Origin of the sequence: Williamsia sp. CHRR-6 (assembly GCF_018474015.1) — a bacterium.
Taxonomy (GTDB): domain Bacteria; phylum Actinomycetota; class Actinomycetes; order Mycobacteriales; family Mycobacteriaceae; genus Williamsia_A.
Genome location: NZ_JAHCSG010000005.1, coordinates 1 through 57,671 on the forward strand (window position 1 = coordinate 1; position 57,671 = coordinate 57,671).

Sequence of the window (57,671 nt, forward strand, 5' to 3'; positions counted from 1 at the left end):
TGGCGGTGGTGCGCCCACGGGTGCGCCGGCCGGCGGTCCCGCGGGTGGTTTCCGCGGCCGTCCGGGTGGCGGTGGTGGCGGCGCACGTGGCCGCGGTGGCGCGGCCGGCGCGTTCGGCCGCCCCGGTGGCGCCCCCCGCAAAGGTCGTAAATCCAAGCGGCAGAAGCGGCAGGAGTACGACTCGATGCAGGCCCCAGCCGTCGGTGGCGTGCGGTTGCCTCGTGGCAACGGCGAGACCATCCGGTTGGCCCGCGGCGCATCGCTGTCGGACTTCGCCGACAAGATCGATGCCAACCCGGCCTCGCTGGTGCAGGCGCTGTTCAACCTCGGTGAGATGGTCACCGCGACCGAATCGGTCAACGACGAGACGTTGGAGCTGCTCGGCGGCGAGATGAACTACGTCGTGCAGGTCGTCAGCCCTGAGGACGAGGACCGCGAGCTGCTCGACAGCTTCGACCTCTCCTACGGCGAGGACGAAGGCGGCGAGGACGATCTCGAACAGCGTCCGCCTGTGGTCACCGTCATGGGCCACGTCGATCACGGCAAGACCCGCCTGCTCGACACGATCCGCAAAGCCAACGTCCGCGAGGGTGAGGCCGGTGGCATCACCCAGCACATCGGCGCCTACCAGGTCCTCACCGACCTCAACGGCGAAGAACGGCTCATCACCTTCATCGACACCCCCGGTCACGAGGCGTTCACCGCCATGCGTGCCCGAGGCGCGAAGTCGACCGACATCGCGATCCTCGTGGTGGCGGCCGACGACGGAGTCATGCCGCAGACAGTGGAGGCGCTCAACCACGCCCAGGCCGCCGATGTGCCGATCGTGGTGGCGGTCAACAAGATCGACAAGGAAGGTGCGGATCCGACCAAGATCCGCGGCCAGCTCACCGAGTACGGTCTGATCCCCGAGGAGTATGGCGGCGACACGATGTTCGTCGACATCTCCGCGCGGGAGAACCTCAACATCGATGCGCTGCTCGAAGCGGTGCTGCTGACCGCCGACGCATCCCTGGACCTGCGGGCCAACCCGGACATGGACGCACAGGGTGTCGCCATCGAGGCGCACCTCGACCGCGGTCGTGGCCCGGTGGCCACCGTGCTGGTGCAGCGCGGAACGCTGAAGGTCGGCGACTCCATCGTCGCCGGTGACGCCTACGGACGTGTCCGTCGCATGGTCGACGAGCACGGCGAGGACGTCGCCGAGGCGACTCCGTCGCGACCGGTCCAGGTGATCGGGTTCACCTCGGTGCCCGGCGCCGGCGACAACCTCCTCGTCGTCGACGAGGACCGCATCGCCCGGCAGATCGCCGACCGTCGCAACGCGCGCAAACGCAACGCGATGGCGGCACGGACCCGCAAGCGCATCAGCCTCGACGACCTCGATGCCGCGCTGAAGGAGACCAGCCAGCTCAACCTGATCCTCAAGGGCGACAACTCCGGAACCGTGGAGGCCCTGGAGGAGGCGTTGCTGGGCATCGACATCGGTGACGAAGTGCAGCTGCGCGTCATCGACCGTGGGGTCGGTGGCGTGACCGAGACCAACGTCAACCTGGCCTCGGCCTCGGACGCCATCATCATCGGGTTCAACGTGCGCGCGGAGGGCAAAGCGACCGAGCTGGCCAACCGCGAAGGCGTCGACATCCGGTACTACACGGTGATCTACCAGGCGATCGACGAAATCGAGAGCGCGCTCAAGGGCATGCTCAAGCCGATCTACGAAGAGGTGGAGCTCGGCCGCGCCGAGATCCGCGCGATCTTCCGGTCGTCGAAGGTCGGTAACATCGCGGGCTGCCTGGTCACCTCCGGCACCATCCGACGCAACACCAAGGCTCGCCTGCTGCGCGACAACTTGGTGGTGGCCGAGAACATCTCGGTCTCCACGCTGCGGCGCGAGAAGGACGACGTGACCGAGGTCCGCGACGGATACGAATGCGGACTCACGTTGACCTACAGCGACATCAAGGTCGACGACATCATCGAGACCTATGAGTTGCAGGAGAAGGCCCGTACGTAGTGATGAGTGTCGTCGACGGACATCAAGGTCGACGACATCATCGAGACCTATGAGTTGCAGGAGAAGGCCCGTACGTAGCGTTTGCGCAACGTACACACGGTGATTCGCGGCGCGTGGTCAGGGTGGTACGCCATCCTGGCCGCGCGCCGCGGCATCGACGTCGTCAGAATCAGGAGTGGACAGACATGGCCGACCCGGCCCGCGCCCAACGGCTCGCCAAGCGGATCTCCACCATCGTCGCCTCGGCGATCGGTACCGAAATCAAAGACCCGCGCCTCAACTTCGTCACGATCACCGACACGACGGTCACCGCAGACCTGCACGACGCGACCGTCTACTACACGGTGATGGGCGAGTCTGTCTCCAGCGAGCCCGACTACGAGCGGGCCGCCGAAGGACTCGCACGAGCCACCGGGGTCCTGCGTTCGCTGGTGGGTTCGGGGACCGGGGTGCGGTTCACCCCCACCCTCACCTTCAAACCCGACACCGTGCCCGACGCCGCCCGCGAGATGGAGGAGCTCGTCGCCCGGGCCCGGGCCCAAGATGAGCTGCTGGCACGTCAGCGCGAGGGCGCAACCCCAGCCGGTGAGGCCGATCCCTACCGCTCTTCGAGTTCGGAGCCTGATGACGAGTCGGCGTCGTGACGCCGTCGCGGCGCCGGTGACGATCACGCGACAACACGATGCTGAGGCCACCGGTACGAGGGCAACTGATTAGGATCGTCAGACCGGTTCGGCTCGACCGGCAGCGTGGGAGAAGATCGAGGTGACCGGCGATCGGAGGCAGGGTGACTCAGGGAGGAACCGGGTTGTCGTCACGTGATGCCGCCGAGGCTGCCTCCCAGCACGCGCCCGCAGATCACGCCGAGAAGCCACCCCGATCCTCCGTGGCGCGCGTGGCCGAGGCGCTGGCCGGCGCCGACGCTGTCACCGTCCTGTGTCACATCCGCCCCGACGCCGACACCATCGGCAGTGGCCTCGGGCTGGCCATCGCCCTGGACCGGCTGGGCGTGGATGTGGAAGTCGGATTCCCCGGCCCGTGGGCGCTGCCTGAGGCACTGGCTGCGCTGCCCGGTGCCACGATGATCCTCGATCCGGCCGACCTCCTCGGACATCCAGTGGCCATCGCGCTGGACTGCGCCAGCGTCGAACGCCTCGATCATCTGGCGCCGCTGTTGACCGAGGCGCCCACATCGATCGTCATCGACCACCACGCGTCCAACGGCGGCTACGGCCACATCGACCTCATCGATCCCGAGGCTGACTGCACCGCCGAGCTGGTCCTCGCCGTGCTCGATGCGCTGAACGTCGAGATCGACCGCGACATCGCAACCTGCCTGTTCGCGGGACTGGTCACCGACACCGGCTCGTTCCGTTGGGCCCGCGCGGGATCGCACGCCGTGGCCGCACGGCTGCTCGCCACCGGCGTCGACGGACCGGGCTGGACCCGACGCCTGCTCGACACCCACAACTTCGGGTGGCTGGCCATGGTGTCGTCTGCACTGGACTCGGCGGTCTTGCGGCCCGACGCCTTCGGCGGTGCCGGGTTGGTCTACGCCCATGTCGACCACCACTCCAGCCAAGCCATCGACTGGGCCGAGGCCGAGAGTGTGATCGACCTGGTGCGCACGGTCGGCGACGCCGACGTCGCGGTGGTCTTTAAGGAGTCCGACCCGGGCACGTGGTCGGTGTCGATGCGATCGCGGTCCAAAGTCGATCTGGTGCCGTTGGCCGTGTCACACGGTGGCGGTGGCCATCCCCACGCCGCCGGCTTCAGCGTGCACGGTACCGCTGACGAAGTCGTCGCGGTGTTGCTCGCCTCGGTATGAGCGGCGCTTCACCTCCCTCCACCACGCGCGTCCTCCGGCTGGCGGCATCGGCCCTGGTCGTGCTCATCGCCGAACCGCTCTATCTGCTCGAAGACCTCGCGGTCGTCGGTCGCTTGGGTGCGACACCGTTGGCCGCCTTGGGTCTGGGCACGCTGATGCTCGCCGTGGTCAGCACCCAGCTGACCTTCCTGTCCTACGGCACCACCGCGCGCGCGGCCCGCTGGTTCGGCCAGGGTGATCGGCGCGCTGCCGTCGCCGAAGGGGTGGCCGCGAGTTGGCTTGCGCTGGTGGTCGGTTCGATCATCGTCGTCATCATCTGGCTGGTGGCCCCGACCGTCACCACGGCGCTGGCCTCGGATCCCGCGGTCGCCGACGACGCGACCGGATGGTTACGCATCGCGGTCGTCGGGGTGCCGCTGATCCTGCTGTCCATGGCCGGCAACGGGTGGATGCGGGGGGTGCAGGACACGCGTCGACCCATCGCCTACGTCGTCGCGGGCCTTGGGACGGGGGCGGTGCTGTGTCCGGCCCTGGTCTTCGGGTGGGGGCCCGCGCCGCAGCTGGGTCTGCACGGCAGCGCGGTGGCCAACCTCGTGGGCCAGTCGATCACCGGGGCCCTGTTCGCCTGGCGGCTGAACGTCGAGGTTCGCGCATCCGGTGGCGGGTCGACACGCCACCGACCCGACCTAGGTGTCATCCGTGCACAACTCGTCCTGGCTCGTGACCTGATCGCTCGCAGCCTGGCGTTCCAGGTGTGTTTCGTCTCGGCCGCGGCGGTGGCAGCGCGGTTCGGGGTGGCCGCATTGGCCGCCCACCAGGTGGTGTTGCAGCTGTGGAACTTCCTGGCGCTCACCCTCGACGCACTGGCCATCGCCGCGCAGTCCCTGGTGGGTGCCGCACTTGGTGCTTCGGCACCCGGCGTGGCCCGGTTCGTGGCGCGGCGGGTCACCGCACTGTCGGTGGGGCTCGCCGTGGTGTTGATGGCAGTGTTGACGGTGGGGCGTGAGCCGTTGCAGCGGATCTTCACCAGCGATCGAGGCGTCCTCGACGTCATCGACACACCCTGGACATTCCTTGTGCTGATGGTGCCGATCGCGGGGGTGGTGTTCGCGCTCGACGGGGTGTTGCTCGGTAGTGGCGATGCGCCGTATCTGCGGACCACCACGTTGCTCAGCGCCGTCGTCGGATTCCTGCCCGCCATCTGGTTGTCGCTGGTCTTCGACTGGGGACTGGCCGGAATCTGGACGGGTCTGTGCCTGTTCATGGTGCTGCGATCGGGTGCGCTACTGGCCCGGATGGCCTCTGGGCGCTGGACCGAGACCGCGCTGGCCGCAGTACCCCGCGACCGACGCGAGCCGGCCGAGTGACTGTGGGGCTGTGGGGGGTCACGCGCCCGGCACTACTGTTGGGTTCGCACGCTGCCGTCGGATCGGCGGCGACTCGATGATGAGAGGAGACCGGTGGCCACGCTCTGGGCGATCAGCGACCTGCACGTCAGCCACCGGGGCAATGACGAGATCGTCGAGCGCATCCGACCGTCGGCACCGGACGACTGGCTGATCGTGGCCGGCGACGTCGGCGAACGGACCGACGACATCGTCGACACGCTGCGCCGATTGCGGGCCCGCTTCGACACGGTGATCTGGGCTCCTGGCAACCATGAGCTCTACACCACCTCGAAGGATCCGCTGCAGTTGCACGGTGTGGCCCGCTACGACTACCTGGTGCAGGCCTGCCGGGACGTCGGGGTGGGAACACCAGAGGACATCTACCCGCTGTTCGACCCCGGCGACGGTACCGCCTCGGTGCGCGTGGTCCCGATGTTTCTGTTGTACGACTACACCTTTCGGCCCGAAGGCACCACCAGCAAGATGGCGGCCCTGGCCGTGGCGCGCGAGAACAACGTGGTCGCCACCGATGAGTTCCTGCTCTCCCCGGAGCCCTTCGGCACCCGCGACGCCTGGTGTCGCGACCGGATCAGTCGGACCCGCGCGCGCCTGGATGCGCTGGACCCGGTGGAGAAGACCATCCTGATCAACCACTGGCCGCTGCGGCGGGAACCCACCGACACGCTCATGTACCCGGAGTTCGCCCTGTGGTGCGGCAGTGAGCTGACCGCAGACTGGCACACCCGCTACAACGCCGCCTGCTGCGTCTACGGACACCTGCACATCCCGCGCACCACCTGGTACGACGGTGTGCGATTCGAAGAGGTGTCGGTGGGCTATCCGCGCGAGTGGAAACGCCGCGGCCTGCCAGAACCGTTGCTGCGCAAGATCGCCCCGGACGGGGGAGTGCGCCCCGAGGATCTGCCCGAACACGGTGCCCGGTTCGACCTCCCGCCGGATTACCAGGAACGGGCGGCGGAGTTCAAGGAGCGGCTCGAAGCCCGGCGGGCGGCCTCGCGAGCACGCCGAGAGGAGCCCTGATGTCGAACTCGTTGATCACCGACGTGTTGGGTCCCGGTGCCGTGGCGCATGAGGCGTTCGGCGACCCCGAGGAGTTCGAGTTGTTGCCCGGCGAGGTGTCGCTGGTGGCGCGCGCGGTGGACAAACGTCGGCGGGAGGTGACCACCGCTCGCGGTCTGGCCCGTCGGGCGCTGGCCGATCTGGGGGTGGGCGAGCAGATCCCGATCCTGCGGGGTGAGAAGGGTCAGCCGCTGTGGCCGCGGGGTGTCGTGGGCAGCATGACCCACACTGATGGCTATCGGGCGGCCGTGGTCGCGTATGCGCTGCAGTGGCGCTCGGTCGGTATCGACGCCGAGGTGCACGACGCGCTGCCCGAAGGGGTGCTCGACCACATCAGCCTGCCCGCCGAACGTGACGTGCTGGCCACCCGGCCGGCGGGCATCAGCTGGGACCGGCTGCTGTTCAGTGCCAAGGAGGCCACCTACAAGGCCTGGTTCCCGATCACCGAGCGCTGGTTGGGGTTCTCCGACGCCCACATCACCTTCGAACAGCACACCGAGGACTCCGGGGTGTTCCACAGTGAGATCCTCGTCGACGGTGCCGCCGTCGACGGCGGTGCTCCCATCCGAACTCTCGATGGCCGCTGGCGGGTGGGTCGAGGTCTGGTCGTCACCGCCATCAGCACATGAGTGACGCGCCACGTTCCGAGAGTGCCCAGGTGGCAGCCGCAGGTCTGGTGATCATCGACAAACCCGCCGGGATCACCAGTCACGATGTGGTCGCTCGATGTCGAAAGATATTCGGCACCAGGCGGATCGGGCACGCCGGCACCTTGGACCCGATGGCCACCGGGGTGCTGATCCTCGGGGTGGAGCGAGCCACCAAACTACTGGGTCTGTTGTCGCTGACCACCAAGTCCTACCTGGCGACCATCCGGCTCGGCGCATCCTCGGACACCGACGACCGCGACGGCGAGATAGGCGCCCGCAGCAATGTCGCTCACCTCGACCGCACCGACGTCGAGACGGCGATCGCCGGGTTCGTCGGGGAGATCGATCAGGTCCCGGCCCGGGTCAGCGCGATCAAGGTCGACGGTCGCCGCGCGCACGCTCTGGCCCGTGCGGGCGCGGAGTTCGAGCTCGCGCCGCGCCGGGTGACCGTCACCCGCTTCGAGGTGCTCGATGCTCGGCAAGTCGAGGGCTGGCTGGATCTCGATGTGGCCGTGGACTGTTCGTCGGGCACCTACATCCGTTCGCTGGCTCGCGATCTCGGCTCGGTGCTGGCGGTGGGAGGCCACCTGACCGCGCTGCGTCGAACGGCGGTGGGGCCGTTCACCATCGAGCACGCAGCCACCCTGGAGGCGATCGCCGAGCACGGCCGGTTGAACCACCCGATCGACGAGGCCGTGTCCTTGGCGTTCCCGCGGCGGGTGATCGACGACGAGGAAGCCGAATCGATCAGTCAGGGCCGCTGGCTCGAGCCGATCGGGATGAGTGGGGTCTACGCCGCGGTCGACCGGCAGGGTCGTGCGATCGCGCTGCTCGAGGAGAAGGGTCGACGAGCGGGTTCGGTGCTGGTCATCCGACCGGCGACGCTGCGGTGAGCCGATCGGTCACCGTCGGGGTGGCTGGGAAGGCTCGGTCTGCAACCAGATCGCGCGGGTCGCGATGTCGCCCAGGTCGATTGGTTCGGCATCGTCGACGCTGACCGAGACAGTGCCGGCGAACGGACGCTGCTCGAGGACCTCGATGTGGCGGTCCAGGGCGATGTCGACCGAGTCGAAATAGCGCAGCATCGCCGGGTCGGTGTCGGCGATGCGTGCGACGCGTCCACCGGTTCCCGGCCCGAACTCGGCGAGCTGACGAACACTGGACTGCGGTACCTCACCGTCGGCGTTGGGGATGGGGTCGCCGTGCGGATCGCGGGTGGGGTGGCCGAGTTTCGCGTCGAGCCGATCCATCAGCCGATCCGACATGGCGTGTTCGAGGATCTCGGCTTCGTCGTGCACCTCGTCCCACCCGTACCCGAGCTCGCGCACCAGGAACGTCTCGATCAGCCGGTGTCGCCGGACCATGAGAACGGCGGCGGATCGTCCGGTGTCGGTGAGAGTGACCGAGCCGTACCGCTCGTGCGACACCAGGCCTTGATCAGCGAGTTTTCGCACCGCCTCGGACACCGTCGACGGTGAGACCGACAGCTTCTCGGCCAGCAGCTTGGTGGTCACCTTCGTCGAGGTCCACTCCTGGGCGGTCCAGATGATCTTCAGGTAGTCCTGTGCGACCGTCGTCAGATCGGTGACCGGGACCGGGGTGCTCGATCCACCGGCTGCTGCGGAGGGCATGAGCTGAGCTTAGCCAGCCCCACCGGTGCGACCCGTCGGCCCGGCGTGTCGCAGACGTGCACCGCGTTCGGTGCGCGGGGGTGGTTGTGCATCGGGCACCCCCGTAGGCTGACCCTGTGTTGCGATGGCGAGGTCTGGAGGACATCCCCGCGGACTGGGGTCGGTGTGTCGTCACGATCGGTGTGTTCGACGGCGTCCATCGTGGTCACGCCCAGCTGATCGCCACCGCCACGTCGGCGGCCCGGCGACTCGGTGTGCCGACCGTGCTGATGACCTTCGATCCACATCCCGCCGAGGTGGTACGTCCCGGCAGTCACCCACCGCAGCTGTCCACGTTGACCCGACGGGCGGAGTTGGCCGAGGAACTCGGGGTGGACGTCTTCTGCGTCATGCCGTTCACCCCCGGGCTGGCGGCACAGTCGGCCAAGGATTTCGCCCATCAGGTGCTGGTCGAAGGCTTGCACGCCACCGGGGTGGTGGTGGGAGCCAACTTCACCTTCGGACGCAAGGCTGCGGGCACTGTGGAGGTCCTCGCCGAACTGGGCCGGACCTTCGGGTTCGAGGTCCAGGCGGTGTCGCTGCTCGGTGAGCAGGGCGGAGACGCCAACAGCAACGGCGTCACCATCTCCTCGACCTACATCCGGTCCTGCGTCGCCGCTGGCGATGTCGAGGCCGCAGCCGAAGCGCTCGGTCGCCCGCACCGGGTCGAGGGGGTGGTGGTGCGCGGTGACGGCCGCGGGCGTGAGATGGGATTCCCCACCGCCAACGTCGCCCCGCCGATGTATTCGGCCATCCCCGCCGACGGCGTGTACGCGGCCTGGTTCACCGTGCTCGGTGCGGGACCTGTCGTCGGGCAGGTGGTCCCGGGGGAGAGCTACCGGGCCGCTGTCTCGGTGGGGTCCAATCCGACGTTTTCCGGGCGCACCCGCACAGTCGAGGCCTACGTCCTCGACACCCAGGCCGACCTGTACGGACAACACGTCGCCGTCGACTTCGTCAGTCGTCTGCGCGGTCAGGTGACCTACTCGGGTCGCGACCCGCTGATCGATCAGATGAACCTCGACGTCGAGGCCACCCGAGCTGCCCTGGCCTGAACCCGTCGCCGACGGATTTGGGCAGGTCGGGTTCGCGCGGTAGCCTCGCAGATCGGTACGAGCTGCGGTTCGCGGTGGCCGTACCAGGGGCACCGGCTCCGAACATCCCGACGCGGACGTCATCACAGGAGTTCCACCATGGCTTTGACCACGGATCAAAAGAAGACCATTCTCGCCGAGTACGGCCTGCACGAGACCGACACCGGTTCTCCCGAGGCGCAGATCGCGATGCTCACCAAGCGCATCAGTGATCTCACCGAGCACCTCAAAACCCACAAGCACGATCACCACAGCCGTCGTGGTCTGTTGTTGCTCGTCGGTCGTCGTCGCCGTCTGCTCAAGTACGTCGCCAAGGTCGACGTCGAGCGCTACCGCTCGTTGATCGAGCGTCTGGGCCTGCGTCGCTGACGTACCCCAGCACAGGTGTCCCCGATGCCGCCACCAGAACACTGGTGGCGGCATCGCTGTCATCTGGGCTCGGCGGCGGGCTGCTCGGGTGGCGGCACGCCCGTCGGTGTTCTCTCTCCGTCGTTCTCCCTCCGTCGCTCCGGTGTGCGGTTGGCACGCGCGGTGTGACGGTCGGGTCACATCTGGGTGATATCCTGGCCACGGACTCGTAACCACGAGACGGCCTTGTCGACACGCGTGCCCCGCGTTCGAACGATCGGTCTTCGGTAGTGGCTGCCGGAACTGCTGTGGTTCCGGCCGCTTCGATCGACGGCCGTCGGCGAACGGATCGTCCGCCCCCGCAGTGAGCGGGCGCCGCGCACCTGCCGGCACTTCTCTCGAGGTAACGGTCCAGGCGCCACCCACCGGGTGCTCGCCCTGATCGGTCGCCACGTGCGGCCACCGAAGCGTGCGCACCCGTGTGTGCGCCGCCTCGAACGAGAGGATTTCCCCACACATGACCGATGTGACCACCGTCGACACCGAGTTCGACGACGACATCACTGAAGCGACCGCAGTCATCGACAACGGTGAGTTCGGTACCCGCACCGTCCGTTTCGAGACCGGTCGGCTGGCCCAGCAGGCTGCAGGCGCCGTAGTCGCCTACCTCGACGACGAGAACATGCTGCTCTCGGCCACCACCGCAGGCAAACAGCCCAAGGACCAGTTCGACTTCTTCCCGCTGACCGTCGACGTCGAAGAACGCATGTACGCCGCCGGACGCATCCCCGGATCGTTCTTCCGTCGTGAGGGCCGTCCCTCCACCGACGCGATCCTGACCTGCCGCCTGATCGACCGGCCGCTGCGTCCGTCGTTCGTCGACGGCCTGCGCAACGAGATCCAGGTCGTGGTCACCGTGCTCAGCCTCGATCCCAACGACCTCTACGACGTCGTCGCGATCAACGCCGCCTCGGCATCCACCCAGCTCGCCGGACTGCCGTTCTCGGGTCCTGTCGGTGGCGTGCGAGTGGCCCTCATCCCGACCGAGACCAACCAGTCCGGCCAGTGGGTGGCCTTCCCGACCGTCGAGCAGCTCGAGGACGCAGTCTTCGACATGGTCGTGGCCGGGCGCATCGTCGACACCGGCAACGGCTCGACCGACGTCGCGATCATGATGGTCGAGGCCGAGGCCACCGAGAACGTCATCGACAAGATCGCCGCCGGCGCCCAGGCGCCCACCGAGGCGATCGTGGCCGAGGGCCTCGAGGCTGCCAAGCCCTTCATCGCCGCACTCTGTGAGGCGCAGAAGCAGCTCGCCGCATCCGCAGCCAAGGAGACCGGCGAGTTCCCGCTGTTCCCGCCGTATCAGGACGACGTCTACGCCGCGGTCGAGGCCGCGGGCAAGGACCGTCTCGGCGAGATCCTGTCCATCGCGGGCAAGACCGAGCGCAACGACAAGACCGATGAGCTCAAGGCTGATCTGCTCGTCTCCCTCGGTGAGCAGTTCGCCGGACGTGAGAAGGAGATCGGTGCCGCCTACCGGTCGCTGAACAAGAAGCTGGTCCGTCAGCGCATCCTCACCGATCACTTCCGCATCGACGGCCGGGGCATCACCGACATCCGGTCGCTGTCGGCGGAGGTCGCGATCATCCCGCGCGCCCACGGCAGCGCTCTGTTCGAGCGTGGGGAGACCCAGATCATGGGTGTCACCACCCTGGACATGGTGAAGATGGCCCAGCAGATCGATTCGCTGGGGCCCGAGACGTCCAAGCGTTACATGCACCATTACAACTTCCCGCCGTATTCGACCGGTGAGACCGGTCGAGTCGGTTCGCCCAAGCGTCGCGAGATCGGCCACGGCGCGCTTGCCGAGCGTGCGCTGATGCCGGTGCTGCCCAGCGTCGAGGAGTTCCCCTACGCGATCCGGCAGGTGTCGGAGGCGTTGAGCTCCAACGGTTCGACCTCGATGGGTTCGGTGTGTGCCTCGACGATGTCGCTGCTCAACGCCGGTGTGCCCCTGCGTGCCCCGGTCGCGGGTATCGCCATGGGCCTGGTGTCCGACGAGGTCGACGGTCAGACCCGTTACGTGGCGCTGACCGACATCCTCGGCGCCGAGGACGCCTTCGGTGACATGGACTTCAAGGTCGCGGGCACCAAGGACTTCGTCACCGCGCTGCAGCTCGACACCAAGCTCGACGGCATCCCGTCGAGTGTGTTGGCCGGTGCGTTGGCACAGGCCAAGGACGCTCGGACCACCATCCTCGAGGTGATGGCCGAGGCGATCGACTCACCCGACGAGATGAGCCCGTTCGCGCCACGGGTCACCACGGTCAAGATCCCCGTGGACAAGATCGGCGAGCTGATCGGGCCCAAGGGCAAGAACATCAACGCGATCACCGAGGAGACCGGCGCCAACATCTCCATCGAGGACGACGGCACCGTGTTCGTCGGAGCCACCGATGGGGTCAAGGCGCAGGCCGCGATCGACCGTATCAACGCGATCGCTAACCCGCAGCTGCCCAAGGTGGGCGAGCGGTTCCTGGGAACCGTGGTCAAGACAACAGCGTTCGGCGCGTTCGTGTCGTTGCTGCCCGGTCGCGACGGCCTGGTCCACATCTCGAAGCTGGGTCAGGGCAAGCGGGTCAACAAGGTCGAGGACGTGGTCAACGTGGGCAGCAAGCTACGGGTGGAGATCGCCGACATCGATGACCGCGGCAAGATCAGCCTGGTGCCGGTGGCCGACGACGCCGCCGCCGAGGCTCCCGCGGCCGCGGACGCCTAGGCACTGAGCACTTCCATCTCGCGAGCGCAGCCCACCAGCGCACCTGCCGCCATCCGGCGCAGCGTGTTGCCTGGTGGGCTGCGTGTCGTGACCGAACACGTACCCGGGGTCCGTTCGGCCTCGGTCGGGCTGTGGGTGGGCGTGGGTTCACGCGACGAGAAGCCGTCGGTGGCCGGAGCCGCCCACTTCCTCGAGCACCTGCTGTTCAAATCGACACCCACCCGCACGGCGGCGTCGATCGCTCAGGAGATGGACGCCGTCGGCGGGGAGCTCAACGCCTTCACGTCCAAGGAACACACCTGCTTCTATGCCCACGTCCTCGACGAGCATGCCCGTGCCGCAATCGATCTGGTGGCCGACGTGGTGCTGCGGGGCCGCTGCGCGGGCGGTGACGTCGAGACCGAACGTGACGTCGTGCTCGAGGAGATCGCCATGCGCGACGACGATCACGAGGACCTGCTCGCCGACGCGTTCATGACCGCCCTTTACGGCGATCACCCGATCGGCCGACCGGTCATCGGGTCGATCGACTCGGTGTCATCGATGACCCGCACCCAGGTGCATTCCTTCCACACCCGCCGCTACGTCCCCGAACGCATGGTGCTGGTGGTGGCAGGCAACGTCCGGCACGCCGATGTGGTTGCTCAGGCACGGGATTCGTTTGCCGGACACCTCTCGCCGGAGCGAGTCGTCGCCGGGCCGCGACGGCGGTCGCTGCGTCCACCGGCCACCCGCAGCGGCCTGGAACTGATCAGCCGCGACACCGAGCAGGCGCACCTGTTGCTCGGGGTCCCCACACCCGGCATCGATGATCGGGACCGCCACGCCCTGGCCGTGCTCAACGCGGCCATCGGCGGGGGGCTCAGTTCGCGCCTGTTCCAACAGATCCGGGAAGAGCGGGGGTTGGCCTACTCGGTGTACTCCAGTGTGGACACCTACACCGACACCGGCGCCTTCTCGCTCTACGCCGGGTGTTCACCCGAGCGATTGGCCGAGGTGGCCACGGTGGGGATGGCGGTGCTGGGTGATGTCGCCGAGAACGGGATCACCGACGAGGAGTGCGCCCGGGCCCAGGGATCGTTACGGGGCTCGTTGCTCCTGGGGTTGGAAGACACCCAATCGCGGATGCATCGCATCGGGATGGCCGAGATCGACACCGGCACACACCGATCGGTCAACCATGCGTTGCGCCAGATCGACGCGGTGCGTCCGGCTCGGGTGGCCGCGGTGGCCCGCCACATCCTTGCCGCCACCCCCGCGGTGGCGGTCGTCGGCCCGTATCGGCGCGTGCGGGATCTACCGCGGTCGGTACGCGCTCTCGTCGGCTGAGCCGCCCGAGTCCCGGTGAGCTCAGCGGTCGAGTGTGTCGCCTGATGCCCGGGCCACCGCGCGTTCCTCTGCCGCCCAGGTGGATTCGAGTTTTCCGCCGGTGTGGTCGACGACTCTGTCTCGGATCACGAACCAGCCGATGACCAGTGCTGCGGCGATCAGCGGGATTCCGACGACCACCACGTAGAAGTCGACCTGGCCGCCCTCATGGTCGAGGTAGCCCGAGATGGCCAACCCGACGATGACCGTGGCCAGGAACACCAGGCCGATGATGCTGGTGTACGGGTGCCCGGGCGCTTGGAAGTCGCCCTTGGGGATGATCCCCTTGTCGACCAGAGACCGCAGCTTGAGTTGGCAGGCGAAGATGGTCCCCCAGGTGAACACGATCCCGATGGCCGCAGCCTCCAGCGCTATGTCGAAAGCGCGGCCAGGCACCAGCACGTTGAGGATCACGCCGAACACGTAGACCAGCGAGGTCATCGCGATCCCGGCCCACGGCACCCCTGACGAACTCATGGACGTGGTGAACGCCGGTGCCTGCTTGCTCATCCCGAGGCTGCGAAGCACGCGTCCGGTGGAGTACAGGCCCGAGTTCAGACTGCTCATCGCCGCCACGATCAGCACCAGCTGGATGACGCTGCCCATCCAGCTCACCCCGAGTTTGTCGAAGACGGTGACGAACGGGCTGGTCCCGGCCGTGTACGAGGTGGTGGGCAGCATCGCGCACAGCAGCAGGATCGACCCGATGTAGAACACGGCGATCCGGAAGATGACCGCGTTGACCGCGCGCGGAACCTCACGCGCGGGGTTCTCCATCTCCCCGGCCGCCACGCCGACCATCTCGATGGCGGCGTAGGCGAAGACCACCCCCGACATCACCAGGATGGGCCCGTACCAGTTGTAGGCGCCGGTGGTGGGCCAGAAGCCGCCGGGGTTGTCCCACAGGTTGGACAGGCCTGCCTGGTGGTCGCCGACGTGTACCGCGCCCACCACCACCACGATGCCCACCAGCAGAAACGCCACGATGGCACCCACCTTGAGCACGCTGGCCCAGAACTCGAACTCGCCGAAAGCCTTGGCGGAGAGCAGGTTGACCCCCAGGACCACCAGCAGCGCGATCAGCGCCGACACCCAGTTGGGCATGTCCGGGGCCCAGTAGCGCACATAGACACCGACCGCCGAGAGTTCGGCGATCCCGGTCAACGCCCAGTTCAACCAGTACATCCACCCGGTGACGTAGGCCGCCTTCTCGCCGAAGAACTCACGCATGTACGACACGAACGCCCCACTGGTGGCGCGATGCAAGACCAGCTCACCCAGGGCCCGCATGAGGAAGTAGGCGATGACGCCGGCGACGGCGTAACTGACCAGCAGTGCCGGTCCGTTGGCGTTGAGGCGTGAGGCCGAACCAAGGAACAGTCCTGTGCCGATGGCGCCGCCGATGGCGATCATCTGAACCTGACGACGGCCCAGGGATTGCTGGTAGCCGACCTGCTCGGCGTCGAGGTGAGCGTTCGTCTCCGATGCTGACATGTATTTGATTCTCCTCACTACATGTTTTGTCGGCCTCACCCGGGGTCAGTCCGACGCCGCGACACCGCCCGTCCGCGCTGGGTGGGGGGCTCGCGAGCGACGGCGTCCAGACGTCTGTCCGAGTGGTTTGTTACCCTCGGCGTGAGGCCGGGGGGCCTCGATCTCGATTCATCTCGGCCCGTGGGGGGTTCGGTGTCTTCGTCAACTGTCGTCATGTCGGCGCGACCGCCGGCCGATCGCCGATCTCCTGACCGGCTCGACGCCCACAAGTTCGCTTCACTGGCGCAGGCGATCACCGCTCACGCCGCGCTGCGCCCCGCCGAGGCGGCGCTGGTCACCGCAGCGGCCACCGTGACCTTCTCGCAGTTGCACACCCGGGTGCAGGCCACGTGTCCGGTGGTCCGCGCCCACAGCGGTCCCACGCGGCGTCCTGTGGCGGTAGACATGGACGGCACGATCGAGTCCATCGTGACCGCGATCGCCGTGATCGTCGCCGGAGTGCCGCTGGTCCCGATCGACCCGAACCTGCCCGACGCCCGGCGAGCGCTGATGGTGGATCTCGCCGAGGCGCGCGTTCTCCACCCCGGTGATCTCGGGGGGTCGGTGTCGGCGCCGGAGTCGGTTCTCGTCGATGCCAGTCCCGAGGACCTCGCGATGATCCTGATGACGTCCGGTTCGGCGGGCGCGCCCAAAGGCGTGTTGTTGTCCCACCGTATGTGCCTGAGCAAGGCATACGACGTGATCGGGCCCCTGGTGCTCAGCCGCACCGACCGCCTGGGCAACCTGCTCCCGTTGGGATTCGGCGCGGGGATGAACACCCTGCTGGCCGGACTGCTGGCCGGGATTGCCGTCGTGTGCCGTGACCCGCGGATGACCGACCCGCAGGCCCTGCGGCAGTGGCTGCGCGACGAGGCGGTCACCACCGTGCACTGCTCGGCCTCGCTGGGTCGCGCACTGGCCGCCGCCGGGGGTGCGGGCCCCGACGAACTCGTCGACGTGCGGGTGCTGGTCTGTTACGGCGAGCCGATCGAGGGTGCGGATCTGCGTTCCATCCGCGCGGGCCTGGCGCCGGCGGCGACCCTGGTGAACTGGTACGCCTGTACCGAGAGCGGTGTGGTCGCGTTTCGTTCGTTCCCGCGGGATGCCGTCGTCCCCGATGGTCGCGTCCCGGCCGGGCGGGCAGTCCGTGGCCGCCAGATCATGATCGTGGGTCCGGACTCACGTCCGGTCGCGCCGGGTGAGGTGGGCGAGATCTGGATCGGTGGGGGCGACTTCGCCGTGGGATACCTCGGTGACCGTGCTCCGGCGACGGTGCGCACGGACTCCGGGATGCGCTGGTACCGGACCGGTGATCGCGGCCGGGTCGACGAGCAGGGCAGCTTGCACGTGGTCGGCCGGATGGCTTCGGCGGTCAAGATCCGCGGATACCTGGTGGAGCCAGGCGAGGTCGAGTCGGCGCTGCGACGCCACGCCGGTGTGCTCGACGCACTGGTCGAAGGGGTCACTCACGCCGGCCACAGCGAACTGGTGGCGCACGTCGTGCTGGACAGCGGTGTGGCCGACCGAAGCGCCCGCGCCGTCCGCGCCGCCGTGCGCGCGGACCTGCCGGACTGGATGGTGCCCCGGTTCGTCGAGATCTACGACGCACTTCCGCGCACCGAACGCGGCAAGGTGGACCGCCCGCGGCTGCGTCGACCGGTGGAACGCATCGGTGGCGACCGCGCCCCACAACCGTTGCGCACGTCGGACCTGACGCTGTTGGGCGTGGCCGACATGGTGCGCACGGTGATGGGCGGGGCAGACATCGGCGTCGACGACGACCTGATCGAGGCCGGCGCCGACTCGCTGGCCCTGACCACGATCCTGGCCCGGGTCACCGGCCATTTCCATGTCCGACTCGACCTCGCGCGGGTGGCCGCAGACCCGACTATCACCACCATCGCAGCCCTGGCCCGCGAGGCGGTGGCCGCCGATGCACGCACCCGGGACGGACTGTCGATGCTCGTCCCGCTGCGATCCGGCGGCACCCGGGCGCCGCTGTTCATCGTGCCGGGCGCGGGTGCGCCCGCAGTGTCGCTCATCCCGATGTCACGTCACCTCGCCGAGGGTCGACCGGTGTTCGGGCTGCAGGCATGGGGGCTGGAGAACCGGGGCCGACCCGACCGCTCGGTACCTGCCGCGGCCCGACGCTGCGTGGCGGCCATCAGGGACGTGGCCCCACACGGGCCGTACGTGATCGCCGGACACTCCATGGGAGCCCACATCGCGTGGGAGGTGGCGGGCCGGCTTCGCCACGCCGGAGAGACCGTCGAGGTCGTCGTGCTGATCGATCCGCATCTGTCCCAGCCGATGATCGAGCACCTACGCGCAGGCTCCGAGGCCGAGCCTGCGCTGCCCGCAGAACCGGCGGCGCAGTTGCACAGCGGCGCGACGCTGGACATCGGTCTGCGTCGGCTCATCGGCCTGCGGGTGAAGATGATGGTCGCCGGGCTGATCCAGTTCGACCCCCTCACCCAGTGGCTGCTCTTCTACAACCTCGGTATGGCCACCCTCGCTCGCCACCGACCGCGCGCCCTCGACGTCCCCACCGCAGTCCTGCGGACGGCCGACAACCCGCACGGGCGCGAGCACTGGTCGCTGATGGCCACCGGGCCGCTGCATCTCACCGACGTCCCCGGCGGGCACACCGACCTGCTGCGCGAGCCGCATGTGTCCTCAATTGCCAAGGCCGTCGACTCGGCGATCGACCGGCTGCGCGCTTGAGCTGACGCCGCGGGTCATCCCGCGGTAGCCCGCGGGATGGTCGATGGCCACTGGCGCCGGGATGGGCAGATCGGCGTTGGGCTTGCGAAGATGTCCCGATGAACCGGATCGCCGACTTCCTCGGCCACCATCCGCCGTTCGACGGCCTTGAGCGCGGGGAACTCGAACGGCTGGCGGCACGCACGACGGTGCGCTCGGTCGCTGCAGGCGAGGAGGTGGCCAACGGCTTCACCGAGGTGGTGTCGGATCTGGTGGTGGTGATGTCGGGCTCGGTGGGGCTGTGGAACTCACCCGACGACTTCGCCGGAGCACCCGATGAGATCGTGGGAGTCGGTGGGGTGCTGGGCTATTCGTCCATCCTCACCCGCACGGCCCAGGGGCCGCGGGCGGCGGCGCTGACCGACTCACAGATCTGTCTGCTGCCCGCCTCGTCGATTCACGCCGTGTTCTCCAGCGTGTCAGGTGCGCGATTTCTGGCCGGCCGGTTGCGCGTGGCACGTCGAGTAGAGCCATCAGCTCGGGTGACCGGCACGGTCGACGATCTGATTCGCAGCGAGCCGATGGTCGGTGCAGCCTCGATGTCGGTGGCGCAGGCGGCGCGACTGATGACCGAGCGCAATCGAGATCACCTCGTCATCCCACGCGATGATCTCGGGGGTCGGGGATACGGAGTGCTGACCGACGCCGACATCCGTGCCCGTGTGGTGGCGGCGGGGATCAGCACCGACGTCCGCGTCGGTGAGGTGATGAACCCGCACGCGCCCACCGTCCTCACCGGAACCCCGGCCTCGCAGGCGTTGGTGCAGATCCTCGAGCTGGACTTGGACTGTCTACCGGTGGTCGACAATGCCGGGCGGCTGCGCGGTGTGGTCGGTCCGGGCGACTTCGTGGCCGCTCCCGCGGGGCGCAGCGTCACCTTGCGCGGGGAGATACTGGCCGCGCGCACACCCGAGGAATTGGCGGCGGCTGCGCAACGCACCTCATATCTCGCGGCCGAGTTGGTGCGCCGCGGCCAGCCCGCACGCGAAGCGACAGCGGTGCTGTCGTTGCTCAACGACGCAACGGTGCGGCGGGGCCTGGAACTCGTGCTGGACCAGCACCCCGAACTCGACCGCGATGCGTTGACCTGGATCGTCCTGGGTAGCAACGCGCGTCGGGAGGCAGTGTTGAGTTCAGACCTCGACAGTGCGGTGGCCTTCGCCGACACCGTCGTCGACCCGGCGGTGATCGACGCCTACCGGGTTGCTTTCGGTGAGGTGGACCTGTTGTTGGCGGCCTGCGGGCTGTCCAATGACGCCAACGGCGCAGTCGCCTCGTCGGCGTTGTTCGCTCGCACCCACCGGCAGTGGCGCGAAGCCGCGGCCGGATGGCGGGAGTCTCCGCTGGAGAACAAGGGCATGATCATGACCTCGCTGCTGATCGACAGTCGACCGATCTGGGGCGATCACGGTTTGTCCGCGGTGGCCGAGGTGTTCTCCGATCTGCGAGCGCATCCGGCAACGCTGCGGTTGCTGCTGGCCGAATCCCTGTCACACAAGGCGCGGATCCGGTCGATGCGTGATGTGTTGTCTGGCCGCGGAGGCACTTTCGACATCAAATCCCACGCCGTGCTGCCCGTGGTCAACATCGCACGGTGGGGTGCGTTGAGTGTGGGCTCGGGCGAGTTGGACACCCGGGCGCGGCTGCGTGCGGCGGCGGGCAGCGAGATGCTGACCGAGGACAACTCAGCGGTCCTCATCGAGGTCTTCGACGTACTGCAGAAGGTGCGGATGTCGTATCAGGTTGCGCAACTTGACAATCGGGAACCGGCGAGTGATGTGATCACCATGCGTCGCCTGTCTCCGCTCGACCGCAGCCTGGTCGCCCAGGCGGTGCGGGAGGTAGCTGCCGTGCAACGCCGGATGGTCAACCTCTCGCACTACGTCCCGGTGACGAGGTGACCCGCTGTGCTTCGACGACCCTCAGCGGGCAGCCACGGGAAGACCGTGCGCTGTGCCCACCGTGGGGGCGAACAATCGCCCGTGGTCGGTGGACAAGCCAGCCGCCAGGGCGGGTGAGTTGACGATCGCCTGCTCGGTCCCCTGATCGGCCAACTGCAGCACATGGGGAAGCGTGGCTCCGGTCAATGCCGAGGTCGATGTGCGCGCGACCGCACCAGGCATGTTGGCCACGCAGTAGAAGACCGAATTGTGCACCATGAACGTGGGATCGTCGTGGGTGGTGGGTCGTGAGTCCTCGAAACAGCCGCCCTGATCGATCGCGATGTCAACCAGCACCGAACCCGGCTTCATCTGGGCCACAAGCGCATTGGACACCACGACGGGAGCTTTGGCACCGGGGATCAGCACGGCCCCGATGACCAGGTCGGCGGTCCGGACCGCAGCCTCCACCGCCAGTGCAGTGCTGTAGCGGGTGTGTACCCGTCCGCCGAAGCGGGCATCGATCGCCCGCAGTTTGGCGATGTCGAGGTCGAAGACGGTGACCGCAGCCCCCATTCCCATCGCGATGGTCGCCGCGTTGACGCCACTCACCCCGCCGCCGATGATGACGACGTCGGCGGGTTCGGTGCCGGGGACGCCGCCCATCAGCACGCCGCGACCACCGGCGGACCGCATCAGGTGAAACGCGCCCACCTGCGGTGCCAGGCGGCCTGCGACCTCACTCATGGGGGCGAGCAGCGGCAGCGATCCGTCGGGTGATTCGACGGTCTCGTAGGCGATCGAGGTGATCCCGGAGTCGAGCAGCGCCTGGGTACATGCCCTGCTGGCGGCGAGATGCAGGTAGGTGAACAACGTCTGACCCGAGCGCATGCGGTGGTACTCAGCTTCGACCGGCTCTTTCACCTTCAACACCAGATCGGACTGTTCCCACACCGCGTCGGCGTCGGTGATGATCTGCGCGCCGACAGCTTTGAAGTCGATGTCGGTAATCGCGGAGCCTGATCCTGCGTCGGCCTCGATGATCACCTCGTGGCCCCTGCGGGTCAGCTCGGCCACTCCGGCCGGCGTGATGGCGACTCGGAATTCGTTGTTCTTGATCTCGCGGGGGATGCCGACGCGCATGGCTGGGTCCGATCTCCGATGGGGCATCGACGGTTCCGACGCCAGTTCCACAAGATTGAACACAGTTCGGTCAGAGCGCAATAGAAGCGCAGTATATTCTGAGAGCAGTCCATCAGATCGTGAATAGTTCAGATTGGAGGGGTCATATGCCGGTTTCTCCGAACGATATTCGAGCGCGGGCTGAGCGCGATCTCGATGCCGTGGATCGGGCGTTGGTGGGTTTGCTGCAGGGCGACGCGCGCATTCCCAATCGCGAACTCGCCGACCGGGTGGGGGTGGCACCCTCGACGTGTCACGGGCGGGTACGTCGGCTCATCGAGCTCGGAGTCATCCGTGGGTTCTTCGCCGACGTCGACCCGGCGGCCGTGGGCCGGCCCTTGCGGGCGATGGTCGCGGTGAGCCTGCAATCGGACGCCCGGGGCCAGATCCGGCACTTCGTCGAACAGATTCGGGTGCGAACGGAGATCATCGACGTGTTCTTCCTCGCCGGAACCGACGACTACCTGTTGCATGTCGCGGTCGCCGACACCGAGGCGCTGCGCGGCTTCGTCGAGATGCTCAACTCTCGGCCGGAGGTGTCCGGGACCACCACGTCGTTGGTGTTCGAGCATGTGCGCGGTTCGGCTCCGTTGTACTGAACGCAGCGGACGAGCTGCGACCGGGCTACTGGATGGTCGCCTCGTAGGCCTGCATCCGCCGGGTGAATCCGACGGTCTGGTCTGGGTCCCACCACGACCACCGGGGCTCTGCGTCGTCGAGGTCGGTCAGGGCGGCGATGAGAGCATCGGTGGCTTGGGTGCGCACAGCCAGCACCCCGGCCATGTCGCCCGGGCGTGGCGGTGTGGACCCTTCCACCCGATCAAGCCCTGCGGGATCGGTTGTCGAGAGGGAGAGTACGCCGGCCCAGAACAGATGTACCTCGGTCAGGTGCCAGGCCAGATCGAGCGCAGTCCATCCCGGGCAGGTGGGTACGCGTGCATCGGGGTCGGACGTCGCCAGCACTGCGGCAAAGCGCTGCGACTCGGTGGCGATGATGGTCAGCCGGTCGGATGGGGAGCCCATCACAGGGCTCCTCGTAGACTGACGTTCAACACATCTGACAGGAGCGTAGCGTGGCGCACGGTATCAACGTGGGGGTTCTGGGCAGCGGAGGCAAGGTCGGCGCGGCCATCGTCGACGCGGTGACCGCAGCCCCCGACCTCACCTTCACCGTCGGGATCGACAAGGACGACGACCGGGCGACCCTCGTCGATTCGGGCACCGAGGTGGTCGTTGACTTCACCCATCCGTCAGTGGTGATGGACAACCTCGAGTTCCTCATCGCCCACGGGATCCACGCAGTGGTGGGTACCACCGGATTCGACGACGAGCGACTGGCGACGGTGCGCTCGTGGCTGGCCGCGCAACCCGAGGTGGGCGTGCTGATCGCTCCCAACTTCGCCATCGGTGCCGTGCTGAGCATGCGGTTCGCGGCTGCGGCTGCCCGCTTCTACGACTCGGTGGAGGTCATCGAACTGCACCATCCGCACAAGGCCGACGCCCCGTCGGGCACCGCCTACCGTACGGCGTCGTTGATCGCTGCCGCCCGCGCCGAGGCGGGTTGCCCACCGATGCCGGATGCGACCTCCACGGAACTGGCCGGTGCGCGCGGAGCAGATGTCGACGGTGTCCGCGTGCACTCGGTGCGTGTCGCGGGACTTGTTGCCCACCAGGAGGTTCTACTGGGCACCGAGGGGGAGACGCTGACCATTCGGCACGATTCGCTCGACCGCACGTCGTTCGCTCCCGGTGTGCTGCTTGGGGTGCGTGAGATCGCCGCCCGCCCAGGATTGACCGTCGGCCTCGACGACCTGCTGGACCTGTGAGCGCACGCCGCGAGCGACGGGACTTCTACACCCGCGACGCCCGTCCGATCGTGATGACGATCGTGTTGATCCTGGTGCTGCTCAGCTTCTACATCCTTCTGCTGGGTTCGCGGGCCATCGACTTGATGAAGGCGGGCACAGTGGTCGGCATCGGGTTGGGCGCTGGTGTCATCATCCTGCCGTTCCTGGGGGTGTGGATGGTGGTGGCCACCCTGCGCGCCGGGCTGACCCACCAACGGTTGGCGGCGATGATGCGCGAGCAGGGTCGAGAACTTGATGTCTCCGACCTGCCGCGCCGACCGTCGGGTCGCATCGAACGTGCTGCCGCCGACGAGCTGTTCGCGACGGTGAAGGCCGAATGGGAAGCCGCACCTGATGATTGGCGTAACACCTACCGCATCGCCCGTGCCTACGACTACGCAGGCGATCGGGGGCGCGCTCGCGAGATGATGAAACGTGCTGTGGCGCAAGAGAAAGCCGGCCGCACCCCCTGAACGCGACGCTAGTCGCGCGTCAACCGCGGCAGGAGTGCCTCTGTCTTGGCCTCGGTCCACCCCGGCGGTTGCAGGATGGCGGCCCATGCGTAGGGCACTGCGGTCAGGTAGTTGTGACCGTGGCCGTCGGGCACGCTCACCGCTCGGGCCAGGTCGGCGCTCACCTGCAGGAAGGTGACGAACGGTATCCACCGCGTGGACTTGACCACGTCGCGCCCGCGGCTCTCCTTGAGCCAGTCCGGTTCGGAGAGGATGAGTTTCGGATTCCACCAGGCGATGGGATCGGAGGCGTGCTGCAGGTAGACCACGCGTGGGGTGGACCAGGGACCCGACGGGCGTTCGAGGTCCTTCTGATCGGCGATGAACCGCACCTGCCCACCACGCTCGTAGATGGGCAACCATTCGGGGCTGCCCTTGTCGCGCGAGTTCGTCAGGTCCTTCCACAGGGTGTTGTTGAATGTGGGTCCGCTGAACAGCGCGCCATCGGTGCGCGCGGTGACCGAGGGGATGGTGCCGAACGCCGACTCGCCGGCGAACGAGCCCAGACTCTCGCCGAACACCACGATCTTGGGGCGTCGCGACTCGGGTACCGCGCGGACCTTGGCGTCGATGGCTTCGAACAGTTCCAGACCGGCGCGACGCGCTCGTTGTTTGTCGGCCAGGAACGAAATCCAGCTCGGCAGGTAGGAATACTGCATGGACACCGTGGCGACGTCGCCGTTGTACATGTATTCCAACGAGTCGGTCATGGCCTTGTTGGTCCAGCCCGAGCCTGTGGCCGATCCCACCGCGATCAGGCGTCGCGTCAGGCCGCCGGTGCGCTCGAGCTCGTCTGCGGCCCTCTTGGCGTTGGCTCGCAGGTCAGATCCAGATCCCAACCCGACGAACACCCGGATCGGCTCGATCGCAGGTGCTCGGTTGAACTCCGACAACGCTTCGACCGACGGACCGTGCGAGATGAACACGCGGCCTTCGCGACCCAACGAATTCCAGGAGACCAGCGAGCCCGGTCCGCCTGATCGCAGGGGTGTGGTGGGCGGGGTGGAGTCGGCGGTCGTCTCGTCGTTGGCGGAGGCGAATGTGGAGTTCAGGAAGTTCATCGCGTAGTTGGCCACCACCCCGTTGAGCAGGAAGCCGGTCAGCACGACCACCACGGTCACACCGGAGACGACGGATATGCGCGGCGGAGCGATCTTGTTGAGTTGCCGGGTGAGCCAGCGGATGATGTCGGCCCACCCTTGTCCGATCGTCATCAGCAGCGCGTGCACTATGAGTGCCACCACTGCGGTCGCGGGAAACGCGGTCCAGCGCAGATGCGGCACCCCCATCAGATCGCGGATCTCGTTCTGCCACCGTGAGAACCAGTAGAGCATGATCACCGAGCCGACGACGTAGACCACAGCCAAGCCCAGCCACACGTACCACCGGGGGGTGCGCCAGGGGGTGTCCCGGGAGAGCAGGTACCGCGCCAACCAGGCGAAGAAGGCGCCTACCGCGTATCCGGTCGCAGCGGCTGCACCGCTGACCACGCCCTGGAACAGGGGGGTCCGCGGTAGTAGCGACGGTGTCAACGACAGCCACCAGAACACCACGGCCACAGCAGTGCCGGTGAAGCTGTTGCGGTGGACGTAGGAGCGGGCCCGCCGGCCGCTGGCGCGCGCGATCCGGTGTAGCGGGCCGCGCGGCGTTGAGACTGCCGATGCCGCAACGGTTTCCGTAGGATCGGCTGCCCGGGATGCCTCAGCTGCGGTGTCATCGGTGGGTGCGTCGGTTGGTGCCGCGTCTCGTCTCACCGCTGCATCGTGCCAAACCGGAACTGCCGATCGCCGCCACAGGTGGATCGGTGACCGAAACGTATCGATTCCGTAGTCTGAGCGGGTCGGAAAGGAGGCGACGTCGTGGCCAGGTTGCTCGTCGTGCATCACACCCCGTCGCCACACTGTCAGGCGATGTTGGAGGCGGTGTGCGCGGGCGCGCGCGACACCGAGATCACCGGGGTCGACGTGACCGTCCGCCCGGCCCTGTCGACCACCGCGTCTGATTTCCTCGACGCCGATGCCTATGTGCTGGGCAGCCCGGTCAACCTCGGATACATCTCCGGTGCCCTCAAACATGCCTTCGACTGCGCGTACTATCCGATTCTCGACGCCACGCGCGGGCGGTCGTTCGGGGTGTTCTTGCATGGCAACGAAGGCCCCGAGGGCGCGGTGCGGGCGATCGAGACCATCACCACCGGACTCGGGTGGGAACGCGGGGCGGCCGACGTGATCGTGTCCGGCCCGCCGCGGGCACCAGATCTCGCCGCCTGTCGAGAGCTCGGCTCGGTGCTCGCCGCGGTGTTGATGGACTGATGCGGCGGTGCTGGATCGACATCGCGTCAGCGGCCACACCCCGCGGGGTCCCGCTATGGTGGAGTGCTCGAGAACCTAGACTCGGGGCGTGACCTCGTCCGCAGATGCCATCGCCACCCCGTATGAGGACCTGCTGCGGCTGGTGCTGGAGACCGGGACCCCCAAGGCCGACCGTACCGGCACCGGGACTCGAAGCGTGTTCGGTCATCAGCTCCGCTACGACCTGGCGGCCGGGTTCCCTCTGATCACCACCAAACGGGTCCACGTGAAGTCGGTGTTCTACGAACTGCTGTGGTTTCTGCGCGGTGACTCGAACGTGCGGTGGCTGCAGGAGCGCGGGGTGACGATCTGGGACGAGTGGGCCGACCCCTCCGGCGATCTCGGCCCGGTCTATGGGGTCCAGTGGCGCAGCTGGCCCACGCCCTCGGGTGACCACATCGACCAGATCTCGAATGCGTTGGCGCTTCTGCGGTCTGATCCCGACTCGCGTCGCAACATCGTCTCGGCGTGGAACGTGGGAGAGATCCCGCAGATGGCTCTGCCGCCGTGTCACGTGTTCTTCCAGTTCTATGTCGCCGACGAAAAGCTCTCGTGCCAGCTGTATCAGCGCAGCGCTGATCTGTTCCTCGGGGTGCCGTTCAACATCGCCTCGTACGCGCTGCTGACCCACATGATGGCCGCGCAAGCGGGACTCGCCGTCGGCGACTTCGTCTGGACCGGCGGCGACTGCCACATCTACGACAACCACATCGACCAGGTGCGGCTGCAACTGTCCCGGGAGCCCTTCGCCTACCCGACAGTGGAACTCGCGCAGCGCGATTCGATCTTCGACTACACCTACGACGACATCTCCGTAGTGGGCTACCAGCACCACCCGGCGATCTCGGCCCCGGTCGCAGTATGACGGTGGCGTTGATCTGGGCTCAGGACCGCAACGGTGCGGTGGGCCGCGACAACACCATTCCGTGGCGAGTTCCCGAGGACCAGAAACGATTTCGTGAACTCACCCGCGGTCACCGCGTCGTGATGGGCCGCCGGACCTGGGAGTCGCTGCCGGTCCGGTTTCGTCCCCTGCCCGATCGCCGCAACATCGTGCTCACCCGGGACGTGCGCTGGAGCGCCCCGGGCGCCGAGGTCGCCCATGATCTCTCCGCCGCTTTGCGGATCGACCCGCAGGACACGGTGATCGTCATGGGGGGGTCACAGATCTATGCGGCAGCACTGCCGTTCGCCGATCACCTGTGGATCACCGACATCGACACCGTGGTCGCAGACGCCGATGCTCACGCGCCCGACCTCGATGACGAATGGGATTGCTCCATCGGCGAGTGGGCCACCTCCACCACAGGCATGCGCTACCGGTATCGAGATCTGACGCGTCGTCGATGACCTCGACCCTGTCGGCGGCACAGGCGCGTCGGATCATGTTGGCGGCCCAGGGTTTCGCTGATCCGCCGCCCGCGGCTGCGCCCACCCGTGCACACCTGAAGCGGGTGGTCGATCGCGTCGCGCTGATCCAGATGGACTCGGTCAGTGTCGCGGTCCGCAGCCACTACATGCCGCTGTTCAGCCGACTCGGGCCCTACGATGTCGACCTGCTGCATCGCGCCGCGTGGGAACCGACCCCTCGTGCACCCCGCCTGCTCACCGAGTACTGGGCGCATGAGGCCGCCCTGATCCCGGTCGAGGACTGGCCGCTGTTCGGGTGGCGGATGGCGAGCCGACGTGAACACCGGTACCACCGTTTCGCTTTCGACACCGCCGACGGTCGCCGCCTCAGCCGCGACATCCTGGCCGCCGTCGCCGACCTGGGGCCGTCGACCAGCCGCGCACTGGAGACGACGCTGGGGCGATCCTCGCCGAGTCGTCGCGGGACCTGGTGGGACCGAAGTGATGTGAAGAACGTCTGCGAAGCGCTGTTCGCCGTCGGCGAGCTCGCGGCGCTGCGGCGCTCGGGATTCCTTCGGCATTACGGTCTGCCCGCCGACATCCTCGGTTCCACCGTCGCCGAACGACAGGTACCGCAGGACGAAGCGATTCCCGCGCTGTTGAGAAAGGCGATTCGCGCCCTCGGGGTGGCCACCGAGATGGACCTGGGTGACTATTACCGCCTGCCGATCGCGCAGACGCGGGCGGTGCTCGCCGATCTCGTGAACACCGCTGCGGTCGAACGTGTGACGGTCGACGGGTGGGATCGGCCGGCTTACCTCGACCCGACCGCCAGACACCCGCGACGGGTGACGCGCTCGGCGCTGCTCTCACCGTTCGACTCGATGACGTTCTTCCGTCCCCGGCTGCAGCGGACGTTCGGCATGCACTACCGCATCGAGATCTACGTGCCCGAGCCCAAGCGGCAGTACGGCTACTACGTGTTCCCGTACCTTCTTGACGAATCCATGTGTGCCCGAGTAGATCTCAGATCCGACACGGCCACCGGGACTCTGCAGGTGCTGGGGGCGTGGGCGGAGGTCGGGGTGGATCGCACCCATGTGGCCGACCGGCTGCACACCGACCTCACCCGCATGGCGCAGTGGCTGGGATGCGATCGACTCGACATCGGTGATCGCGGCGATCTCGCCGACCCGCTGCGACGCGTCGGTCGTTGAGGTGACCGCGCGACGGGGTGCCGGCTCGCGAGGTCAGCGGGCCGCGCGGTTCACCGGTTGAACTCGGGGCACTCCGTCGGGCACCCGAAACGATGCGCCGCGGTACTGCCCGGTGCGAGGATCGGTCTTCTCGCGCACGAAGTACCAGTCCATCTGGGTGGCCGCCGGGGTGACGGTGAGCACCGAATAGCCGTGCGCATCGGGGTCCATGAACTTGACGTGGTTGTTGGCCGCCCGGATCGCCGCGGGTACCACCCCGGTCACCGAGTGCTCCGGCACCCTGATGAAGTCGTCGATGTTCTTGGAGGTGACCGACGTGCCGACCAGTTCGGTGGCAACGGTGCCTGCGGCGGGGTAGTTCGCGGGATCGACGGGAACGTCTGCGGCCCAAGAGGTGTGGATGTCGCCGGTGATGAACACGACGTTGTCGATCTTCTGCGTGCGGATGGTGTCGAGCAGACGCTTGCGATCCATCGTGTAGCCGTCCCACGCGTCGGCGTTGAAGGTCACCCCGCCTGCGGGCAGGCCCAGTAGCTCGGTCAGCCCGCGGGCCATCGTGGGCTCCAACGGGGGAATCAGCACCGGCGTGATCATCACCGGGTTGCCCACGATCTGCCAGCGGGTGGGCGAGGTGGCCAGCCCTGTCTCGAGCCACTTCATCTGTCCCGCACCGGTGATCGACCGTCGCGGGTCGTCGATCGTCGCCGAGGTGGCCCCGACCTGACGGTCCCGGTAGGTGCGCAGATCCAGCATCGACAGCTCGGCCAACGTGCCGAACCGGAACCGCCGATAGATGTGTCGCCCGTTCTCGTCGACGGCCGGGCGCACCGGCATCCACTCGTAGTAGGCCTGCTCGGAGTTGGCTTTCCGGGCGCGCCAGTCGCCTTCGCCCGGGTTGTGGTTCTGGGCGCCGGACTTGTAGGAGTCGTTGGCCGACTCGTGGTCATCCCAGGTGGTGATCCACGGGAGCTTGGCGTGCAGGCGCGCGAGATCGGGGTCGGTCTTGTACTGCCCGTGCCGAATCCGGTAGTCCTGCAACGAGATGATCTCGTGGCGCGGCTCGTGCGGGCGTACCACGCCGAACTTCCCGGCGAACTCGCCCACCTTGTACTCGTAGATGTAGTCACCCAGGTGCACGATCGCATCGAGGTCGGGCTGATCGGCGAGGTGGCGGTAGGCGCTGAAGTAGCCGGCCTCCCAGTTCGAACACGACACCACGCCCAGACGTAGCGTGCCCAAAGCGCTGTCCGGGGTGACGACGGTCTTGGTGTGTCCGGTGGGCGACACTGCGCCGGCGGCTGGACCGTCGAGGACGGTGAACCGATAGAGGTACCGAGTGGCCGGGGACAGCCCGCCGACGTCGACCTTCACCGTGTGATCCCGGTCGGGTCCGGTGGTCACGGTGCCCGAGGTGACTATCGTGGCGAAACCGCTCTCCGGTGCCACCTCCCAGCGGACGCTGGTGGCGAGACCGCGGCCCGACCCGGCGGTGACGTCCGGGGTGGGGGTGATGCGGGTCCACAGGATGACGCGCTCATGAGTGGGGTCACCGGAGGCGACGCCGTGCACGAACACCGGGGTCCGGGTGGGCGCGGCTGATGCTGTCGCGGCGGTGGACACCAGGCCCGCCGCCGACAGCCCGACGGCGCCCACGGCACCGGCCCGCAGGACGGCGCGTCGCGAGATGTCCCCGCCGGGATCAAGCCCCGGACGATCGAGGGCGTCATCATCGGCGGGAGTGGGCGGCATCGCAGTGAGGTCAGACACATGATCAGTCAACATTCCCGGCACGCTCTGGGCCAATCCGGGTCGCGTTCGGCGGAGTTGCTTCATCTGGTGTTCATCTGACGTTCCCAGCGCCTGCGTGGTGATCGAGCGGGTCGACTGTCGGCGCCCGGTGGGCGCGCGCGACAATCGGACTGCGGCCCAGACGGCGACCGGTCATGGTCACCTAGGGACGCAACCGCCAGATCCCACCAAGAAGGAGTCCACCGGTGTCGCAGTTGGTGCCGCTGCACGTGCGGATGGTTGCGCACACCACGTTCGATCCGCCGGCTGATGTCGACTGGTCGACCGATGTCGACGGCGGCGAGGCACTGGTGGAGTTCGCCGGGCGCGCCTGCTACCAGAGCTGGGACAAACCCAATCCACGGACGGCGACCAACGCGGCCTATCTGCGACACATCCTCGAGGTGGGCCATCTGTCGCTGCTCGAGCACGCCTCGGTCACCTTTTACATCACCGGGATCTCACGTTCGTGCACCCATGAGCTGATCCGGCACCGGCACTTCTCCTACTCGCAGCTGTCGCAACGGTTCGTTCCCGAGCACGACTCCAACGTGGTGTGTCCGCCGGCGATCAACGGCGACCCAGAGCTCGAGGAACTGTTCGTCGCCGCCACCGACGCCTCCCGTGCGGCCTACGTGGAACTGCTCGCAGCGCTGGAGAACCGCTTCGCCGACGTTCCCAACGCGATCCTGCGTCGCAAACAGGCTCGTCAAGCCGCCCGGTCGGTGCTGCCCAACGCCACCGAGACCCGGATCGTGGTCAGTGGCAACTTCCGCGCGTGGCGACACTTCGTGGGCATGCGCGCCACCGAGCACGCCGACGTCGAGATCCGCCAGCTCGCCATCGAATGTCTGCGGCAACTGACCGACGTCGCGCCCACCGTTTTCGGCGACTTCGAGATCGGTACCCTGGCCGACGGCACCGAGGTCGCCACCTCGCCCTTTGTCATCGAGGGCTGATCGGGGCGGTAGCGTGTTGCCCCATGAGCACTCCGCAGACCCACCACGGGAGTCACCCGTTCGGGCGAGTCAGCGTGGCGATGGTGACCCCCTTCGCTGCGGACGGTTCGCTGGACACGGCGCGTGCGGTCGACGTCGCCACCCACCTCGTCGACAAGGGCTGCGACGGCATCGTGGTCTCGGGGACCACCGGTGAGACGCCGACGACGACGAAGGCTGAACAGCTCACCCTGCTGAGCGCCGTGCTGGAGGCGGTGGGGGATCGGGCCAAGATCACCCAGGGCTGCGGCACCTACGACACCGCAGCCAGCGTCACCTACGCCCGCGAGGTGGCCGCGTGCGGTGCGCACGGCCTGCTGGTGGTCACCCCGTACTACTCCCGGCCGCCGCAGTCGGGGGTCGCTGCGCATTTCGAGGCGGTGGCCGACGCCACCGACCTGCCGGTCCTGCTCTACGACATCCCACCGCGCTCGGTGATCCCGATCGAAAGGGACACCTTGATCCGGCTGGCCGCGCATCCGAACATCGCTGGGGTCAAAGACGCCAAAGGTGACCTGGCTGAGGGTGCCGAGCTGATCGCCTCCACCGACCTGCAATACCTGTCCGGTGACGACGGACTGAACCTGCCGTGGTTGTCGGTCGGGGCGGTGGGAGTGGTCTCGGTGATCGGCCACGTGGTCCCAGATCGGTTGGTCGAGTTGGTCGAGGCGGTCGAGGCGGGCGACCTCGAGCGTGCACGCGGAATCAATGTGTCGATGCTCCCGCTGGTGACGGCGATGGGGCGGTTGGGTGGAGTGACGATGGCCAAGGCCGCACTGGGGATCATCGGACTCGATGTCGGGGCGCCGCGCCTGCCGCAGGTGCCTGCCAATCCGGCTGACATCGCCGCCCTGACCGCCGATCTGCGTGCCGCGCAGGTGATCTCGTGACCGAGTCGAGCCGACCTCGCCGCCGCCGCCGCGCCACCCGTGGCACCGGTGCGCCCGAGCCGACCCCTGCGGCACCCGCTTTCGTCGAGCCGGTGGCCCCTGCGGCCCAACCGGATTCGGCCGCCGCCACCGCCCAGACCCCAACCGCCCCGACCCCGACCGTCGAGGCGCCGTCGAGTTCGGTACCGACGAACCCGGCCTCCGCTCCCGCGAAGTCGACTTCCGGTGGGTCCAAGTCGCGCGGCCGCAGCGCAGCCAAGAAGGGCGCGGGACGTGAGGCGCCGAGCCGCGATCGACGTCCGCAGGTGTCCTCGCAGCCTGTCGGCGACGCCACCGATCGGCTGGGACCTCCGGCGAAGTTGCCGCGCAACGGTTTACGAGTCGTCGCCCTCGGCGGTATCGGCGAGATCGGGCGCAACATGACCGTTTTCGAGTTCGGCGGCAAGCTGCTGATCGTCGACTGTGGTGTCCTCTTCCCCGAGGACCAGCAACCCGGTGTCGACCTGATCCTCCCGGACTTCCGCTACATCGAGGACCGAATGGACGACGTCGAGGCGATCGTCTTGACCCACGGCCACGAGGACCACATCGGCGCGGTTCCGTTCCTGCTGCGGCTACGCGGCGACATCCCGGTGGTCGGGTCGCGCTTCACCCTGGCGCTGCTGGCCGCCAAGTGTCGCGAACATCGTCTGCGGCCCACGCTGGTCCAGGTGAGCGAGGGGGAGAAGACCGAGCACGGTCCGTTCGCGCTGGAGTACTTCGCGGTGAACCACTCCATCCCCGACGCGATCGCGGTGGCCATCCGCACCCCCGCCGGGGTGGTGCTGCACACCGGCGACATCAAGCTCGACCAGCTGCCGCTCGATGGTCGCCTCACCGATCTGGCCGGCTTCAGTCGGCTCGGCGACGAGGGCGTGGACCTGTTCCTCGTCGACTCCACCAACGCCGAGGTGCCGGGGTTCGTGATGCCCGAACGCAACATCGGTGGCGTCTTGGACACGGTGATCGGCAAGGCCCGTCAACGTGTGATCGTGGCCTCGTTCGCCAGCCACGTGCATCGCATCCAGCAGGTCGTCGACGTTGCTGCCGCCCACGACCGGCGGGTGTGTTTCATCGGCCGCTCGATGGTGCGCAACATGCAGATCGCGCAAGAACTCGGGTACCTCAACGTCCCCGACGGCATCGTGGTCGACATGGACACTGCGGCAACGCTTCCCGATCATCGGGTGGTGCTGGTCTCCACCGGGTCCCAGGGTGAGCCGCTCTCGGCCCTGTCGCGGATGGCGCGCGGCGAACACCGTCAGATCAACATCCACGCCGACGATCTGGTGATCCTGGCGTCCTCTCTCATCCCGGGCAACGAGAACTCCGTGTTCGCGGTCGTCAACGGGTTGGCCAAGCTAGGTGCCACCGTGGTCACCCAGCAGAGCGCCAAGGTGCATGTGTCCGGTCACGCGTCGGCGGGGGAGTTGCTCTACCTCTACAACGCGGTGCGTCCGGCCAACGCGATGCCGGTGCACGGCGAGTGGCGTCATCTGCGGGCCAACGCTGCGCTGGCCGAGGCGACCGGGGTGCCTTCGGATCGGGTGGTCATCGCCGAGGACGGTGTGGTGGTCGACCTCGTCGACGGGCAGGCGAGCATCGTCGGGCGGGTCCCGGTGGGCTACGTCTACGTCGATGGTCTGTCGGTCGGTGACGTCGGCGACTCGACCCTGTCCGAGCGTCTGGTGCTCGGGGAGGGCGGTTTCATCGCCATCACCGTGGTCATCGACGCCGCCGACGGCCGGCTGGTCAGCACCCCTGAGGTTTCCGGACGCGGATTCTCCGACGACCCGGCCGCGCTCAAGGATGCCGCCGATCTGGTGCACCGTGCGGTCGGCGACCTGGCCGCCGAAGGAGTCACCGACACCCACCGCATCGCGCAGGTCATCCGGCGGTCGGTGGGTAAGTGGGTGGCCGACAAGTACCGCCGTCGTCCGATGATTGTGCCGACCGTGCTGTCGGTTCGGCAGGGGACCAAGCGCTGAGGCGAGCCTGCTGCTGAAGTCGATGGTCACGAAACAGCATCGGCACCAGTGTGACCGGTGAGGTGGACGAGGCCGGAGTGACTCATGCGGTTTATGGTTGAGCGATGAGTCCTCAGTCGTCGGGGCGTGGTTCCACCGCGTCCACCGCCCGTTCCGCACCCTCGGCGCGCGGCGGGTCATCTGCGCGAACCCGGTCCACGCGTGCGGCCGCCCCCAAGAAATCAGCCCCCTCCAAGACCGCCCGAACGAAGGCGGCCCAAACGAAGACAACGCAGAAGACGACCGCGCAGAAGAAGTCGACCCCGAGGAAGGCCGCCCCGAAGAAGACGGCCGAACGGACCTCCGCTGCCGGGCAGGGCGCGCCGCGGCGGTCGGTGCTCACGGGCCTGGGACACGGGCTCGGTGCCACGTGGCTGCTGGCCGCGCGTGGTGTGGGATCGGTGGTTCGGTTGGGTGCCGGTCCCTCGGGGAGCAGTGCAGATCGTGATGACGATCGCTACGACGCCGTCCTGGATGGCTGGGATTCGGAGAACGATGACGCCGACGACGAGTCGACAGGTGGTCGAGTGACGAACACCGGCGAGGTGCGCGGCGAGCACGGTCACGGTCGTGACGGCGTGGCGCTGGCGCTCATCGCGTTCGCGGTGATCTCGGCGGCCGGGGTGTGGTTCTCGGCGGCCGGTCCCATCGGGGCCTTCGTCGACACGACGTTGCGTGCCCTGGTCGGCTCGGGGGCGCTGGCGGTCCCCGTGGCGCTGGTCGCCCTGGCCATCACCTTGATGCGCCGCGGAGCCAACCCGGCGCAGCGCGGCCGCCACGTGGCGGCAAGCCTGCTGATCGGGGTACCGATCCTGGGGATCATGCACCTGATCGCCGGATCGCCGACGACCTTCGACGATCGGTTGAGCGCCGCCGGTTTCCTCGGTTTCGCCGCGGCGGGGCCGCTCACCTCCGGGCTCAGTGCGTGGGTGTCGGTTCCGATCCTGGTGCTGTGCTTGGTGTTCGGTGTCCTGCTCGCGTTGCGGATGACGGTTCGTGACGCGTGGTCGGCAGCCGCCCACTACTTCGGGGTGACCCGGCACACACCTCGTTTTGGCGACGACGACCTGGACTTCGGAGGCCCGCTACGAGATCGGCACATCGACGCCGGCGACCGCGCAGCAGACGTCGATGTCGACGATTGGGATCTGCCGCCGACGATGTCGCCCTCGGCGCGTTCGACCGCCGCTGACTCCCGGTATCTCAACTACCCACCGGACGAGCCGGTCGCATCAGCATCCCGGTCGGGCGTTCGCGCCGGCGATGCGTTGACCGAACCGTTGTTCACCGACGACACCGAGGCATCGGCCTCGACCAGCACCGCGATTCCGCGCGCCGACAGGTCCGGCTCGGACAACACCACCGAGGTCATCGGCCGGAGTACCTCCACTCGGTCCCGGCGCAGCCCCGTATCCGCGGCCGCGGCTCCCCGCCCCTCGACATCGGAAGTGTCTGACACCGACGGACTGGTCGACCGTGCCGTGGAGGGTGACTATCGGCTGCCGCCGGCGTCACTGCTCATCGACGGTGATCCACCCAAGCTCGGCAGTGCCGCCAACGACGACATGATCGACCGGATCACCGCGGTTCTCGAACAGTTCAAGATCGATGCCGCAGTCACCGGGTTCACCCGAGGCCCGACCGTGACCCGCTACGAGGTGGAACTGGGTCCGGGTGTGAAGGTGGAGAAGATCACCGCGCTGGCCCGCAACATCGCCTACGCCGCGGCCACCGACAACGTGCGACTGCTCGCCCCCATCCCGGGCAAGTCCGCAGTGGGTATCGAGGTGCCCAACTCCGACCGCGAGATGGTGCGGCTGGCCGATGTGCTCAAGGATCCGTCCACGCGAAAAGACAGTCACCCCTTGGTGATCGGTCTGGGTAAGGACATCGAAGGCGACTTCGTCAGTGCCAACCTGGCCAAGATGCCGCACCTGCTGGTGGCCGGGTCCACCGGCTCGGGCAAGTCGAGTTTCGTCAACTCGATGCTGGTGTCGCTGCTGACCCGCGCCACGCCCGACGACGTGCGGATGATCCTGATCGATCCGAAGATGGTGGAGCTCACCCCGTATGAGGGCATCCCTCACCTCATCACCCCGATCATCACCCAGCCGAAAAAGGCCGCCGCCGCATTGGCCTGGCTGGTCGAGGAGATGGAGCAGCGTTACCAGGACATGAAGGCCTCGCGGGTCCGTCACATCGACGACTTCAACGCCAAGGTGCGTTCCGGCGAGATCACCACGCCGCTGGGGTCCGAGCGGGTCTATCGGCCCTACCCGTACATCCTGGCCATCGTCGACGAGCTCGCCGACCTGATGATGACCGCGCCGAAGGACGTCGAGGACGCGATCGTCCGCATCACCCAGAAGGCCCGCGCGGCCGGCATCCATCTGGTGCTGGCCACGCAGCGCCCGTCGGTCGATGTCGTCACCGGTCTGATCAAGACCAACGTGCCCTCGCGCCTGGCCTTCGCGACGTCCTCGCTGACCGACTCGCGCGTCATCCTCGATCAGCCGGGTGCGGAGAAGCTGATCGGTATGGGCGACGGGCTGTTCATCCCGATGGGCGCCAACCGACCCATCCGCATGCAGGGCGCTTTCATCACCGACGAGGAGATCTCGGCGGTGGTCGAGTTCGCCAAAGAGCAGGGCGACCCGCAGTACCAGGAGGGCGTCACCGCGCAGAAGGTCTCGGACTCCAAGGACATCGACGGCGACATCGGAGGCGATCTCGACGACCTGTTGCAGGCCATCGAGTTGGTCGTCAGCAGTCAGTTCGGGTCGACCTCGATGTTGCAGCGCAAGCTCCGGGTGGGGTTCGCCAAGGCTGGGCGCCTGATGGATCTGATGGAGACCCGAGGGGTCGTCGGACCGAGCGAGGGCTCCAAGGCTCGTGAGGTCCTGGTCAAGCCGGAGGATCTGGCCGGTGTGATCGCCTCGATCAACGGTGGTGTCGCGACCTCATCGGAATGATGCGCAACGGACTGTTGCGCAACCGAAACCGGCTCGCGTCGCGCCGACCGTCGGCACCCATGGATGATGTGACACATGAACGTGTCGCTCACGGTGTGGATCGTGACCCTGGTGATCATCGGCGGGTTGTTCGTGTTCGACTACTTCGCCCATGTGCGGGTGCCGCATGAGCCGACGCTGAAGGAATCGGGGTTCTGGTCGGCGTTCTACGTCATCATCGCCCTGGTGTTCGGTGGCTTCATCTGGTGGAAGTGGGGTGGACAGTACGGCGGCGAGTACTACGCGGGGTTCGTCACCGAGAAGGCATTGTCGGTGGACAACCTGTTCGTGTTCGTCGTCATCATGGCGCGGTTCGCAGTGCCTCGGCAGTACCAGCAGAAGGTGTTGCTGCTGGGCATCGCCATGGCGATCGTCATGCGCGGTGTCTTCATCGCGGTGGGGGCGGCGGCGATCAACGCCTACAGCTGGGTGTTCTATCTGTTCGGCGCTTTCTTGATCTACACCGCGGTGAAGCTGGTGCGGGAGGCCGGACACGAGGAGGAGGCCGAAGCCGGTCGCGAGGACAAGCTGATCCCCTTCGTCAACAGGTTCGTGCCGACCACCGACGAATATCACGGCGACAAACTGTTCACCCGGATCAAGGGCAAGCGGTTTGCCACGCCGATGTTGTTGGTGCTCATCATGATCGGCTTCACCGACCTGCTGTTCGCACTCGATTCGGTCCCGGCCATCTACGGTCTCACCGAGGAGCCCTACATCGTCTTCGCCGCGAACGCGTTCGCGCTGATGGGGCTACGGCAGCTGTTCTTCCTGCTCGACGGCTTGTTGGATCGGCTGGTGTACCTGTCCTACGGGTTGTCGATCATCCTCGGATTCATCGGCGTCAAGCTGTTGTTCCACGCACTGCAGAAGAACACGCTGTCCTTCATCAACGGTGGCCAAGCCGTCGACCTCCCGAAGATCTCCACCGGATTGTCACTGAGCGTGATCTTGGGCGTGCTGGTGATCACCACCGTGGCCAGCCTGATCAAATCGTCCTACGACGCGCGCACGGCGGCCGCGGTGTCGCACGAGGACAGCTCAGGTCCCGCTGACTGAGGCGCACGGAAGCCTCCCACGGCACCATCCCGATTCGATGCTGGTCCCGGTCTACCCCCGGTGAGCTGCAGCGATGGCGAGTCCGTGGATGCGTCTATACGCTCAGGGGAGCTCACGAGGGGAGTATCCCGGTCGCGGCATTCTCGTCAATACGTTCGCTGTTGCGCTGACGCCATCGTCAGCAGCGGCAGAGTTCCGGGGTGTCGGCCTGCTTTGTTGCAGGTGGGAGAGACCTCTGGCGCCCGTGTAGGACAGCTGGAGGACGGTTCTTGTGGATGTGACCTTGACGGTCTGGTTGGTCACCATTGCGGTGATCCTGGGTTTGTTCGTGTTCGACTTCTTCGCCCACGTGCGGGTGCCCCATGAACCGACGCTGAAGGAATCGGGGTTCTGGTCGGCGTTCTACATCGGCATCGCCCTGCTCTTCGGTGGCTTCATCTGGTGGAAGTGGGGCGGACAGTACGGCGGCGAGTACTACGCGGGGTTCGTCACCGAGAAGGCGTTGTCAGTCGACAACCTGTTCGTATTCGTGGTGATCATGGCGCGGTTCGCAGTGCCTCGGCAGTACCAGCAGAAAGTGCTCCTGCTGGGCATAGTGATGGCCATCGTCATGCGAGGCATCTTCATCGCCCTGGGTGCAGCGGCGATCAACGCCTACAGCTGGGTGTTCTATCTGTTCGGCGCCTTCCTGATCTACACCGCAGTGAAGCTGGTGCGGGAAGCCGGACACGAGGAGGAGGCCGAAGAAGAGAAGGAAGACCGGCTGCAGGCCTTCGTGAAGAAGTTCCTGCGCACCACCGACGAGTACAACGGCGACAAACTGTTCACCCGGATCAAGGGCAAGCGGTTTGCCACGCCGATGTTGTTGGTGCTCATCATGATCGGTTTCACCGACATCCTCTTCGCGCTCGACTCCATCCCGGCCATCTACGGTCTGACCGAGGAGCCCTACATCGTCTTCACCGCGAACGCGTTCGCGCTGATGGGGCTGCGGCAGCTGTTCTTCCTGCTCGACGGTCTCCTCGACAAGCTGGTGTACCTGTCCTACGGGTTGTCGATCATCCTTGGCTTCATCGGCGTCAAGCTGGTCCTGCACGCCTTGCACGAGAACACGCTCTCGTTCATCAACAACGGCGAGAAGGTGAAGGTGCCCGAGATCTCCACGGGTCTGTCGCTGAGTGTGATCCTGGGCGTGTTGATCATCACTACCGTGGCCAGTCTCATCAAGTCTCGGTCGGACGCGAGGAAGGCCGAAGCGGTCGCAGAGGTGTCGGCCGGGTCGGGAGCGGACACGACCGGCGCACCGGGGTCGGCGATCGGCGACAGTGACGCGGCCACCCGTGTCCCCAGCCAGCCCAGAGACTCGGGCCCTTCGGACTCCTGACCGGCCGGGACACCTGCACCGGCCGGGGCGTCAGCCTCGGCCGGTGAACGGCCCCATGATCGGTCTCCACTCGGTCACACGGGTGTCGGCGATGGCGCCGGCCGCAGCGAACGGATCGTTCGCCAACACCGTGGTGACGTCGTCGATGTCGGTGCCGGTGAACAGCAGCAGCGCTCCGGATCCGTCCGGATAGGGTCCGGACTCGAGCACGGTACCCGCGGCGACCAGGTCGGCCAGCCACGCCCGGTGCGCTGGTCGATGTTCGTCGCGGACCCCGGCGAGGTCCGGGTCGTAGTGGTACTCGACGGCGAACACGGGCATGTGATGTCTCCTGCCATGGTGTGGGTTCGGGTCATTCGGCCCGGTCGTGCAACACCGCCAACATCCGGGTGTTGCCCAGTGTGTTGGGTTTGACGTAGCTGAGGTCCAAGAACTCCGCGACACCGGCGTCATACGAGCGGCACATCTCTTCGTACACCTCGGCGGTGACCGGGGTTCCCTCGATCTCAGCGAACCCGTGACGGCCGAAGAACTCGGTCTCGAAGGTGAGCACGAACACCCTGGTCAGCTGCAGTTCTCGGGCAACGTCGAGCAACCGGGCCACGATCTGGTGTCCGACACCGCGGCCAGCATGGGCGGTGTCGACCGCGACGGTGCGCACCTCACCGAGATCGGCCCACAACACATGGAGCGCGCCGCATCCGATGACGGTGTCTGCCGACTCGGCCACCCAGAACTCCTGCACGGCCTCGTAGAGGGTGACAAGGTTCTTCTCCAACAGGATCCGGCCCGCGTACTGGTCGATCAGGCCCTTGATCTGTGGCACGTCCGAGGTCCGTGCACGGCGGATGATCACAGCCGATGTCGCCGCCTTTGGGTCGGCGTGCGCATCGGTGGGTTCGTGTGTCTCACCGCCGACCATGCACAGCAGACTATCGGTCTCGGCACCCTCCACCGGATCAGTGGGTGGGCGTCGGGGATCCGACCTCCGAGTGGCTGCATGGGGCGTGTCGGGCCGGAGCGATGTACCGCGGGTGCTGCAGCTCACCATTCGCGCGATATCCTCACCATCGTGGGATGTTCTGGGGATGCGCGACACGAACGTCCGGTTCGGTGACGGACCGGCTGTCCGACGCCGTGACCCCGTCCGGTGACCACCCGGCGGGGGCGTCTGCTCCGTCACGGCCCGCGTCCGTCCCACCCTCGTCAGCTCGTCCGGGCGTGGCGGCCACCACAGTGCCCCTGATGAACCTCGCCAACGTCTTGACGATGTTCCGGATCGCGCTGGTGCCCGTATTCCTCCTCGCCCTCTTCGCCGGCGATGGTCACCAGGTGCAGTGGCGGATCACCGCGTGGGTGGTGTTCGCGGTCGCCGCGATCACCGACCGCTATGACGGTCGCATCGCCCGCTCGCGTGGCCTGATCACCGACTTCGGCAAGATCGCCGATCCCATCGCCGACAAAGCGCTGATGGGCGCAGCGTTGATCGGACTGTCGGTGCTGGGTGACCTGCCGTGGTGGATCACCGTGGTGATCCTGTTCCGCGAGGTCGGTGTCACCGTGCTCCGGTTCTGGGTGATCCGGCACGGGGTGATCGCCGCCAGCCGCGGCGGCAAGCTCAAGACCCTGCTGCAGTCGATCGCCATCGGTCTGTATGTGCTGCCGCTGCCGCACTGGTTGGACTGGCTGTCGCTGTCGGTGATGGCAGCGGCCCTGGTGGCCACCATCGTCACGGGCGTGGACTACCTCTGGCAGGCGGTCCGTCTGCGTCGCAGCCCGCAGCCCTGACTCGCCGTCACCACTGATCTGCGTCGGGCGGGCGTCGGTCCATCGGCGGGAACCGATCAGATGCTCACAGCGTTGATCTGAGAGGACTAGAGGAGGACGGACATGGCTGCACTCTTGCGTGAGGCTCTCGGTGACCGGCTGCGTCAGGTCCGGATCGGCCAGGGACGCACCCTGCGTGAGGTCTCGGGAGTGGCGCGGGTCAGCCTGGGCTACCTCTCGGAGATCGAACGCGGACAGAAGGAAGCATCCAGCGAGCTGTTGGCCGCCATCTGCGGCGCACTGGAGGTCGACCTGGGTGTGGTGCTGTGTGACGTCGGATCGGCGATGCGTACCCCGGCACCCGGTCGCACCGTCATCGACGAGAACACCCGCGTGGTCATCCCGGCACCGGCCGACCCGCCCGCCGCGGCTCGGGTCGCAGTGCTCTCAGCCGCCTGAGACCGCTCGTCGCACGGTTGTGGTCATCTCGGGCTGTCCATGCACCATGCGTACGCCGGTCTCGGCGTGCGAACAGGGTCATGGTGTTCGAATTGCGCCCTGGGCACACCGAGGTGGCTGCGCGTACAGGCGACCGACAGCGGGTCGACGGGATAGATTGGTCAGATCGACGACGCGTAGGCTGACGCGGTCGCCGGACTGCCACCCATGACGACGGAATCGGGAGATCGAACACACCATGGCTAATCCATTCGTGAAGGCCTGGCGCTACATTATGGCCTGGGGAAACGCCACCATCGACGAGAAGGCCGATCCCAAGATCCAGATCCAGCAGGCCATCGAAGACGCTCAGCGTCAGCATCAGGCGCTGTCACAGCAGGCGGCTGCGGTCATCGGTAACCAGCGTCAGCTGGAGATGAAGCTCAATCGTCAGCTGGAGACGGTCGAGCAACTCGACGCGAACACCCGGCAGGCCATCACCCTGGCCGATCAGGCGGCCGCGGCCGGAGACACCGCGAAAGCGACCGAGTACACCAATGCCGCCGAGGCTTTCGCCGCCCAGCTGGTCACCGCCGAGCAGGGCATCGAAGACCTCAAGCAGCTCCACGACCAGTCGCTGCAGGCCGCTGCGCAGGCCAAGCAGGCCGTCGAACAGAACTCGATGATGCTGCAACAGAAGCTCGCCGAACGCACCAAGCTGCTCAGCCAGCTCGAGCAGGCCAAGATGCAAGAGCAGGTCAGCGCGTCGCTGAACCAGATGAACGAGCTGGCTGCGCCGGGTAACACCCCCAACCTGGAACAGGTCCGCGAGAAGATCGAGCGTCGTTACGCCACCGCACTCGGCTCGGCTGAGCTCTCCCGCAACAGTGTGGGCGGACGCATGATGGAGGTCCAACAGGCCACCACCCAGATGGCCGGGCATTCACGTCTCGAACAGATCCGCGCGGGCATGCAGAAGCAGGTCGGTGGCACCACTGCGGCTCCGCAGATCGACTCTGCTGCGGCGGATCTGAACAAGCGTCCCGAGCAGGCCTGAACGTTCCCGGGTCGGCCACCGAGCCGCGACGGCTGGCCGTCGTCGCCGGGTCGGATGCGGGCCATGCGATCCCTGCGCTCGCGATGGCGCGGATCTTCGCCGCGACCGGATGGTCGGTGGTGGTGTTCACCGGTCGCGACTGGATCGCCGTCTGGGAGCGCCGAATTGCCGGCGGCGAGGATGTCCTCGCCACCGATCGGTTGGTCACCGTGCGGGAGCTGCCTGGGCTCGACGCCACCGATGATGACGACGACGGTGATGCCGGGGCGAAGCTGAGTGCTCGCGCCGCGCGGATGTGCATCACGTTGCAACCCGAATTGGCTGCTGCAGCAGTCGATCTGGTCATCTGTGATGTCATCACGGTGTGTGGCGGGTGGGCGGCCGAACGGCTTGGGGTGCCCTGGATCGAGTTGTCCCCGCATCCGCTGTATCAGCCCTCGCGTGGTCTGCCGCCCATCGGTAGTGGCCTAGCCGCCGGGGTGAGCCGGCGCGGACGCCTGCGGGACCGGCTGATGCGGGCGGCCACCGCGCGGTCGCTGGCGCAGGGGGAGCGCCAACGGGCGGTGGCGCGATGCGGCATCGGTCTTCCCGCGGTGGGGTCGGGTCCGGCCGCGCGATTCCTCGCAACCCTGCCCGCGCTGGAGGTGCCGCGGCCGGACTGGCCGGCGACCGCCCACGTCATCGGCCCGCTGCTGTGGGAACCCACCACCGAACGGTTCGACGTGCCGTCGGGCCCCGGTCCGCTGGTCGTCATCGCGCCGTCGACCGCGGTGACCGGTGCCGAAGGCATGGTGGCCACCGCGATCACTGCTCTGGATCCGGATGTGACCGGACGGGCAGTCCGGGTGGTGGTGTCGGCACTGGACACCGCTGACGTCGTGGACCCGGAGGCGACACCGTCGTGGGTGACGGTCGGGTCGGGGCGCCAAGACATCCTGCTGCGTCACGCCGACCTGGTGATCTGCGGTGGCGGGCACGGCATGTTGGCCAAGACCCTGCGAGCCGGGGTGCCGGTGGTCACCGTGCCCGGTGGCGGCGATCAGTGGGAACTCGCCAACCGGGTGGCTCGGCAGGGCAGTGGCGTGGTGGTGCGGCCGGTGACGGTTCCCAACCTCCGCCAGGCCTGTCGGCGGGTACTCGACGACCCCTACTTCGCGCGAGCGGCACGAGCGGCTGCATCCACAGCGCACGATGTGGTCGATCCGGTGGCCTGCGCCGAGGCGGTGGTGTCGGCGGTGGTGACCGTGGGTCCCACGAGCTGACCTGGCCATCGACGATCGCGGCACCCGAACGCCATCGCGGGCGTGCGCGCTAGGCTGGAGACGATGCGACTGACCGAGTTCACCGAGTTGATGCACGCCGAGTTCGGCTCGCGCACTGCCGATTCCATGTTGCGTGACCACGTCATCGTCGATCTCGGCGGGCGCACGGCGGCCGCCGCGCTCGACGACGGGGTGGACCCCAAGGCGGTGTGGCAGGCGCTGTGCCGCGACTTCGACGTTCCGCGGGAACGGTGGTGAACGGATCCGCCCGGCGTGTCCCGGCGTGCCTCCTTGCGTCGAACAGGTGTTCGTCTATTGTGGGAATCGCTCGGCACCACCGCTGACCCCGGCGGCGACCTCGATCCACAGAAGGTGGCCATCCACAACCTGTTGCTCGGGTCGAGGCCCCATGTCAGAGGTCGTGTCTAGCGTCAGTCTCACCGGCGATCGCCCGACGATGTCCGGTCACGATCAGTACCGATCTCGCATCGGTGCGACCACCGCCGATCTCGATCGGTCCATGTACGCCGACCGATCGGCGACGACACTGGAGGAACCCATGGCTGCTGCACAACAGGACCGCGACAAGGCGCTCGACCTGGCGCTTGCGCAGATCGACAAGAACTTCGGCAAGGGCTCGGTCATGCGTCTGGGTGAGGAGGCCCGCGCTCCCATCGAGGTGATCCCGACCGGTTCGATCGCCCTCGACGTCGCTCTGGGTATCGGCGGCCTGCCGCGGGGCCGCGTGATCGAAATCTATGGTCCGGAGTCGTCCGGTAAGACCACCGTCGCCCTGCACGCGGTGGCCAACGCTCAGGCCAACGGTGGTATCGCTGCCTTCATCGACGCCGAGCACGCCCTCGATCCCGACTACGCCAAGAAGCTCGGCGTCGACACCGACGCCCTGCTGGTCTCCCAGCCCGACACCGGTGAGCAGGCGTTGGAGATCGCTGACATGCTGATCCGTTCTGGCGCGTTGGACATCTTGGTCGTCGACTCGGTGGCTGCGCTGGTGCCCCGCGCCGAGATCGAGGGCGAGATGGGTGACAGCCACGTCGGTCTGCAGGCGCGGCTGATGAGTCAGGCGCTGCGCAAGATCACCGGCGCCATGAGCAACTCCGGGACCACTGTCATCTTCATCAACCAGCTGCGCGAGAAGATCGGCGTCATGTTCGGCTCACCCGAGACCACCACCGGCGGTAAGGCGCTCAAGTTCTATGCCTCGGTCCGCCTGGACATCCGCCGCATCGAGACCCTCAAGGACGGCACCGACGCGGTGGGTAACCGCACTCGCGTGAAGGTGGTCAAGAACAAGGTCGCGCCGCCGTTCAAGCAGGCCGAGTTCGACATCCTCTACGGCCACGGCATCAGCAAGGAAGGCTCGCTGATCGATCTCGGCGTCAACGAGGGGTTCATCCGCAAGTCGGGGTCGTGGTTCACCTACGAGGGTGACCAGCTCGGCCAGGGCAAGGAGAACGCACGTAAGTTCCTGCTGGAGAACGTCGACGTCCGCGACGAGATCGAGAAGAAGATCAAGGAGAAGCTCGGCATCGGCGCCGTACTGACCACCGGTGAGGACGCCGTCGCGCCGGCCCCGGTCGACTTCTGATCGGATCGTCATGTCGGGCAACGACGCTGCAATCGCCGACGAACAGACCGTGGCCAGGTTGGCCGCAGCAACTCGGGAAATCTTGACCCGTCCAGACAAAGCAGCCGCTCCGCCGTCGTCGGTCGCCCCGACGGCGGCGGGGTCGGTTTCCGGCCATCCGGCACCAGAGTCGGGTGGGAGTCGTCGCGGGTCGGGTCGTGGTCGCGAGACTGCTGGACCTCACCCATTCGACAGCGCACTTCGCCTGTTGGGTGTGCGTGCCCGTAGCCGGGCCGAACTCCGTCAACGGCTGCTCGACAAGGACTTCACCCCTGAGGAGGTGGAGTCCACGCTGCTCCGTCTCGAAGAGCTCGATCTCGTCGACGATCGCGAATTCGCCGAGCAGTGGGTCACCTCGCGCCATCGTCATAGCGGGCGCGGTCGGCAGGCACTGCGACACGAGTTGCGCACCAAAGGAATCGATCCGTCGATCGCGGAGGAGGCGCTGCGCGGGATCGACGATGCCGAGGAACGACAGCGCGCCGCCGAACTGGTGTCGCGCAAGGTGGGCACCATCGCGGTGGAGAAACTGATCGATGCCGGTGAACGGGATCGTCATCTGCGCCGACTGGTGGCGATGCTGGTCCGCCGCGGGTTCACCCACTCTTTGGCGTTCGAGCTGGCCACCTCCGCCATCGCCGAACGTCGCGGCGACGCCGTGTGATCCGACGGATCAGACGACGGGAACCGCCGGTTCGACTGCTGGCCGGCTACCGGTGGACCGCGTTCCACGCAATTTGCGTTCCAGAAGGGTGGCCAGCAGGCTCAGCAGCGAGTTGAGCACGATCATGATCGCAGCGACCACGATCAGCGCCGGCAGGTAGTTGCCGTAGAACGACCCCACCTGCTGTCCCGAGCGGACAACCTCGATGTAGGTGATGACGTACCCCAACGCCGAGTCCTTCAGTGCCACCACCATTTGCGCGATGATGGACGGCATCATCACCGTCACCGCCTGAGGCAGCAGGATCATCCGCATCACCTGGTTCGGGCGCAAACCGAGAGCGACCGCCGCCTCGGACTGGCCTCGGGGCAGGGACATGACACCGGAACGCACGATCTCGGCGATGACCGAACCGTTGTAGAGCGTCAGGCCGGTGACCACAGCCGCCACCGCGAGGAAACCAGGCTGGAACACCTGATACTGCGAGTACAGCTGATAGGTGAAGATCATCAGGATCAACACGGGGATCGCTCGGAACAACTCCACGATGGCCCCGGCCACCAGTCGGATCGCGCGGCGTTGCGACATTCGCGCCACACCGAGTACCAGTCCCAGGATCAAGGCAAAGACGATCGAGAAGGCCGCCGCCACAACCGTTCCTCGAATGCCTGGCAGCAGATACGTTGTCCAGGTGGTGGACTCGATGAACGGTTTCCACTTCTCCGAGGTCAGCTGATCCTTGTCGGCCAGGGCGCCCAGCACCATGATCACCAGCGCCGCGACCACAAGGGCCACCAGCACTGACAGGATCAGGTTGCGGCGCCTGGCCCGTGGGCCTGGCGCGTCGTAGAGGACTGATGAGCTCATCGGGACACCTCCAGTCGCCTGCTCAGGTAGCCGAACAGCAGCCCGGTCGGCAGGGTCAACACCACGAACCCGAACGCGAAGATGGCGCCGATGACGAAGATCGCCGCCTCGTTCTCGATCATCGACTTCATCAGCAGCGACGCTTCCGCGACGCCGATCACCGAGGCGACGGTGGTGTTCTTGGTCAGCGCGATGGCGACGCTGCCCAGTGGCGCGATGGTGGACCGGAATGCCTGCGGCAGGACCACCAATCGCAGGTTCTGGCCAAAGGTCAACCCCAACGAGCGGCCGGCCTCGGCCTGGCCCACGTTCACCGTGTTGATCCCCGACCGGATCGATTCACAGACGAAAGCAGCTGTGTAGCAGGCCAGTCCGAGAACAGCCAGGCGAAAATTGTTGTCGACGATGAAGTTTCGTGAGTCCTTCGGCGCCAGGGCGACGCCGAGGGCCTGGTAGAGGCCGAACGAGGTGAACAAGATGATCAGGGTCAACGGGGTGTTGCGAAAGATGGTCACGTACGTCGTGGCCAACCAGCGCGCCACCGGGACCGGGGAGACCCGCATGCCGGCCAGGATGGTGCCCAGCACCAGGGCGCCGATCGCAGACAACACGGTCAACTTGATCGTCATCCAGAATGCGTCGACAAGCTGACTGTCGTACTTGGACAGGATGTCCACGCGTGCGGCTCCTCGATGGGGTCGGGGTGATGTGGGGTGTGCACCGAACCGGTGGTCGACGCGTGCCGTCGCAGGCTTCGACCACTGGGGGTGACTCAGTAGCGGTCGACCTTGGGTGCGTCGGGCAGCGCATAGCCCGACTTGCCGACGGTCTCTTCGAACTTGGCCTTCCAGGTGCCGTCGCTGATCATGGCCTCGATGGCGTCGTTGACCTTCGTGCGCAGCGCGGTGTCGCCCTTCTTCAGTCCGATGCCGTAGCGCTCGGTCGAGAAGGGCTTGCCGACGACCTTCAACTGTCCGGGGTACTGGGCGGCGTAGCCGGCCAGGATGATGTCATCGGTGGTGACCGCGTCGATGCTGCCGTTACGCAGCGCGTCCACGCACGCCGAGTAGGTGTCGAACTCTTGCAACTGCACGTCGCTGGCGTACTTCTCCTTCACCTTTTGGGCGGGAGTGGAGCCGGTGACCGAGCACAGCTTCTTTCCGCCCTTCAGCGATTCGGGCCCGGTGATGTCGGTGTTGCTCGACTTGACCAGCAGAGACTGCCCGGCGATGAAGTAGGGGCCGGCTAAATCGACCTTCTGCTTGCGGGCGTCGGTGATCGAGTAGGTCGCCACCACCAGGTCGACCTGTCCGTTCTGGATCAGTGTCTCGCGCTGAGCCGAGGGTGATTCCTTGAAGGTGATGCCACTGGCCGGCACACCGAGCTTGCCGGCCACATACTTGGCCACCTCCACGTCGAAGCCGCTATAGCTGCGGTCCGGGTTGCGCTGACCCAATCCGGGCTGATCGAACTTGATCCCGATGGTCAGCTTGCCTTTGCTGGCGTTGTCCGACGCGCTGGTCTTGTCACCTCCTCCGCACGCGGTGGCGGTGAGAGCGAGGGCGATCGCGACGACGGCAACGCGCGCCGAGCGGGTGAGTGTCATTCGAGGTACCTCCATGGTGGACGACTGTACGGTGCTGGGCTGCTCAGTCGAGGTCAGCCGAGCGGGGATGTCGAGTTCAGTGGCTGAGGATCTTGGCGAGGAAGTCCTTGGCTCGATCCGATCGTGGTGCGGTGAAGAAGGTCTCGGGATCGCTGTCTTCGACGATCTCTCCGTCGGCCATGAACAACACTCGGTCGCCCGCGCGTCGGGCAAACCCCATCTCGTGGGTCACGACCAGCATCGTCATGCCGTCGTTGGCCAACGACGTCATCACGTCGAGCACCTCGTTGACCATCTCCGGGTCGAGCGCCGACGTCGGTTCGTCGAACAACATCACCTTGGGATTCATCGCCAGTGCGCGCGCGATGGCCACGCGTTGCTGCTGTCCGCCGGAGAGCTGCGCGGGATACTTGTCGGCCTGGCTGGCGATGCCCACCCGTTCGAGCAGTTCTCGTGCCTTCTTCTCGGCTTCAGCCGCCTTGAGCTTTCGCACCTTGATCGGCGCCAGGGTGACGTTCTGCAGGATCGTCTTGTGCGCGAACAGGTTGAAGGACTGAAAGACCATGCCGACATCGGCACGCAGTGCGGCCAGGGCCTTGCCTTCGGCAGGGAGCTCGGCGCCGTCGACGGTGATGACCCCGTTGTCGATCGGTTCGAGACGGTTGATGGTGCGGCACAGGGTCGACTTCCCTGATCCTGACGGCCCGACCACGATCACCACCTGACCGGCGGGAACGGACAGGTTGATGTCGCGCAGCACATGCAGATACCCGAAATGTTTGTTCACTGCGGTCATGGTGATCATCGGCGCGCCGGTGGACGCGGTGGGTCGCCGTGGCGAAGGTGGGTGCGGCTGCTCAGCAGTCATGGACGGTAACCCTATGTGCAAATCGGTGCGCGCGTCACAATGCCCGCGAGATCACTACGGGTGCCGCACGTTTCAGCGTCCGGTGGCCGTGGTGACCGCCCGCGCGATGAACGTGTCCAACACCCCGTCACCCACCTTCACTGGTGCAGCACCCCACCGGTTGCGGGCCGGCTGCACCACGATTGCGGTGGCCTGGGTGGCCAGCGTCGTGGCGGTGGCGGCCGATGCGCTCGCTCGCGCCGCATCGCCGTCGGCCTTGGCGGCCAGGGCGTCGAGAGCGGCGAGCAATGCCCGACCCCAGACATCGGTGGCGTCCAACCACGGACGGGCATCGGTGACGAAGCCCGCTTGCACGGCGCCGCCACGAATCACCCTGGGCGCGTCGGCGATGGCGCGGGCGTAGCGGCGAAATGTCTCGAGAGCTTGGCGGTTTCGCCCGGCCGACCAGTCCGACCAGAACGTGTCGACCTGCGCGGCCAACACCGGGGCCTGCGGCTGCCACGGGGTGTCGCCGAAGGTGGGGGCCAGGTTCTCCAGATCGGCGAACACCTGCATGGCGGCCGTCGCGTTCTGGTCACCCCCCGCGAGATAGGTCAGCGCACGAGTCCATGTGGTGCGCGCGTTGTAACCGGCGTCGTTCCATCCGAACGAGGCCGCGCCGAACACCGCCACCTTGCTGGCGTAGGGCTGGTTCATGGGATTGGCGACGAGTCCGGCGATGGCGCCGGGCAATCCGATCTCCCGCTTGTCGTACGGGGCCAAGAGCAATCGACCCGAACTCTGTCCGTAGTCGTTGACCGGGTAGTTGTCCCAGACGAACACCGGCCGGCCGAACAGGGCCTTGATGCCGGTGGCCTGGGCGACGGTGATCGACGGGGGGACCACGTCGGTGCCAGTCCACATGATGACCACCGCCGGGTCCAGATCGGTTCGTAGACCCACCTTGTACGGGCTGTCGGTGAGGTCACCGTATTCGGTGGGCACGGTCTGCAGTGGCTGCGCGCCCGGGTGGGTGGCGATCCAGGTGCGAGCGATGTCGTTGAGCAGACTGACTTGCGCCTTGGCTGCGGCCGCCTGCCCTGGGGCGCCGTAGGCGGTCTCGTCGGCCGGGCAGTTCCACTTGGTGTAACTGATGTCGTCGAACGGTACGGAGAAGGCTCGGGCACCGAGGTCGTAGACGGCCTGGAGCTTGTTCTTCAGCGCGGTGCGATCGGCCTGATCGGAGAAGCAGATCGACTGTCCCGGTGACACTGCGAAGGTGAAGCGGACGTGGTTGTCGGCGGCGCGCCGGATCAGCGTCCCGAGTTCGGCGAGCTTGTCGGCGGGGTAGGCGTCGCGCCACCGATCGCGGTGGAACGGATCGTCCTTGGGTGCATAGATGTAGGTGTTGGCCTTGACCTGGCCGTAGAAGTCCATCTGGTCGAGCCGTTCGGCGGCTGTCCACGGCTGGCCGTAGAAGCCCTCGATGGTGCCCCGCAGTGCGGTGGCGGGGCGATCGGTGATGCGCACGCCGGGCACGCGCACCGCACCGGATCGGCCGGTGAGCAGCTGACGCAGCGTCTGCACGGCATAGAACTGGCCGCTGCCGTCGGTGCCGCCCAGGGCGATGGTCTTGTCGGAAGCGCGCAGTGCATACGCCTCGGCCCCCGATGGCGGTGTCAGCCCCGACAGTGCGGCCGCCACGTCTGAGCGCGTGGCCGGACCCAACACGATTCGTGGCAGGTCCGAACTCGAGGTGAACGCACTCGATCCCGAGGCGAGGCCGTCGACCACGCTGATCCCGCGTGCCGTCAGGATGGCTCGCAGCGCGGTCTCGGCGGGGCGGTCGGTGTCGGGGCCGGTCGCGATGACGACGCGCCCCGGAAGCACCACGCCGGTGCCCACCGGCTGCACCGAGACTGGCGTGGGGCTGATGGCGGTCACCGCCGAGGGGGACTGCGCACCGGTGGTCTCATCGGGTTCCGCCGTCGCCATCGGGGTGCCGACGATGAGGCTGATCACCGTGACGCCGGTGATCGCGGCTGTACCGACGGTGCCCAACAGGGAAAACTTGTGCTGAATCGTCATCGCATCTCCTGGCTGTACCGGTTATGACCAGTAGCTTCACCGGAGTCGTCGAGCGTGTCAACCGGGGACGCCCTACCGACCGGCGCGTGATTGTGAACATCCGATCCTCGATCACCGGCGTTGCGCACGTAGGCTTGCACCATGAGTGCAGTGACCAGCGTCGACGCGGGCCTGGACGCGCAACCGGGGCGACGCTCCTACGAGGTTCGGACCTACGGATGTCAGATGAACGTCCATGATTCCGAACGTATCTCAGGACTTCTCGAAGCCGCGGGCTACGTTCGGGCGCCGTCGGACGCCGATGCCGACCTCGTCGTGTTCAACACATGCGCGGTACGCGAGAACGCCGACAACAAGCTCTACGGGAACCTCTCGCATCTGGCGCCGATCAAGCAACAACGACCCGACATGCAGATCGCCGTCGGCGGCTGTCTGGCGCAAAAAGACCGCAGCCGTGTGGTCGAGAAGGCCCCGTGGGTCGATGTCGTGTTCGGTACCCACAACATCGGATCGTTGCCGGTCCTGCTGGAGCGTGCCCGCCACAACGCCCGCGCCGAGGTCGAGATCGTCGAGGCGCTCGAGGAGTTTCCGTCCACGTTGCCCGCGCGCCGGGAATCGTCCTACGCCGGGTGGGTTTCGGTGTCGGTGGGCTGCAACAACACCTGCACGTTCTGCATCGTCCCGACGTTGCGTGGCAAGGAGGTCGACCGACGCCCCGGCGACGTGTTGGCCGAGGTGTCGGCTCTGGTCGACCAGGGTGTGCTCGAGGTGACCCTGCTGGGTCAAAACGTCAACGCCTACGGCCAGTCGTTCGTCGACCCGGCCCTGGGCCGCTCCCGCACCGCCTTCGCCGACCTGCTGCGCGCCTGCGGCAGCATCGACGGTCTCGAACGGGTGCGATTCACCTCTCCGCATCCCGCCGAGTTCACCACCGACGTCATCGATGCGATGGCCGAGACACCCAACGTGTGTCCTGGGCTGCACATGCCGCTGCAGTCCGGCTCGGATCGGATCCTGCGGGCGATGCGCCGCAGCTATCGACGCACCCGATTCCTGGCCATCCTCGACGACGTACGTCGTCGACTGCCACATGCGGCCATCACCACCGACATCATCGTCGGATTCCCCGGGGAAACCGACGAGGACTTCGAAGACACCCTCGATCTGGTCGAACGCGCCCGATTCGCCTCGGCGTTCACCTTCCAGTACTCGCCGCGACCAGGGACCCCCGCCGCCGAGCTCACCGACCAGATCCCCAAGGACGTCGTCACCGAGCGCTACCTGCGGCTGACCGAGTTGCAGGAACGGATCTGCCTCGAGGAGAACACTGCGTTGGTCGGCACCGAGGTGGAACTGCTCGTCGTCGCCGACTCGGGCAAGAAGAACGCGGCCACCCACCGACGGGCCGGGCGCGCTCGCGACGGACGACTGGTGCACTTCCGCAGCGACACCGACGACATCCGACCCGGCGACATCATCACCACCACCGTCACCGGTGCCGCCCCCCACCACCTGCTGGCCGACACCGAACCCACCACCCACCGTCGCACCCGTGCCGGGGACGCCTTCGCCGCCGGCCTCACCCCGCAGACGCCGCCCGTCGGAGTCGGGTTGGGTATGCCGGCGGTCGGGGCGCCGCCGCAGCCCGAGAGCACCGGTCACGATCGATCCGCCGCAGCCTGCGGCGCAGAAAGGCATACGCCATGAGCGACGCATTCGACGAGTTCGAAGACGATCTGCGCAAAGCCGAACAAAAGGTGGCCGGAGAGATCGACCCCGGTGCGCGCGCAGTGGTCGTCGCCTCCGCAGTGCTTGTCGCGATCTTGTCGATGGTCCTGCCCCACACCGGATCTGCCAACGGGTTCGACGTGCTGACCTTCTCGTCGGCGGCCGCGAACGAACGCGTCACCGTCACCTCACGCGTCTTCGTCTACCTCCTCGTCGTATTCGGGATCGCGATGTCGATGTTGGCGTTGGTCACCCGCCGGTGGGCGGTGGCGTGGGTGGCCTTGGCCGGCAGCGCAGTGAGTGTGGTCGCCGGGATGCTCGCCGTGTGGTCCCGCAACACTCCGGGCGTGGACGGGATCGAACCCCCGCACAGCGCCGGGTTCGGCCTGCTACTCGGCTGGTTCGCCATGATGGTGATCACCTTCCACTGGTCGCGGGTGGTGTGGGCGCGCACCAGCCACCAGCTGGCGCTGGAGGAACAGCGTCGCCTCGAGGCCAAGATCACCGAGGAGCGAGCCTTGGAGCTACAGCGCCGACCTGCCGACGTCCGGCGCGAACCAGACCACGAATGAACGCCTGACTCAGCGGTCTCCGACCGGCACGATCAGCGGTCTCCGACTGGCACGATCAGCGGTCTCCGACTGGCACGATCAGCGGTCTCCGACCGCGCTCTTGGCGGCTTCGGCCCATTCACGCCACTGCTGCGCTTGGGCACGCAGCTCAGCTGCCTCCTTGTCGCGTCCACGCGCCGCCGCCTTCTCCGCCTGCTCCTCGAGTTGAGCCACCCGCGAGCCGAACTGCTCGGCGCGGGCGATCACCTCGGGATCGGTGCGCTGCCAGTGAGATTCCTCGGCGTCGCGCACCCGTTTCTCCACTGCCCGGATGCCCTTCTCCAAGGCCTGCATCTGATCACGCGGCACCTTGCCCACCGCATCCCAGCGTTCGCGGATGTCGCGGAAGGCCGCGCGAGCAGCGTCGAGCCCCTTGTCCGGGTCGACGGTCCGCTCGGCCTGCGCCAACAGTTCGCGCTTGGCTGCGGCATTGGCCTCGAACTCGTCGTCCCGTTCGGAGGCGGCGGCGTTGCGTGCGGCGAAGAAAACGTCCTGCGCCGCCTTGAAACGCTCCCACAGGGCGTCGTCGGTGTCGCGCGGCGCCCGGCCTGCGGCCTTCCACTCGGCCAACAGCTCCCGGAACCGTCCGGCCGTGGGACCCCAGTCGGTGGAGGTGGACAGTTCCTCGGCCGCAGCGATCAGCTCTTCCTTGCGTGCCTTTGCCCCGGCACGCTCACGATCCATCTCGGCGAAATGCGCTCCGCGCCGGCGGTTGAAGGTGTCGCGTGCCTTCGCGTACCGCTTCCACAGCACGTCATCGGTCTTGCGGTCCAGACCCTTGATGGACTTCCACTCCTCGAGGATGGCCCGCAACCGGTCGCCCGATGCCTTCCACTGGGTGGAGTCGGCCCCGATCTGCTCGGCCTCGGCCGCCAACGCCTCCTTGCGTGCGGTGGCGGCGGCGCGCGCCTCGGTGCGTTCGCGATTGCGGAACTCGGCCACCGTGTCCGCGCCGTCGATGATCGCCTCGAGCCGTGCGGCCAGGGCCGGTACGTCGCCGACGACGGCGGCAGTCGGCAGGGCATCACGCAAAGTGATCGCCGCGGTCTTGGTCTTGCGGGGATCACCGGTGCCCGCGGCGAGGCGCTCCTCGAGGATCTCCACCTCGGTGGCCATGTCGTCGAAACGTCGCCCGAAGTGGGCCAAGCCCTCATCTGGTGACCCGGCCTGCCACGAACCGACCTGCCGGTTGATGTCTCCGACGGTCAGCCAGACGGCTCCGTCGGCGTCGACGTGACCGAATTTGGTCGGGTCGGTGGCCATCACCCCGTGCGGGAGGTCGACGTGCGGGACCGCAGTGCTCGCGGGAGGTGCCGACGGAGCGGGAGCGGGGCGCGGGCCGGGACGGGGACCTGGTCGCGGCCCCGGACGCGGTCGCGGTGCGGGCGATTCGACTGGGGGAGTGACCTCGGGTTCGGTCACGGGTTGCTCGGCCGTCACCCCAGCCGGATTCACCGTGCTGGGGTCGGGTGTCGTGTCGGTCATGATGCCTCGTCCCTGCCGCGCGTCACGGCTGCCGTCGTGGTCGTGGCCACCAGTTCTGCCACGGACGCAGGTCCGCAGACCTGACGAACTCATTCAAGCAGCTGACTCCGGATTTCGTCGGTGGTCAGCGGCAAAGATGATCGACCGTCAGATCGACTACCGTCGAGGTCGTGCTGACCGCCCTCGCTCTAGTTCCCGGTGCGCCTCTGCTCGTCCCGGAATTGTCGGGTCCCGGTGCCGACGACACCGTCGGGGTTCGTGAGGCCGTGCTGGAGGTGGGTCGTCGGCTCGCCCGGTCCGCCGACCAGTGGATCGCCATCGGGGTCGGCGACGTCGACCGGCGCGCAGACCGATCGATGACGACTCCCGCCGCCGATTGTGTGACGGTGGACCGGCCGGTCGGTTCCTTCGCGGGCTTCGGAGTCGACGTGGTCGTGTCGTTGACACCGGATTCCCAGCTCGAACCCGACCGCGCCATGCCCACGTCGATGCTGATCGCGGCGTGGCTGCGCGGTCAGGTCGCCGCATCGGCGACCGTCATCGGGCACACCGTGCGAGCTGACCTCGACCCCTCGGCGGCACAGCGCATCGGGTCTGACATCGTCGCGGGACTCTCAGGTTCATGGGGGGTGCTGGTCGTGGCTGATGGTTCGTTCGGGCTCACTGAGAAGGCGCCCGGTGGTTTGATCGAAGGCGCGGTCGACGAGCAGGGACGCATCGATGCAGCGGTCGCGACCGCAGATGTCGCCACCCTTGCCGCGTTGGATCCGGTGCGGTGCGCCCAGATGGGCGTCGGCGGACGGGCAGCGCTGCAGGTGGCGGCCGCGATGTGGTCGGCCCGAGGCGCTCATGCTTCGGACCCGAATGCTGAATCTCTGTACTGCGCAGCGCCGTTCGGGGTGGGGTATCAGGTGGCGTGGTGGGGGACCTGAGCGGAGCTCAGCAGGGTTGTGACCGCGGCGGAGCTCAGCAGGGTTGTGACTGTAGCGGAGCTCAGGTTCGGTGGGGCGGGCTGCGCCCGGTGGCGGTGATCGGGCCCACCGGAACTGGCAAATCCGATCTCGCGCTCGATCTCGCCGAGCGCCACGGCGGGGAGATCGTCAACGTCGATGCGATGCAGCTCTACCGCGGCATGGACATCGGGACGGCGAAGGTGCCGCCGGAGGCCCGCCGCGGCATCCCGCACCATCAGCTCGATGTGTTGGAGGTGACCGAGACGGCGTCGGTGGCCACCTACCAGCACTCCGCGCGCGCCGATGTGGAGGCGATCCTGGCGGCGGGACGGCTGCCGGTCATCGTCGGCGGTTCGATGATGTACATCCAGTCGCTGCTCGACGACTGGGAGTTCCCGGCGACCGATCCGGGCGTCCGTGCGCGCTACGAGGCCGAGCTGGCGCAGCGGGGTGTGTCGGTGCTGCATCGGCGCCTGGCCGAGGTGGATCCTGCGGCGGCGGCGGCGATCCTCGATTCCGACGCTCGACGGGTCGTGCGTGCGCTGGAGGTGGTGGAGCTGACGGGTCGACCGTTCGCGGCGTCGGCCCCACAGA

Annotated in this window: 51 protein-coding genes (1 of these 51 running past the window's edge); 37 read left to right on the top strand and 14 right to left on the bottom strand. The window is 67.2% G+C overall.

Annotation, left to right across the window (positions count from 1 at the left end; translation table 11 throughout):
- From infB to truB, 7 genes are all read left to right on the top strand, one after another.
- On the top strand, positions 1 to 2,017 hold a 2,017-nt coding region (gene infB / locus KIK15_RS13865; RefSeq protein ID WP_214245322.1), incomplete at its 5' end, for a translation initiation factor IF-2.
- Positions 2,018 to 2,202: 185 nt separating this feature from the next.
- Positions 2,203 to 2,661, top strand: coding sequence for a 30S ribosome-binding factor RbfA (gene rbfA, locus KIK15_RS13870; protein ID WP_214245323.1), 459 nt, complete (start codon positions 2,203 to 2,205; stop codon positions 2,659 to 2,661).
- Positions 2,662 to 2,903: 242 nt separating this feature from the next.
- Positions 2,904 to 3,845, top strand: coding sequence for a bifunctional oligoribonuclease/PAP phosphatase NrnA (locus KIK15_RS13875; RefSeq protein WP_214245630.1), 942 nt, complete (start codon positions 2,904 to 2,906; stop codon positions 3,843 to 3,845).
- Positions 3,842 to 5,212: an MATE family efflux transporter gene (locus tag KIK15_RS13880; protein WP_214245324.1), complete on the top strand. Its 1,371-nt coding sequence runs from the start codon at positions 3,842 to 3,844 to the stop codon at positions 5,210 to 5,212. Before KIK15_RS13875 ends, KIK15_RS13880 begins: the two co-directional genes overlap by 4 nt.
- A 93-nt stretch (positions 5,213 to 5,305) precedes the next feature.
- Positions 5,306 to 6,274, top strand: coding sequence for a metallophosphoesterase (locus tag KIK15_RS13885; protein ID WP_214245325.1), 969 nt, complete (start codon positions 5,306 to 5,308; stop codon positions 6,272 to 6,274).
- Positions 6,275 to 6,285: 11 nt separating this feature from the next.
- On the top strand, positions 6,286 to 6,942 hold the full coding sequence (locus tag KIK15_RS13890; protein WP_374222863.1) for a 4'-phosphopantetheinyl transferase: 657 nt from the start codon (positions 6,286 to 6,288) through the stop codon (positions 6,940 to 6,942).
- Positions 6,939 to 7,856, top strand: a complete 918-nt coding sequence (truB, locus tag KIK15_RS13895) for a tRNA pseudouridine(55) synthase TruB (RefSeq protein WP_214245327.1) — start codon at positions 6,939 to 6,941, stop codon at positions 7,854 to 7,856. The genes KIK15_RS13890 and truB overlap by 4 nt, the downstream gene beginning before the upstream one ends.
- Before the next feature lie 9 nt (positions 7,857 to 7,865).
- Here truB and KIK15_RS13900 read toward each other — a convergent pair whose 3' ends face one another.
- Complete coding sequence (locus tag KIK15_RS13900) at positions 7,866 to 8,594, bottom strand: metal-dependent transcriptional regulator (protein WP_214245328.1); 729 nt, start codon at positions 8,592 to 8,594, stop codon at positions 7,866 to 7,868.
- Between the two features lie 116 nt (positions 8,595 to 8,710).
- Between KIK15_RS13900 and KIK15_RS13905 the strand changes: the two genes are divergently transcribed.
- From KIK15_RS13905 to KIK15_RS13920, 4 genes are all read left to right on the top strand, one after another.
- Entirely contained in the window at positions 8,711 to 9,688 is a 978-nt protein-coding gene (locus tag KIK15_RS13905; RefSeq protein ID WP_214245329.1) for a bifunctional riboflavin kinase/FAD synthetase, read from the top strand.
- A 138-nt stretch (positions 9,689 to 9,826) separates the two neighbouring features.
- The gene (gene rpsO / locus KIK15_RS13910; RefSeq protein ID WP_214245330.1) at positions 9,827 to 10,096 is read left to right on the top strand and encodes a 30S ribosomal protein S15; all 270 of its coding nucleotides are present in this window, start codon (positions 9,827 to 9,829) and stop codon (positions 10,094 to 10,096) included.
- A gap of 496 nt (positions 10,097 to 10,592) precedes the next feature.
- Positions 10,593 to 12,857, top strand: a complete 2,265-nt coding sequence (locus tag KIK15_RS13915) for a polyribonucleotide nucleotidyltransferase (RefSeq protein WP_214245331.1) — start codon at positions 10,593 to 10,595, stop codon at positions 12,855 to 12,857.
- A gap of 15 nt (positions 12,858 to 12,872) precedes the next feature.
- Positions 12,873 to 14,186: a M16 family metallopeptidase gene (locus KIK15_RS13920; RefSeq protein ID WP_374222864.1), complete on the top strand. Its 1,314-nt coding sequence runs from the start codon at positions 12,873 to 12,875 to the stop codon at positions 14,184 to 14,186.
- A 21-nt stretch (positions 14,187 to 14,207) separates the two neighbouring features.
- On the opposite strand, the gene KIK15_RS13925 is transcribed toward KIK15_RS13920, so the two are convergent.
- The gene (locus tag KIK15_RS13925) at positions 14,208 to 15,719 is read right to left on the bottom strand and encodes an amino acid permease (RefSeq protein WP_214245332.1); all 1,512 of its coding nucleotides are present in this window, start codon (positions 15,717 to 15,719) and stop codon (positions 14,208 to 14,210) included.
- Positions 15,720 to 15,932: 213 nt separating this feature from the next.
- Here KIK15_RS13925 and KIK15_RS13930 point away from each other — a divergent pair, with 213 nt between their 5' ends.
- Both KIK15_RS13930 and KIK15_RS13935 read left to right on the top strand, forming a co-directional pair.
- Positions 15,933 to 18,482 (top strand): alpha/beta fold hydrolase, encoded by a 2,550-nt coding sequence (locus KIK15_RS13930; protein WP_214245333.1) that lies wholly within the window; start codon positions 15,933 to 15,935, stop codon positions 18,480 to 18,482.
- A 98-nt stretch (positions 18,483 to 18,580) separates the two neighbouring features.
- Positions 18,581 to 20,422, top strand: coding sequence for a putative nucleotidyltransferase substrate binding domain-containing protein (locus tag KIK15_RS13935; RefSeq protein WP_214245334.1), 1,842 nt, complete (start codon positions 18,581 to 18,583; stop codon positions 20,420 to 20,422).
- Between the two features lie 21 nt (positions 20,423 to 20,443).
- Here KIK15_RS13935 and ald read toward each other — a convergent pair whose 3' ends face one another.
- A complete protein-coding gene (gene ald / locus KIK15_RS13940; RefSeq protein WP_214245335.1) occupies positions 20,444 to 21,544 on the bottom strand; it encodes an alanine dehydrogenase in 1,101 nt (366 codons plus the stop codon).
- Positions 21,545 to 21,690: 146 nt separating this feature from the next.
- Between ald and KIK15_RS13945 the strand changes: the two genes are divergently transcribed.
- Complete coding sequence (locus KIK15_RS13945) at positions 21,691 to 22,182, top strand: Lrp/AsnC family transcriptional regulator (protein WP_214245336.1); 492 nt, start codon at positions 21,691 to 21,693, stop codon at positions 22,180 to 22,182.
- 25 nt (positions 22,183 to 22,207) lie between these two features.
- Here KIK15_RS13945 and KIK15_RS13950 read toward each other — a convergent pair whose 3' ends face one another.
- Positions 22,208 to 22,606 carry a maleylpyruvate isomerase N-terminal domain-containing protein gene (locus tag KIK15_RS13950; protein ID WP_214245337.1) on the bottom strand — a complete coding sequence of 133 codons (399 nt, stop codon included), beginning with the start codon at positions 22,604 to 22,606 and terminating at the stop codon, positions 22,208 to 22,210.
- A gap of 50 nt (positions 22,607 to 22,656) precedes the next feature.
- Between KIK15_RS13950 and dapB the strand changes: the two genes are divergently transcribed.
- Together dapB and KIK15_RS13960 are read left to right on the top strand one after the other, a co-directional pair.
- Positions 22,657 to 23,409 carry a 4-hydroxy-tetrahydrodipicolinate reductase gene (gene dapB, locus KIK15_RS13955; protein WP_214245338.1) on the top strand — a complete coding sequence of 251 codons (753 nt, stop codon included), beginning with the start codon at positions 22,657 to 22,659 and terminating at the stop codon, positions 23,407 to 23,409.
- 53 nt (positions 23,410 to 23,462) lie between these two features.
- On the top strand, positions 23,463 to 23,903 hold the full coding sequence (locus KIK15_RS13960; protein ID WP_250324704.1) for a hypothetical protein: 441 nt from the start codon (positions 23,463 to 23,465) through the stop codon (positions 23,901 to 23,903).
- Positions 23,904 to 23,911: 8 nt separating this feature from the next.
- On the opposite strand, the gene KIK15_RS13965 is transcribed toward KIK15_RS13960, so the two are convergent.
- The gene (locus KIK15_RS13965) at positions 23,912 to 25,696 is read right to left on the bottom strand and encodes an alpha/beta hydrolase (RefSeq protein ID WP_374222857.1); all 1,785 of its coding nucleotides are present in this window, start codon (positions 25,694 to 25,696) and stop codon (positions 23,912 to 23,914) included.
- 105 nt (positions 25,697 to 25,801) lie between these two features.
- Here KIK15_RS13965 and KIK15_RS13970 point away from each other — a divergent pair, with 105 nt between their 5' ends.
- The 4 genes from KIK15_RS13970 to KIK15_RS13985 all read left to right on the top strand — a co-directional run bounded on the left by KIK15_RS13970 (position 25,802) and on the right by KIK15_RS13985 (position 28,860).
- Complete coding sequence (locus KIK15_RS13970) at positions 25,802 to 26,254, top strand: flavodoxin family protein (protein WP_214245341.1); 453 nt, start codon at positions 25,802 to 25,804, stop codon at positions 26,252 to 26,254.
- An 88-nt stretch (positions 26,255 to 26,342) separates the two neighbouring features.
- Positions 26,343 to 27,158 carry a thymidylate synthase gene (locus tag KIK15_RS13975; protein ID WP_307851894.1) on the top strand — a complete coding sequence of 272 codons (816 nt, stop codon included), beginning with the start codon at positions 26,343 to 26,345 and terminating at the stop codon, positions 27,156 to 27,158.
- Positions 27,155 to 27,643: a dihydrofolate reductase gene (locus tag KIK15_RS13980; protein WP_214245342.1), complete on the top strand. Its 489-nt coding sequence runs from the start codon at positions 27,155 to 27,157 to the stop codon at positions 27,641 to 27,643. The genes KIK15_RS13975 and KIK15_RS13980 overlap by 4 nt, the downstream gene beginning before the upstream one ends.
- On the top strand, positions 27,640 to 28,860 hold the full coding sequence (locus KIK15_RS13985) for a winged helix-turn-helix domain-containing protein (protein WP_214245343.1): 1,221 nt from the start codon (positions 27,640 to 27,642) through the stop codon (positions 28,858 to 28,860). Before KIK15_RS13980 ends, KIK15_RS13985 begins: the two co-directional genes overlap by 4 nt.
- Positions 28,861 to 28,893: 33 nt before the next feature.
- On the opposite strand, the gene KIK15_RS13990 is transcribed toward KIK15_RS13985, so the two are convergent.
- Positions 28,894 to 30,642, bottom strand: a complete 1,749-nt coding sequence (locus KIK15_RS13990) for an alkaline phosphatase (protein ID WP_250324682.1) — start codon at positions 30,640 to 30,642, stop codon at positions 28,894 to 28,896.
- Positions 30,643 to 30,854: 212 nt separating this feature from the next.
- Here KIK15_RS13990 and thyX point away from each other — a divergent pair, with 212 nt between their 5' ends.
- The 6 genes from thyX (at position 30,855) to KIK15_RS14020 (ending at position 40,056) form a co-directional block, all read left to right on the top strand.
- Positions 30,855 to 31,607 (top strand): FAD-dependent thymidylate synthase, encoded by a 753-nt coding sequence (gene thyX, locus KIK15_RS13995; RefSeq protein WP_214245344.1) that lies wholly within the window; start codon positions 30,855 to 30,857, stop codon positions 31,605 to 31,607.
- 23 nt (positions 31,608 to 31,630) lie between these two features.
- Positions 31,631 to 32,536, top strand: coding sequence for a 4-hydroxy-tetrahydrodipicolinate synthase (gene dapA, locus KIK15_RS14000; RefSeq protein WP_214245345.1), 906 nt, complete (start codon positions 31,631 to 31,633; stop codon positions 32,534 to 32,536).
- Positions 32,533 to 34,563: a ribonuclease J gene (locus KIK15_RS14005; protein ID WP_214245346.1), complete on the top strand. Its 2,031-nt coding sequence runs from the start codon at positions 32,533 to 32,535 to the stop codon at positions 34,561 to 34,563. The genes dapA and KIK15_RS14005 overlap by 4 nt, the downstream gene beginning before the upstream one ends.
- A 104-nt stretch (positions 34,564 to 34,667) precedes the next feature.
- Complete coding sequence (locus tag KIK15_RS14010) at positions 34,668 to 37,574, top strand: DNA translocase FtsK (RefSeq protein WP_214245347.1); 2,907 nt, start codon at positions 34,668 to 34,670, stop codon at positions 37,572 to 37,574.
- Positions 37,575 to 37,649: 75 nt separating this feature from the next.
- Positions 37,650 to 38,672 carry a TerC family protein gene (locus KIK15_RS14015; RefSeq protein WP_214245348.1) on the top strand — a complete coding sequence of 341 codons (1,023 nt, stop codon included), beginning with the start codon at positions 37,650 to 37,652 and terminating at the stop codon, positions 38,670 to 38,672.
- A 271-nt stretch (positions 38,673 to 38,943) separates the two neighbouring features.
- On the top strand, positions 38,944 to 40,056 hold the full coding sequence (locus tag KIK15_RS14020; RefSeq protein ID WP_214245349.1) for a TerC family protein: 1,113 nt from the start codon (positions 38,944 to 38,946) through the stop codon (positions 40,054 to 40,056).
- A gap of 30 nt (positions 40,057 to 40,086) precedes the next feature.
- Here KIK15_RS14020 and KIK15_RS14025 read toward each other — a convergent pair whose 3' ends face one another.
- A complete protein-coding gene (locus KIK15_RS14025) occupies positions 40,087 to 40,377 on the bottom strand; it encodes a YciI family protein (protein WP_214245350.1) in 291 nt (96 codons plus the stop codon).
- A gap of 31 nt (positions 40,378 to 40,408) precedes the next feature.
- A complete protein-coding gene (locus tag KIK15_RS14030; RefSeq protein ID WP_214245351.1) occupies positions 40,409 to 40,978 on the bottom strand; it encodes an amino-acid N-acetyltransferase in 570 nt (189 codons plus the stop codon).
- Between the two features lie 323 nt (positions 40,979 to 41,301).
- On the opposite strand from KIK15_RS14030, the gene pgsA reads away from it, so the two are divergent.
- The 7 genes from pgsA to KIK15_RS18925 all read left to right on the top strand — a co-directional run bounded on the left by pgsA (position 41,302) and on the right by KIK15_RS18925 (position 46,892).
- A complete protein-coding gene (pgsA, locus tag KIK15_RS14035; protein ID WP_250324683.1) occupies positions 41,302 to 41,844 on the top strand; it encodes a CDP-diacylglycerol--glycerol-3-phosphate 3-phosphatidyltransferase in 543 nt (180 codons plus the stop codon).
- Positions 41,845 to 41,946: 102 nt separating this feature from the next.
- Complete coding sequence (locus KIK15_RS14040) at positions 41,947 to 42,282, top strand: helix-turn-helix domain-containing protein (RefSeq protein WP_214245353.1); 336 nt, start codon at positions 41,947 to 41,949, stop codon at positions 42,280 to 42,282.
- A gap of 238 nt (positions 42,283 to 42,520) precedes the next feature.
- Positions 42,521 to 43,318, top strand: a complete 798-nt coding sequence (locus KIK15_RS14045; RefSeq protein WP_214245354.1) for a PspA/IM30 family protein — start codon at positions 42,521 to 42,523, stop codon at positions 43,316 to 43,318.
- A gap of 83 nt (positions 43,319 to 43,401) precedes the next feature.
- On the top strand, positions 43,402 to 44,580 hold the full coding sequence (locus KIK15_RS14050) for a glycosyltransferase (protein WP_214245355.1): 1,179 nt from the start codon (positions 43,402 to 43,404) through the stop codon (positions 44,578 to 44,580).
- A gap of 63 nt (positions 44,581 to 44,643) precedes the next feature.
- Positions 44,644 to 44,838 (top strand): DUF3046 domain-containing protein, encoded by a 195-nt coding sequence (locus tag KIK15_RS14055; protein WP_214245356.1) that lies wholly within the window; start codon positions 44,644 to 44,646, stop codon positions 44,836 to 44,838.
- Between the two features lie 301 nt (positions 44,839 to 45,139).
- On the top strand, positions 45,140 to 46,189 hold the full coding sequence (gene recA, locus KIK15_RS14060; protein ID WP_214245634.1) for a recombinase RecA: 1,050 nt from the start codon (positions 45,140 to 45,142) through the stop codon (positions 46,187 to 46,189).
- 10 nt (positions 46,190 to 46,199) lie between these two features.
- Positions 46,200 to 46,892 carry a regulatory protein RecX gene (locus tag KIK15_RS18925; RefSeq protein ID WP_214245357.1) on the top strand — a complete coding sequence of 231 codons (693 nt, stop codon included), beginning with the start codon at positions 46,200 to 46,202 and terminating at the stop codon, positions 46,890 to 46,892.
- A 9-nt stretch (positions 46,893 to 46,901) separates the two neighbouring features.
- Here KIK15_RS18925 and KIK15_RS14070 read toward each other — a convergent pair whose 3' ends face one another.
- The 5 genes from KIK15_RS14070 to KIK15_RS14090 all read right to left on the bottom strand — a co-directional run bounded on the left by KIK15_RS14070 (position 46,902) and on the right by KIK15_RS14090 (position 52,300).
- Positions 46,902 to 47,759, bottom strand: coding sequence for an amino acid ABC transporter permease (locus tag KIK15_RS14070; protein ID WP_214245358.1), 858 nt, complete (start codon positions 47,757 to 47,759; stop codon positions 46,902 to 46,904).
- Positions 47,756 to 48,436, bottom strand: coding sequence for an amino acid ABC transporter permease (locus KIK15_RS14075; protein ID WP_214245359.1), 681 nt, complete (start codon positions 48,434 to 48,436; stop codon positions 47,756 to 47,758). Before KIK15_RS14075 ends, KIK15_RS14070 begins: the two co-directional genes overlap by 4 nt.
- Positions 48,437 to 48,531: 95 nt before the next feature.
- Positions 48,532 to 49,365, bottom strand: a complete 834-nt coding sequence (locus KIK15_RS14080; RefSeq protein ID WP_214245360.1) for a glutamate ABC transporter substrate-binding protein — start codon at positions 49,363 to 49,365, stop codon at positions 48,532 to 48,534.
- 76 nt (positions 49,366 to 49,441) lie between these two features.
- Positions 49,442 to 50,170 (bottom strand): amino acid ABC transporter ATP-binding protein, encoded by a 729-nt coding sequence (locus KIK15_RS14085; protein WP_214245635.1) that lies wholly within the window; start codon positions 50,168 to 50,170, stop codon positions 49,442 to 49,444.
- 135 nt (positions 50,171 to 50,305) lie between these two features.
- Positions 50,306 to 52,300 (bottom strand): beta-N-acetylglucosaminidase domain-containing protein, encoded by a 1,995-nt coding sequence (locus tag KIK15_RS14090; RefSeq protein ID WP_214245361.1) that lies wholly within the window; start codon positions 52,298 to 52,300, stop codon positions 50,306 to 50,308.
- 141 nt (positions 52,301 to 52,441) lie between these two features.
- Between KIK15_RS14090 and miaB the strand changes: the two genes are divergently transcribed.
- Both miaB and KIK15_RS14100 read left to right on the top strand, forming a co-directional pair.
- On the top strand, positions 52,442 to 54,007 hold the full coding sequence (gene miaB, locus KIK15_RS14095) for a tRNA (N6-isopentenyl adenosine(37)-C2)-methylthiotransferase MiaB (RefSeq protein WP_214245362.1): 1,566 nt from the start codon (positions 52,442 to 52,444) through the stop codon (positions 54,005 to 54,007).
- Entirely contained in the window at positions 54,004 to 54,600 is a 597-nt protein-coding gene (locus KIK15_RS14100; RefSeq protein ID WP_214245363.1) for a hypothetical protein, read from the top strand. Before miaB ends, KIK15_RS14100 begins: the two co-directional genes overlap by 4 nt.
- 78 nt (positions 54,601 to 54,678) lie before the next feature.
- On the opposite strand, the gene KIK15_RS14105 is transcribed toward KIK15_RS14100, so the two are convergent.
- Positions 54,679 to 56,124: a DUF349 domain-containing protein gene (locus KIK15_RS14105; RefSeq protein WP_214245364.1), complete on the bottom strand. Its 1,446-nt coding sequence runs from the start codon at positions 56,122 to 56,124 to the stop codon at positions 54,679 to 54,681.
- Positions 56,125 to 56,294: 170 nt separating this feature from the next.
- Here KIK15_RS14105 and KIK15_RS14110 point away from each other — a divergent pair, with 170 nt between their 5' ends.
- Both KIK15_RS14110 and miaA read left to right on the top strand, forming a co-directional pair.
- Positions 56,295 to 57,056 (top strand): hypothetical protein, encoded by a 762-nt coding sequence (locus KIK15_RS14110; RefSeq protein ID WP_214245365.1) that lies wholly within the window; start codon positions 56,295 to 56,297, stop codon positions 57,054 to 57,056.
- 80 nt (positions 57,057 to 57,136) lie between these two features.
- Positions 57,137 to 57,671, top strand: the 5' portion of a protein-coding gene (gene miaA, locus KIK15_RS14115; RefSeq protein ID WP_214245636.1) for a tRNA (adenosine(37)-N6)-dimethylallyltransferase MiaA. Its footprint extends 377 nt past the window's final position; 535 of the gene's 912 nt are visible here — the first part of the coding sequence; it begins with the start codon at positions 57,137 to 57,139; the stop codon falls past the right edge of the window.

Coding starts and splice junctions, on each gene's coding strand:
- KIK15_RS14080 (WP_214245360.1), bottom strand. CDS start 49,365: ATGACACTCACCCGCTCGGCGCGCGTTGCCGTCGTCGCGATCGCCCTC.
- KIK15_RS13985 (WP_214245343.1), top strand. CDS start 27,640: ATGACCTCGACCCTGTCGGCGGCACAGGCGCGTCGGATCATGTTGGCG.
- KIK15_RS13960 (WP_250324704.1), top strand. CDS start 23,463: ATGACGATCGTGTTGATCCTGGTGCTGCTCAGCTTCTACATCCTTCTG.
- KIK15_RS14070 (WP_214245358.1), bottom strand. CDS start 47,759: ATGAGCTCATCAGTCCTCTACGACGCGCCAGGCCCACGGGCCAGGCGC.
- KIK15_RS14100 (WP_214245363.1), top strand. CDS start 54,004: ATGAGCGACGCATTCGACGAGTTCGAAGACGATCTGCGCAAAGCCGAA.
- KIK15_RS14015 (WP_214245348.1), top strand. CDS start 37,650: ATGAACGTGTCGCTCACGGTGTGGATCGTGACCCTGGTGATCATCGGC.
- KIK15_RS14040 (WP_214245353.1), top strand. CDS start 41,947: ATGGCTGCACTCTTGCGTGAGGCTCTCGGTGACCGGCTGCGTCAGGTC.
- KIK15_RS13945 (WP_214245336.1), top strand. CDS start 21,691: ATGCCGGTTTCTCCGAACGATATTCGAGCGCGGGCTGAGCGCGATCTC.
- KIK15_RS14105 (WP_214245364.1), bottom strand. CDS start 56,124: ATGACCGACACGACACCCGACCCCAGCACGGTGAATCCGGCTGGGGTG.
- rbfA (WP_214245323.1), top strand. CDS start 2,203: ATGGCCGACCCGGCCCGCGCCCAACGGCTCGCCAAGCGGATCTCCACC.
- truB (WP_214245327.1), top strand. CDS start 6,939: ATGAGTGACGCGCCACGTTCCGAGAGTGCCCAGGTGGCAGCCGCAGGT.
- rpsO (WP_214245330.1), top strand. CDS start 9,827: ATGGCTTTGACCACGGATCAAAAGAAGACCATTCTCGCCGAGTACGGC.
- KIK15_RS13915 (WP_214245331.1), top strand. CDS start 10,593: ATGACCGATGTGACCACCGTCGACACCGAGTTCGACGACGACATCACT.
- KIK15_RS14050 (WP_214245355.1), top strand. CDS start 43,402: ATGGCGCGGATCTTCGCCGCGACCGGATGGTCGGTGGTGGTGTTCACC.
- KIK15_RS13880 (WP_214245324.1), top strand. CDS start 3,842: ATGAGCGGCGCTTCACCTCCCTCCACCACGCGCGTCCTCCGGCTGGCG.
- KIK15_RS13980 (WP_214245342.1), top strand. CDS start 27,155: ATGACGGTGGCGTTGATCTGGGCTCAGGACCGCAACGGTGCGGTGGGC.
- ald (WP_214245335.1), bottom strand. CDS start 21,544: ATGCGCGTCGGCATCCCCCGCGAGATCAAGAACAACGAATTCCGAGTC.
- KIK15_RS14030 (WP_214245351.1), bottom strand. CDS start 40,978: ATGGTCGGCGGTGAGACACACGAACCCACCGATGCGCACGCCGACCCA.
- KIK15_RS13930 (WP_214245333.1), top strand. CDS start 15,933: ATGTCGGCGCGACCGCCGGCCGATCGCCGATCTCCTGACCGGCTCGAC.
- KIK15_RS14025 (WP_214245350.1), bottom strand. CDS start 40,377: ATGCCCGTGTTCGCCGTCGAGTACCACTACGACCCGGACCTCGCCGGG.
- KIK15_RS14045 (WP_214245354.1), top strand. CDS start 42,521: ATGGCTAATCCATTCGTGAAGGCCTGGCGCTACATTATGGCCTGGGGA.
- KIK15_RS14085 (WP_214245635.1), bottom strand. CDS start 50,170: ATGATCACCATGACCGCAGTGAACAAACATTTCGGGTATCTGCATGTG.
- KIK15_RS14010 (WP_214245347.1), top strand. CDS start 34,668: ATGAGTCCTCAGTCGTCGGGGCGTGGTTCCACCGCGTCCACCGCCCGT.
- miaB (WP_214245362.1), top strand. CDS start 52,442: ATGAGTGCAGTGACCAGCGTCGACGCGGGCCTGGACGCGCAACCGGGG.
- KIK15_RS14090 (WP_214245361.1), bottom strand. CDS start 52,300: ATGACGATTCAGCACAAGTTTTCCCTGTTGGGCACCGTCGGTACAGCC.
- KIK15_RS14055 (WP_214245356.1), top strand. CDS start 44,644: ATGCGACTGACCGAGTTCACCGAGTTGATGCACGCCGAGTTCGGCTCG.
- pgsA (WP_250324683.1), top strand. CDS start 41,302: ATGAACCTCGCCAACGTCTTGACGATGTTCCGGATCGCGCTGGTGCCC.
- KIK15_RS13900 (WP_214245328.1), bottom strand. CDS start 8,594: ATGCCCTCCGCAGCAGCCGGTGGATCGAGCACCCCGGTCCCGGTCACC.
- dapA (WP_214245345.1), top strand. CDS start 31,631: ATGAGCACTCCGCAGACCCACCACGGGAGTCACCCGTTCGGGCGAGTC.
- KIK15_RS18925 (WP_214245357.1), top strand. CDS start 46,200: ATGTCGGGCAACGACGCTGCAATCGCCGACGAACAGACCGTGGCCAGG.
- KIK15_RS13950 (WP_214245337.1), bottom strand. CDS start 22,606: ATGGGCTCCCCATCCGACCGGCTGACCATCATCGCCACCGAGTCGCAG.
- KIK15_RS13990 (WP_250324682.1), bottom strand. CDS start 30,642: ATGTTGACTGATCATGTGTCTGACCTCACTGCGATGCCGCCCACTCCC.
- KIK15_RS13925 (WP_214245332.1), bottom strand. CDS start 15,719: ATGTCAGCATCGGAGACGAACGCTCACCTCGACGCCGAGCAGGTCGGC.
- KIK15_RS13935 (WP_214245334.1), top strand. CDS start 18,581: ATGAACCGGATCGCCGACTTCCTCGGCCACCATCCGCCGTTCGACGGC.
- recA (WP_214245634.1), top strand. CDS start 45,140: ATGGCTGCTGCACAACAGGACCGCGACAAGGCGCTCGACCTGGCGCTT.